Source organism: Pseudomonas sp. NFACC46-3, from assembly GCF_900114515.1.
GTDB lineage: Bacteria > Pseudomonadota > Gammaproteobacteria > Pseudomonadales > Pseudomonadaceae > Aquipseudomonas > Aquipseudomonas fluorescens_Q.
The window spans coordinates 57,290-113,337 of the sequence record NZ_FOTH01000001.1; the positions used below are offsets into that span (position 1 = coordinate 57,290).

At 61.3% G+C, this 56,048-nt stretch carries 55 protein-coding genes and 1 pseudogene (1 of these 56 cut by a window edge); 23 read left to right on the forward strand and 33 right to left on the reverse strand.

Features of this window, described 5'->3' with window-relative positions:
• Positions 1–153: 153 nt before the first annotated feature.
• The 3 genes from BM300_RS00275 to BM300_RS00285 all read right to left on the reverse strand — a co-directional run bounded on the left by BM300_RS00275 (position 154) and on the right by BM300_RS00285 (position 4,939).
• Positions 154–1,509: an MBL fold metallo-hydrolase RNA specificity domain-containing protein gene (locus BM300_RS00275; protein WP_092461575.1), complete on the reverse strand. Its 1,356-nt coding sequence runs from the start codon at positions 1,507–1,509 to the stop codon at positions 154–156.
• A 100-nt stretch (positions 1,510–1,609) separates the two neighbouring features.
• Positions 1,610–2,500, reverse strand: a complete 891-nt coding sequence (locus BM300_RS00280; RefSeq protein ID WP_092344859.1) for a universal stress protein — start codon at positions 2,498–2,500, stop codon at positions 1,610–1,612.
• Positions 2,501–2,566: 66 nt separating this feature from the next.
• Positions 2,567–4,939 (reverse strand): phosphoketolase family protein, encoded by a 2,373-nt coding sequence (locus BM300_RS00285; protein ID WP_092461577.1) that lies wholly within the window; start codon positions 4,937–4,939, stop codon positions 2,567–2,569.
• A gap of 170 nt (positions 4,940–5,109) precedes the next feature.
• On the opposite strand from BM300_RS00285, the gene BM300_RS00290 reads away from it, so the two are divergent.
• Complete coding sequence (locus tag BM300_RS00290; RefSeq protein ID WP_092461579.1) at positions 5,110–6,093, forward strand: zinc-dependent alcohol dehydrogenase family protein; 984 nt, start codon at positions 5,110–5,112, stop codon at positions 6,091–6,093.
• Here BM300_RS00290 and BM300_RS00295 read toward each other — a convergent pair.
• Positions 6,083–6,976: a universal stress protein gene (locus BM300_RS00295; RefSeq protein WP_092461581.1), complete on the reverse strand. Its 894-nt coding sequence runs from the start codon at positions 6,974–6,976 to the stop codon at positions 6,083–6,085. The genes BM300_RS00290 and BM300_RS00295 overlap by 11 nt on opposite strands.
• A 246-nt stretch (positions 6,977–7,222) precedes the next feature.
• Between BM300_RS00295 and BM300_RS00300 the strand changes: the two genes are divergently transcribed.
• A complete protein-coding gene (locus BM300_RS00300) occupies positions 7,223–7,786 on the forward strand; it encodes a GNAT family N-acetyltransferase (protein ID WP_072347403.1) in 564 nt (187 codons plus the stop codon).
• A 51-nt stretch (positions 7,787–7,837) separates the two neighbouring features.
• Here the strand turns inward: BM300_RS00300 and BM300_RS00305 are convergent, their stop codons facing one another.
• Together BM300_RS00305 and BM300_RS00310 are read right to left on the reverse strand one after the other, a co-directional pair.
• On the reverse strand, positions 7,838–8,749 hold the full coding sequence (locus BM300_RS00305) for a universal stress protein (RefSeq protein ID WP_092221945.1): 912 nt from the start codon (positions 8,747–8,749) through the stop codon (positions 7,838–7,840).
• Between the two features lie 100 nt (positions 8,750–8,849).
• On the reverse strand, positions 8,850–10,100 hold the full coding sequence (locus BM300_RS00310; protein ID WP_092461583.1) for an MgtC/SapB family protein: 1,251 nt from the start codon (positions 10,098–10,100) through the stop codon (positions 8,850–8,852).
• A 256-nt stretch (positions 10,101–10,356) separates the two neighbouring features.
• Between BM300_RS00310 and BM300_RS00315 the strand changes: the two genes are divergently transcribed.
• The 3 genes from BM300_RS00315 to BM300_RS00325 are packed head-to-tail and all read left to right on the forward strand — an operon-like array spanning position 10,357 to position 14,616.
• Positions 10,357–11,280 (forward strand): universal stress protein, encoded by a 924-nt coding sequence (locus BM300_RS00315; RefSeq protein ID WP_092141745.1) that lies wholly within the window; start codon positions 10,357–10,359, stop codon positions 11,278–11,280.
• Positions 11,281–11,340: 60 nt separating this feature from the next.
• Entirely contained in the window at positions 11,341–14,088 is a 2,748-nt protein-coding gene (locus BM300_RS00320) for a cation-transporting P-type ATPase (protein ID WP_092461585.1), read from the forward strand.
• Positions 14,089–14,130: 42 nt separating this feature from the next.
• A complete protein-coding gene (locus BM300_RS00325; protein WP_092141751.1) occupies positions 14,131–14,616 on the forward strand; it encodes a hypothetical protein in 486 nt (161 codons plus the stop codon).
• A gap of 92 nt (positions 14,617–14,708) precedes the next feature.
• Here the strand turns inward: BM300_RS00325 and BM300_RS00330 are convergent, their stop codons facing one another.
• From BM300_RS00330 to BM300_RS00350, 6 genes are all read right to left on the reverse strand, one after another.
• Positions 14,709–14,996 (reverse strand): cyd operon YbgE family protein, encoded by a 288-nt coding sequence (locus BM300_RS00330; RefSeq protein WP_092141754.1) that lies wholly within the window; start codon positions 14,994–14,996, stop codon positions 14,709–14,711.
• Complete coding sequence (cydX, locus tag BM300_RS00335) at positions 14,993–15,115, reverse strand: cytochrome bd-I oxidase subunit CydX (protein ID WP_092221934.1); 123 nt, start codon at positions 15,113–15,115, stop codon at positions 14,993–14,995. The genes BM300_RS00330 and cydX overlap by 4 nt, the downstream gene beginning before the upstream one ends.
• A 23-nt stretch (positions 15,116–15,138) precedes the next feature.
• On the reverse strand, positions 15,139–16,275 hold the full coding sequence (cydB, locus tag BM300_RS00340; RefSeq protein ID WP_092221932.1) for a cytochrome d ubiquinol oxidase subunit II: 1,137 nt from the start codon (positions 16,273–16,275) through the stop codon (positions 15,139–15,141).
• On the reverse strand, positions 16,268–17,839 hold the full coding sequence (locus tag BM300_RS00345; RefSeq protein ID WP_092141763.1) for a cytochrome ubiquinol oxidase subunit I: 1,572 nt from the start codon (positions 17,837–17,839) through the stop codon (positions 16,268–16,270). Before BM300_RS00345 ends, cydB begins: the two co-directional genes overlap by 8 nt.
• Positions 17,836–18,012 (reverse strand): cytochrome oxidase putative small subunit CydP, encoded by a 177-nt coding sequence (cydP, locus tag BM300_RS30930; protein WP_014338536.1) that lies wholly within the window; start codon positions 18,010–18,012, stop codon positions 17,836–17,838. Before cydP ends, BM300_RS00345 begins: the two co-directional genes overlap by 4 nt.
• Before the next feature lie 165 nt (positions 18,013–18,177).
• Positions 18,178–19,500 (reverse strand): sigma-54 interaction domain-containing protein, encoded by a 1,323-nt coding sequence (locus BM300_RS00350; RefSeq protein ID WP_092141766.1) that lies wholly within the window; start codon positions 19,498–19,500, stop codon positions 18,178–18,180.
• Positions 19,501–19,729: 229 nt separating this feature from the next.
• Here BM300_RS00350 and BM300_RS00355 point away from each other — a divergent pair, with 229 nt between their 5' ends.
• From BM300_RS00355 to BM300_RS00385, 7 genes are all read left to right on the forward strand, one after another.
• A complete protein-coding gene (locus BM300_RS00355) occupies positions 19,730–20,608 on the forward strand; it encodes an MBL fold metallo-hydrolase (protein WP_092221928.1) in 879 nt (292 codons plus the stop codon).
• Positions 20,609–20,654: 46 nt separating this feature from the next.
• On the forward strand, positions 20,655–22,325 hold the full coding sequence (locus BM300_RS00360; protein ID WP_092461587.1) for a bifunctional protein tyrosine phosphatase family protein/NAD(P)/FAD-dependent oxidoreductase: 1,671 nt from the start codon (positions 20,655–20,657) through the stop codon (positions 22,323–22,325).
• 28 nt (positions 22,326–22,353) lie between these two features.
• A complete protein-coding gene (locus BM300_RS00365; protein WP_092141775.1) occupies positions 22,354–23,157 on the forward strand; it encodes a sulfite exporter TauE/SafE family protein in 804 nt (267 codons plus the stop codon).
• Positions 23,158–23,200: 43 nt separating this feature from the next.
• A complete protein-coding gene (locus tag BM300_RS00370) occupies positions 23,201–23,635 on the forward strand; it encodes a YeeE/YedE family protein (RefSeq protein ID WP_092461589.1) in 435 nt (144 codons plus the stop codon).
• A gap of 2 nt (positions 23,636–23,637) precedes the next feature.
• Positions 23,638–24,075 (forward strand): DUF6691 family protein, encoded by a 438-nt coding sequence (locus BM300_RS00375; protein ID WP_092141781.1) that lies wholly within the window; start codon positions 23,638–23,640, stop codon positions 24,073–24,075.
• A complete protein-coding gene (locus BM300_RS00380) occupies positions 24,072–24,260 on the forward strand; it encodes a YgaP family membrane protein (protein WP_092141787.1) in 189 nt (62 codons plus the stop codon). The genes BM300_RS00375 and BM300_RS00380 overlap by 4 nt, the downstream gene beginning before the upstream one ends.
• A 95-nt stretch (positions 24,261–24,355) precedes the next feature.
• Positions 24,356–25,447: an ArsO family NAD(P)H-dependent flavin-containing monooxygenase gene (locus tag BM300_RS00385; protein WP_092461591.1), complete on the forward strand. Its 1,092-nt coding sequence runs from the start codon at positions 24,356–24,358 to the stop codon at positions 25,445–25,447.
• Between the two features lie 45 nt (positions 25,448–25,492).
• Here the strand turns inward: BM300_RS00385 and BM300_RS00390 are convergent, their stop codons facing one another.
• The 7 genes from BM300_RS00390 to BM300_RS00420 are packed head-to-tail and all read right to left on the reverse strand — an operon-like array spanning position 25,493 to position 31,786.
• On the reverse strand, positions 25,493–26,860 hold the full coding sequence (locus BM300_RS00390) for a sensor histidine kinase (RefSeq protein WP_092141793.1): 1,368 nt from the start codon (positions 26,858–26,860) through the stop codon (positions 25,493–25,495).
• Complete coding sequence (locus BM300_RS00395) at positions 26,857–27,519, reverse strand: response regulator (RefSeq protein ID WP_092141796.1); 663 nt, start codon at positions 27,517–27,519, stop codon at positions 26,857–26,859. Before BM300_RS00395 ends, BM300_RS00390 begins: the two co-directional genes overlap by 4 nt.
• 11 nt (positions 27,520–27,530) lie before the next feature.
• The gene (locus tag BM300_RS00400; protein WP_092141799.1) at positions 27,531–28,175 is read right to left on the reverse strand and encodes a tetratricopeptide repeat protein; all 645 of its coding nucleotides are present in this window, start codon (positions 28,173–28,175) and stop codon (positions 27,531–27,533) included.
• A complete protein-coding gene (locus BM300_RS00405; protein WP_092462021.1) occupies positions 28,172–28,981 on the reverse strand; it encodes an SDR family oxidoreductase in 810 nt (269 codons plus the stop codon). The genes BM300_RS00400 and BM300_RS00405 overlap by 4 nt, the downstream gene beginning before the upstream one ends.
• Positions 28,968–29,642 (reverse strand): iron-containing redox enzyme family protein, encoded by a 675-nt coding sequence (locus BM300_RS00410; RefSeq protein ID WP_092461593.1) that lies wholly within the window; start codon positions 29,640–29,642, stop codon positions 28,968–28,970. The genes BM300_RS00405 and BM300_RS00410 overlap by 14 nt, the downstream gene beginning before the upstream one ends.
• A complete protein-coding gene (locus BM300_RS00415; protein ID WP_092461594.1) occupies positions 29,629–31,119 on the reverse strand; it encodes an AMP-binding protein in 1,491 nt (496 codons plus the stop codon). Before BM300_RS00415 ends, BM300_RS00410 begins: the two co-directional genes overlap by 14 nt.
• Positions 31,109–31,786: a thermostable hemolysin gene (locus BM300_RS00420; protein WP_092461596.1), complete on the reverse strand. Its 678-nt coding sequence runs from the start codon at positions 31,784–31,786 to the stop codon at positions 31,109–31,111. Before BM300_RS00420 ends, BM300_RS00415 begins: the two co-directional genes overlap by 11 nt.
• 244 nt (positions 31,787–32,030) lie before the next feature.
• Here BM300_RS00420 and BM300_RS00425 point away from each other — a divergent pair, with 244 nt between their 5' ends.
• Complete coding sequence (locus BM300_RS00425; protein ID WP_092142709.1) at positions 32,031–33,737, forward strand: amidase; 1,707 nt, start codon at positions 32,031–32,033, stop codon at positions 33,735–33,737.
• A 55-nt stretch (positions 33,738–33,792) separates the two neighbouring features.
• Here the strand turns inward: BM300_RS00425 and BM300_RS00430 are convergent, their stop codons facing one another.
• Positions 33,793–34,647: a LysR family transcriptional regulator gene (locus tag BM300_RS00430; RefSeq protein WP_063321584.1), complete on the reverse strand. Its 855-nt coding sequence runs from the start codon at positions 34,645–34,647 to the stop codon at positions 33,793–33,795.
• A gap of 74 nt (positions 34,648–34,721) precedes the next feature.
• On the opposite strand from BM300_RS00430, the gene BM300_RS00435 reads away from it, so the two are divergent.
• Both BM300_RS00435 and BM300_RS00440 read left to right on the forward strand, forming a co-directional pair.
• Positions 34,722–35,678 carry a DMT family transporter gene (locus BM300_RS00435; RefSeq protein WP_092461598.1) on the forward strand — a complete coding sequence of 319 codons (957 nt, stop codon included), beginning with the start codon at positions 34,722–34,724 and terminating at the stop codon, positions 35,676–35,678.
• 91 nt (positions 35,679–35,769) lie between these two features.
• Positions 35,770–36,168: a VOC family protein gene (locus BM300_RS00440; RefSeq protein ID WP_092344835.1), complete on the forward strand. Its 399-nt coding sequence runs from the start codon at positions 35,770–35,772 to the stop codon at positions 36,166–36,168.
• Positions 36,169–36,191: 23 nt separating this feature from the next.
• On the opposite strand, the gene BM300_RS00445 is transcribed toward BM300_RS00440, so the two are convergent.
• On the reverse strand, positions 36,192–37,124 hold the full coding sequence (locus BM300_RS00445) for a LysR family transcriptional regulator (RefSeq protein ID WP_092462023.1): 933 nt from the start codon (positions 37,122–37,124) through the stop codon (positions 36,192–36,194).
• A 148-nt stretch (positions 37,125–37,272) separates the two neighbouring features.
• Here BM300_RS00445 and BM300_RS00450 point away from each other — a divergent pair, with 148 nt between their 5' ends.
• Positions 37,273–38,502 carry an MFS transporter gene (locus BM300_RS00450; RefSeq protein WP_092461600.1) on the forward strand — a complete coding sequence of 410 codons (1,230 nt, stop codon included), beginning with the start codon at positions 37,273–37,275 and terminating at the stop codon, positions 38,500–38,502.
• Positions 38,503–38,660: 158 nt separating this feature from the next.
• Here the strand turns inward: BM300_RS00450 and BM300_RS00455 are convergent, their stop codons facing one another.
• Positions 38,661–39,161, reverse strand: coding sequence for a GNAT family N-acetyltransferase (locus tag BM300_RS00455; protein WP_170861991.1), 501 nt, complete (start codon positions 39,159–39,161; stop codon positions 38,661–38,663).
• 227 nt (positions 39,162–39,388) lie between these two features.
• Between BM300_RS00455 and cynS the strand changes: the two genes are divergently transcribed.
• The 3 genes from cynS (at position 39,389) to BM300_RS00470 (ending at position 40,888) form a co-directional block, all read left to right on the forward strand.
• The gene (gene cynS / locus BM300_RS00460) at positions 39,389–39,856 is read left to right on the forward strand and encodes a cyanase (protein WP_092461602.1); all 468 of its coding nucleotides are present in this window, start codon (positions 39,389–39,391) and stop codon (positions 39,854–39,856) included.
• A gap of 94 nt (positions 39,857–39,950) precedes the next feature.
• Positions 39,951–40,199, forward strand: coding sequence for a DUF2790 domain-containing protein (locus tag BM300_RS00465; RefSeq protein WP_092461604.1), 249 nt, complete (start codon positions 39,951–39,953; stop codon positions 40,197–40,199).
• Between the two features lie 29 nt (positions 40,200–40,228).
• Positions 40,229–40,888: a carbonic anhydrase gene (locus BM300_RS00470; protein ID WP_092461606.1), complete on the forward strand. Its 660-nt coding sequence runs from the start codon at positions 40,229–40,231 to the stop codon at positions 40,886–40,888.
• Between the two features lie 14 nt (positions 40,889–40,902).
• On the opposite strand, the gene cynR is transcribed toward BM300_RS00470, so the two are convergent.
• From cynR to BM300_RS00485, 3 genes are all read right to left on the reverse strand, one after another.
• Entirely contained in the window at positions 40,903–41,853 is a 951-nt protein-coding gene (gene cynR, locus BM300_RS00475; protein WP_092461608.1) for a transcriptional regulator CynR, read from the reverse strand.
• A gap of 88 nt (positions 41,854–41,941) precedes the next feature.
• A complete protein-coding gene (locus BM300_RS00480; protein ID WP_092461611.1) occupies positions 41,942–42,166 on the reverse strand; it encodes a hypothetical protein in 225 nt (74 codons plus the stop codon).
• A gap of 409 nt (positions 42,167–42,575) precedes the next feature.
• Positions 42,576–42,923 carry a carboxymuconolactone decarboxylase family protein gene (locus tag BM300_RS00485; protein ID WP_092165140.1) on the reverse strand — a complete coding sequence of 116 codons (348 nt, stop codon included), beginning with the start codon at positions 42,921–42,923 and terminating at the stop codon, positions 42,576–42,578.
• A 110-nt stretch (positions 42,924–43,033) separates the two neighbouring features.
• On the opposite strand from BM300_RS00485, the gene BM300_RS00490 reads away from it, so the two are divergent.
• The gene (locus tag BM300_RS00490) at positions 43,034–43,957 is read left to right on the forward strand and encodes an AraC family transcriptional regulator (RefSeq protein WP_092461613.1); all 924 of its coding nucleotides are present in this window, start codon (positions 43,034–43,036) and stop codon (positions 43,955–43,957) included.
• Between the two features lie 3 nt (positions 43,958–43,960).
• Here BM300_RS00490 and BM300_RS00495 read toward each other — a convergent pair whose 3' ends face one another.
• The 5 genes from BM300_RS00495 to BM300_RS00515 form a co-directional block, all read right to left on the reverse strand.
• A complete protein-coding gene (locus BM300_RS00495; RefSeq protein ID WP_092344831.1) occupies positions 43,961–44,866 on the reverse strand; it encodes a LysR family transcriptional regulator in 906 nt (301 codons plus the stop codon).
• The gene (locus BM300_RS00500; protein WP_063321589.1) at positions 44,866–45,786 is read right to left on the reverse strand and encodes a LysR family transcriptional regulator; all 921 of its coding nucleotides are present in this window, start codon (positions 45,784–45,786) and stop codon (positions 44,866–44,868) included. The genes BM300_RS00495 and BM300_RS00500 overlap by 1 nt, the downstream gene beginning before the upstream one ends.
• A gap of 78 nt (positions 45,787–45,864) precedes the next feature.
• Complete coding sequence (locus BM300_RS00505; protein WP_063321590.1) at positions 45,865–46,494, reverse strand: glutathione S-transferase family protein; 630 nt, start codon at positions 46,492–46,494, stop codon at positions 45,865–45,867.
• A gap of 185 nt (positions 46,495–46,679) precedes the next feature.
• A complete protein-coding gene (locus BM300_RS00510; protein ID WP_092461615.1) occupies positions 46,680–48,734 on the reverse strand; it encodes a 2Fe-2S iron-sulfur cluster-binding protein in 2,055 nt (684 codons plus the stop codon).
• Positions 48,735–48,933: 199 nt separating this feature from the next.
• Positions 48,934–50,541: an ATP-binding response regulator gene (locus BM300_RS00515; protein WP_092142714.1), complete on the reverse strand. Its 1,608-nt coding sequence runs from the start codon at positions 50,539–50,541 to the stop codon at positions 48,934–48,936.
• Positions 50,542–50,644: 103 nt separating this feature from the next.
• Between BM300_RS00515 and BM300_RS00520 the strand changes: the two genes are divergently transcribed.
• The 3 genes from BM300_RS00520 (at position 50,645) to BM300_RS00530 (ending at position 53,986) form a co-directional block, all read left to right on the forward strand.
• Complete coding sequence (locus BM300_RS00520; protein ID WP_092461617.1) at positions 50,645–51,283, forward strand: response regulator; 639 nt, start codon at positions 50,645–50,647, stop codon at positions 51,281–51,283.
• 319 nt (positions 51,284–51,602) lie between these two features.
• Positions 51,603–52,100: a hypothetical protein gene (locus BM300_RS00525; protein ID WP_092141838.1), complete on the forward strand. Its 498-nt coding sequence runs from the start codon at positions 51,603–51,605 to the stop codon at positions 52,098–52,100.
• A gap of 191 nt (positions 52,101–52,291) precedes the next feature.
• Positions 52,292–53,986: an ATP-binding response regulator gene (locus tag BM300_RS00530; RefSeq protein ID WP_218190036.1), complete on the forward strand. Its 1,695-nt coding sequence runs from the start codon at positions 52,292–52,294 to the stop codon at positions 53,984–53,986.
• Here BM300_RS00530 and BM300_RS31550 read toward each other — a convergent pair.
• From BM300_RS31550 to BM300_RS00540, 3 genes and pseudogenes are all read right to left on the reverse strand, one after another.
• Positions 53,967–54,581: a methyl-accepting chemotaxis protein gene (locus BM300_RS31550; protein WP_371914646.1), complete on the reverse strand. Its 615-nt coding sequence runs from the start codon at positions 54,579–54,581 to the stop codon at positions 53,967–53,969. The two genes, BM300_RS00530 and BM300_RS31550, sit on opposite strands and share 20 nt — an antisense overlap.
• A pseudogene (locus BM300_RS31555) lies at positions 54,555–55,322 on the reverse strand (PAS domain-containing protein); the annotation flags it as partial. The gene BM300_RS31550 and the pseudogene BM300_RS31555, both read right to left, overlap by 27 nt.
• An 84-nt stretch (positions 55,323–55,406) precedes the next feature.
• A protein-coding gene (locus BM300_RS00540; RefSeq protein ID WP_092461619.1) for a transcriptional regulator GcvA crosses the window boundary here: on the reverse strand, positions 55,407–56,048 show its 3' portion. It continues 264 nt past the right edge of the window; the window shows 642 of its 906 coding nt (coding positions 265–906); its start codon lies off the right edge, out of view — the gene reads right to left on this strand; its stop codon occupies positions 55,407–55,409.

Here is a 56,048-nt window from a genome sequence, read left to right on the forward strand (position 1 = left end):
GACGAGGGGCTTTTTCATGCCTGAGCTTATTTCAAGCCGAATGCGTCGTTGAAGCGGCCGGCCCCTTCGCGAGCAGGCTCGCTCCCACTCTGGAGCGTGGCGCGCACAAATCCGGTGGGTAGAGAAAATCCCCTTGCTCGCCAAGGCGATCGTTCAGAGTTCGACGCTATCGCGGTACTCCGGCACAGACACCGACCACCCCAGTTCGTCGCCAATGCGGTGGCGCAAGACGTCGGACGCATTGGGTTCGCCATGCACGACATAGGTGTGCCGGGGGGGTGTCTTGAAGCCGCGCAACCATTGCATGATTTCGTCGGCATCGGCATGGGCCGAGAGCGTTTGCATGGGCACCACTTCGGCATTGATCGGCACGTCCTTGCCATGGATGCGCACCGCCGGCTCACCCGCCACAATCCTCGCACCTCGCGTACCGCCAGCCTGGAAACCGGGCATCAGCAAGGTGTTGATGGGGTTGGGCGCCAGGCTCTTGAGGTGGTGCAGCACGCGCCCGCCGGTGGCCATGCCACTGGCGGCGATGATCACCGCCGGAGTACGTTGCAGGTCCAGGGCCATGGAGTCCTTGACCGAGCGCACAGGATGGGCGATGTGGCACATGCCTTCGCACTCTTCCCTGGAGAGACGATGCTCGTCACCAAAGCGCTGGTACAACCGGGTGACGTCGATGGCCATGGGGCTGTTGAGGTAGATCGGGATATCGGGGATCGCCCGGCGTTGTTTCAGGCGATACAGGTGGTACATCAGCAACTGGGCACGGCCAACCGTGAACGAGGGCACCAACGTGATGCCACGGCGCAGCGCGGTGCGAGTGATCACCTCAGCCAATTGATCTTCCGGCGACTCGTGTGGGTGTCGACGGTCGCCGTAGGTCGACTCCACCAGCAGGACATCCGCCTGCTCGATGACTTTCGGCGCGAACATCACCGGATCCTCGGGTCGCCCCAAGTCCCCAGAACACACCAGCGTCACCCCACCAGCCTGGACCTGTACCGTCGCGGCACCGAGGATGTGCCCGGCGCGACGCAGCAAGATGGTGATCCCCCGGGCGATCTCCACCAGGTGTTCGAATGCAACCGGGCGCAGCAGTTTCAGCGCTCGTTCAGCGTGTTCACGGGTGTACAGCGGGAAGGCCGGCGCGTGTTTGGAAAACCCCTTGCGGTTAGCGTATTCGGCTTCTTCTTCCTGCAAGCGAGCGCTGTCGCGCAGCAGGATCTTCACCAGCTCGCAGGTCGCCGGCGTGGCGTAGATGGGGCCGCGATAGCCATTACGCACCAGCACCGGCAGGTAGCCGCTGTGGTCCAGGTGGGCGTGGGTCAGTACGATCGCATCCAGGTCACGCATCGGCAGCTCGAAGGGGTCCCAGTTGTGCAGGCGCAACTGCTTGTAGCCCTGGAACAGACCGCAATCGATCAGGATGCGCTGATCGTCGTGTTCCAGCAGGTACTTGCTGCCTGTAACCGTACCGGCGGCCCCGAGGAATGTCATGCGCATGGCGGTGCTCCTGGACAATCGATCGTAAGCCTATTGGTCACATTGTTTGACCTCGTTGCCGTTGATCTTTGTCAACAACCCAGCGGTCAAGTCCGATTCATTACACCGCCAGAACACTGCACGACACCTGGTACAGGATGTGCTCGGTCGTGCTGCCCAGTAGCCCATACAGATCGTCGTGCTGGAATCGCCCCATGACGATCACGTCCACTTCATGCTCCAGGGCAAATTCACTCAGGGCCGAGACCGGATGCCCCAGTAGAAAATGCCTGCGCTCGGCCGGCACACCAAACAGGTTCGCCAGTTCCAGGAAGGTTTTTTCCAGGCTCCTGCGCAGTTCCTTGCTGAGCTGCGACAGCGACAGGCCGCCACCGCCCGCATCCCCCAGATAGACTGACGACACCTCATAGGCGTGAACCAGATGCAGCTCGGCGTCGCACTGTAAGGCCAGCCCCATGGCCTGGCGGATGATCCGGTCATTCAGCCCGCTGTTCTGGGCAAACGCACTGGAAGGGTCCACCGCCGCGACCACTGTGCGCGGCAGCGCATGACCGGTGGCCCCCACCAGGTACATCGGAACAGGACAGTTGCGCAGCAGTTGCCAGTCCAGCGGGGTGAAAAATGCCCGCTTGAGCATGGGCTCGTGTTGTATTTGCTTGATCAGCAAGTCCGGCTGGATCTGCGTAACGTGTTGCAGGATCTGCTTGCCCATCTTCTGGGCCCATTCCACCTCAGTGGTGACCCGCAGGCCACGGCGGCGCAACTTGTCCGCCTCATCCTCCAACCAATGACGATGGTCCTGGAGATAGTTCTGCCGCGCTTCCTCACGAGGCCCCTCTTCAAGCAGCGAAAGAATGTCCAGCGAGGGAATCAAGGCGGTGACATGCAAGTGCGCGCCACTGGCCGCCGCCAGGGCCGCGGCGTGATGCAGGGCGGGTGAATGGCGTTGTGCCGGGTTGAGGATCAGCAACAGGCGTTGGTACTGGCTCATGATGGGTCTCCAAAGTCGGGCTCGAACGCCACGGCGCAGCGTCGATGCCATGAGGCATGTTGGCCGTCATTGCGGCGTCGGCGTCCAGCGCCAATTCAAGACTTCGGGCATGTCCTGCCCATGCTCGATGAGGTACAGCTGATGCTTTTCCATGGTTGCCCAGTAGCGATCCCGAGCGCTGTCCACCAGCGGCTGCAACCGTGGCACGCGCTGGATGACATCGAGCGCCAGTTGGTAGCGATCCAGGTGGTTGATGACCGCCATGTCGAACGGCGTAGTGGTGGCGCCCTCCTCCATGAAACCGCGGACATGGAAGTTATCGTGGTTGTGACGCTTGTAGATCAGTCGATGAATCAGCGACGGATAGCCGTGGAAGGCGAAAATCACTGGCTTGTCCACGGTAAACAACCCATCGAACTCGGCGTCCGGCAACCCGTGGGCATGCTGTTGCGGCGGTTGCAGGGCCAGCAGGTCGACGACATTCACCACCCGCACCCGCAGGTCTGGCACGTATTCACGCAGCAGCGTGACAGCGGCCAGGGTTTCCAACGTTGGCACGTCACCGGCACACGCCATCACCACGTCCGGGTCTTCGTCGTTGTTGCAGGCAAAGGCCCAGCGACCGATCCCGACCGAGCAGTGCCGAACGGCCGAATCGATGTCCAGCCACTGCCATTCCGGCTGTTTGCCGGCCACGATCACATTGATGTAATCGCGGCTCTTGAGGCAGTGATCGGCCACGGACAACAGGCAATTGGCGTCCGCTGGCAGGTAGATGCGCACCACGTCGGCGCTCTTGTTCGCCACCAGGTCGATGAAGCCCGGGTCCTGATGGGAAAAGCCATTGTGGTCCTGTCGCCAGACATGGGACGTGAGCAGGTAATTGAGCGAAGCAATCGAGGCGCGCCATGGGATCTGGGCAGCGGTCTTGAGCCATTTGGCGTGCTGATTGAACATCGAATCGACGATGTGGATGAACGCCTCATAGCAGGAAAACAGCCCATGCCGACCCGTCAGCAGATACCCCTCCAGCCAGCCTTCACACACTTGCTCGCTGAGGATTTCCATCACCCGGCCGTCGCACGCCAGGTTCGTATCGCCCGTCTCCAGGGCCGCCATCCAGGCTTTGCCACTGACCTCGTACACCGCATCAAGGCGATTGGAGGCGGTTTCGTCGGGGCCGAACAGGCGGAAATTGGCTGCCCCCAGGTTGTGCTTCATCACATCGCGCACAAAACCACCCAACACCCGGGTGGCCTCTGCCTGCACGCTGCCGGGCGCGCTGAAGTGCACGGCGTAATCGGTGAACCTGGGCAGTTCCAAGGGTTTGAGCAGCACGCCGCCATTGGCATGAGGATTGGCGCCCAGGCGCCGATGTCCCGTCGGCGCCAACGCGGCAATGTCCGGCAGCAACGCACCGTTGTCGTCGAACAACTCCTGCGGACGGTAGCTCTGGAGCCATTGTTCCAGTTGCGTCAAATGCACGGGCAGCTCGAAGTGGCTCAGCGGCACCTGATGGGCGCGCCAGGTGCCTTCGACCTGCTGGCCATCGACGAATTTCGGACCGGTCCAACCCTTGGGCGTGCGCAGCACCAGCATCGGCCAGAGCTGGCGTTCCAGGGTACGTCCCGACGAATCCGCGCGGGCCATGCGCTGGATTTCGCGAATCTTGAGCAACATGCCGTCCAGGGTCCTGGCCAGCTGTTGGTGCACCGCTTGCGGGTCGTCGCCTTCGACAAAATAAGGATCGTAGCCGTAGCCATACATCAGGGCCGACAGCTCGTCTTCACTGATGCGCGAAAGCAGCGTGGGGTTGGCGATCTTGAAACCGTTGAGATGAAGAATGGGCAGTACGGCGCCGTCACGCCTGGGGTTGAGGAATTTATTGGAATGCCAGCTCGCCGCCAACGTCCCGGTTTCCGCCTCACCGTCGCCGATGACGCAGGCCACGATCAGGTCAGGGTTGTCGAACGCCGCGCCATAGGCATGGGCCAGGGAATAACCCAACTCCCCACCTTCATGGATGGAGCCGGGAATCTGCGCCGAGACATGGCTGGATAAGCCATAAGGCCAGGAAAACTGCCGGAACAGGCGCAACATTCCGTTTTCGTTCTGCTCCACCGAGGGATAACACTGGGTGAAGCTACCCTCCAGGTAGCTCTGGGCGACGATGGCCGGGCCGCCATGACCGGGCCCGGTGATCAGGATCATGTTCAGGTCACGGGTCTTGATCAGGTGATTGAGGTGCACGTAAATCAGATTCAGCCCAGGCGTCGTGCCCCAGTGGCCCAGCAAGCGAGGTTTGACGTGCCCCTGTTGCAGTGGTTTGCGCAACAACGGGTTGTCCTTGAGGTAGATCTGTCCTACGGCCAGGTAATTGGACGCACGCCAGTAGGCGTCAATACCTTCCAGTTGGTCGGGGCTGAGAAAATCGCTCATCACGTCCTCCGCAAAAACACAGGGTTGCCATGCCTGATTCTGGAACGCGGGAATAAGGGTGACTTGATTTACATCAGAACCAGGGACGCTAAGGTCATACAAGGTGCTTGCTCGATGCCCTGGCGCCGCTCACTGGCATGGCGAGCGCCCGCTCACACAGGAGAATGCTCATGCGCGCCATGGTCCTGCACACGATTGGCCAGCCCTTGCAACTGGAAGAACGCCCTCAACCGACGCCGGCCGCCGGGCAACTGCTGATCAAGGTGCAAGCCTGCGGTGTGTGCCGCACCGACTTGCATCTGTTCGACGGTGAACTGCCCCAGGCTCGATTGCCTCGGGTGCCGGGCCACGAGATCGTCGGTGAGGTCACCGCCGTCGGCGCGCAGGTGGCCCCGGACTGGATCGGCCGACGGGTAGGCGTGCCCTGGCTGGGGTGGACGTGTGGGGTGTGTGAGTTCTGCCGCTCGGGCCGGGAGAACCTCTGCGACCAGGCACTGTTCACTGGCTGCCAGCTGGACGGCGGTTATGCCGACTACACCGTCGCCGATGCGCGATTCAGCTTCCCCCTCCCCGATACGCTTGAGGCCGCCGAAGCCGCGCCTCTGCTGTGTGCAGGGCTGATCGGTTTCCGGGCCTTGCAGATGGCGCAAAACGCCCCTCACTTGGGCCTTTATGGCTTCGGCGCCGCTGCGCACCTGGCGATCCAGGTCGCCGTGGGCCGGGGCCAGCAAGTCTATGCCTTCACTCGGCCCGGTGACGACCTCGGCCAGGCCTATGCCCGTTCGCTGGGCGCGACCTGGGCCGGGGCATCGGATCAGCTCCCGCCCCATCTGCTGGACGCCAGCCTGATCTTCGCCCCCGTCGGCGAACTGGTGCCACTGGCCTTGCAAGCCACCGCCAAAGGCGGTTGCGTGGTGTGCGCCGGCATTCACATGAGCGACATCCCTGCCTTCCCCTATCGCCTGTTGTGGCAGGAGCGCAGCGTGCGCTCAGTGGCCAATCTGACCCGCGCGGACGGCCTGGCGTTTTTCGAACAGATCCAGCGCACACCCGTGCATTGCAACGTGACCTGCTACCCATTGGTCCAAGCCAACCAAGCGCTGGAACACCTGAGGAGCGGACAGCTCAACGGGGCCATCGTACTCATCCCTTGACCGCCAGCACACTGCCCGGCACCGAGTACAAGGCCCGTTCTGTCGTGCTGCCAATCAAACGCTCAAGACCGGCGCGGTGCACAGTGCCCATCACCACCACGTCGGCCTCGAATTCGTCGACGAATTCCTGGATGACCGGCACTGGCAGGCCAACGACGAAGTGCCGACGCTCCGCCGGTACGCCACAGCGCCCGGCCAGGCTGATAAACGCCGCATGCAGCGATTCGCGCAGGGCGTCGGCAAAGTCGTCATCCCAAGCCCCGGCCAGCAACGAGGCTTCGCCGTTGAAGGCCGGCGACAGGTCGCAGGCGTACAACAGATGAAGCGAGGCATCGCATTGCCGGGCCATCGCGGCAGCAGTCTGGACGATGTGCTCGTTCAAGGCATAGGCCTCGGGGTCCGAAGGGTCCACCGCCGCCACGACCCGGCGCGGCAAGCCGTGCACCGCCTGGTTGACCAGATGCACCGGCACCGGACAGTCGCGCAACAGATGACAGTCCAGCGGTGTTGCGAACACGCGCTTGAGCAAAGGTTCGAGGGCAACGTCCTTGATCAGCAGGTCAGGCTGGAACTGCTCGACATAGCGCAGGATGTCCAGCAACGGATGGAGCGTCCATACCACGTGAGTCGTCACATCCAGGCCTTCCTCCTTGAGCAGCGCCGCCTCCTCCACCATCCAGCGACGGTAGCGGTGCAGATAGCGCTGCACACTCGCTTCATCGATTTTTTCACCCCATAAGTGGGTGCGCGCCGGCGGTTGGACGAACGCGCACAAGTGCAGTGCGGCGCCGCTGGCCCGGGCCAGGGCACAGGCCCTGCGCATCGCTGCAGAGGGGTGCAGATCAGGTTCGACGATCAATAGCAGACGCTGGTATTGCCCCATCGCACACCTCCATCGGATTGCCCACACGAAATCCAGAACCTTGCACCGGCCTTTTCCGGAGCGATCTTCAGCGTGCGCCCATCAAGGCCCCGGACGGTTTGATCTGAATCAAAGGCCGGGCAATCGACGGGCGGATACGCAGGCACTGATCCAGATCAGAATCGATCGCCGTGGCGGGCGTAGAACAGTACCGAATGCGTAGCTTTTTATCGCACCGCACGTGCACATCCGAGGGAGGATCGCACCATGCTCACTGTCAAAGACCACAACGAACGCGCCGCTGCCCTGTATGCCAGCATCAGTGGCAAACACTGGATCCAGGCACTCAAGGACGGCCGGCATGTCTTGATCCGCCCGCTCAGGGAGCAGGATCGCCAGCGCGAATACGACTTCATCATGCGCCTGTCACCGGAGTCCCGGCACATGCGTTTCCTGGCGCAGATCAATGAGCCGGGCGCGGCGCTGCTCGATAACTTGATGGACGTCGACTGCAAGACGCGCATGGCCTACATCGCCCTGGTCCATGACAACGGCGAGTTGATCGAGATCGGTGTCAGCCGCTATTGCGCGACCCAGGAACACGAATGCGAGTGTGCGGTGACGGTCGCCGACCCTTGGCAACACCTGGGACTGGGGACGTTGTTGATGGAGCACCTGATCGACACCGCGCGTAAAAACGGCTATCGCCAGATGTACTCCGTCGATGCGGCCAGCAATGCGCCGATGCGGGACTTGGCCCATAGCCTGGGTTTTGAAACCCACAGCGATCCCGACGACACCCGGCAGGTCATCCACCGGCTCTACCTTTGATCCCGGACGCTGCGCGAGGCCTTGGCATGGCCTCGCGCCGCGTTGCGCCAATCACGCTTGCGGCTTGATCGCCAATACGCTGCAGGGCGCCCGTTGCAGCAGCAGCTCAGCGGTGGTGCCCAGGCGCTTGTCCAGGCCACGATGCGCCGTGGTGCCCATGACGATGACATCGATCTGGTGATCGGTAGCGAACGTGCAAATGCTGTTCAGCGGCGCCCCTTCGATGAAGTGGCACTGCTGCGGTGCGACCCCGTGCCGCTCGGCCAGGGACTCGAACACCTCGTGCTGTGCCTGGCCCAACGCTTCATAGAGCCCAGTGGCCAGGGGCAGCGCACCAATGCCCATATCCGAGGCGTAGACAGCCGTCCAATCGAAGGCGTGCAGCAACTCGACCTGGGCGTTGCATTGTTCCGCCAGTTTGACCGCGGCGTCGACGATCCGGTCGTTGAACACCAGGTCCTGCTCCTCGCTGCGCAGCACATCGACAATCGCCAGGACCCGCCGAGGCCGCGGGTTACGAGCGTCCGTGACCAGATGCACTGGCACCGGACAGTCACGCAGCAAGCGCCAGTCCAGGGGCGTGAAAAACACCCGCTTCATTGCCGGTTCCGGCTGCGCGTCCTTGATGATCAACGCCATCGGCATCTCCTTGACGTATTGCTGCAAGGCTTGGAAGGCATCCTTGCTCCACACCACCTCGCAGGTCACCTCGACGCCGTGCCGACGTGCCAGTTCGGCCTGTTGCCACAGCCAATGCCGATGGGTTTCCAGATAACCCTCACGCGCTTGCTTGACCTGTTCCGGGGCGAACAGACCGGCCACCGAGAGCAACTCCAGGTAGTCGAACGCCACGATATGCAGGGGCAGGTCCAGCGCCAGGGCCAACTCGGTGGCGCGGTCGAACGCCGGCGTACGGATCATGGCGTCAGGCGCCACTAGCAATAAACGTTGAGTCTGGGACATGGAACACCTCGGCACGTGGCGACAGCCACTTAAAGGATTGAGGGTTCCAGAATGAACGCCTGCCCGAGACAGGACTTGATCTTCATCAAACAGCCATCATTCAGGCTGACAAACTCGGGAGCAACAGCCCTGCCCACATCGCCAGCGTGACCAGCACCTGGCCGGGAATCACATACCCGGCGAACCTTCGCCCGCCACTGAGCCAGGCGACGACGCATTTGCTCAGGGAGTTGCTGCTCAGCGCCATCAGCACCGGTACGGCGACGCCGTCGAAGGGCAACAACCCGCCCTTGGCCAGGGAAGCGATGGAGGCTGTCGAAGCATGGGCGTCGAGCAACCCGCTGAAAATCGCGGTGACGGTCACCCCGGCCTGGCCAAACACATCGAGCATCGCCGACGAGAGGACGGTGATAGCGGCCATCGCCAGGACCATCGTCATCGCCAGTTTGAGGCTGAAGGCGCCGCTGTGCTTGATGGTTTCATCGGCCCGCGCCCTTGGCCGGGGAAACATCAGCACGCCGGCATAGAGCAATACCATCAGCATCCCGCACACCAACGGCCCCCACATCCATCGCAACAGCGCGGGGTCCACCGCCGCGAGGATCAGGCCCATTTGAGTCACCGTCGCCAGATTGGATAACATCGCCGCAGCGCTCACCACCTTGAGATTGATCGGCTCTTTGGCCGCGATACCGCCCATGGTCGCGACAGTCGCCGTGGCAGAAGCAAACCCCGAGGCAATCGCACTGAGGGCGTAGCCATAGCGGGTCCCCAGGGTTCGAACCGCGACATGCCCCAGCGCACCCACCGCCATCAGCATGACGGTGAGGGTGCACAGGTTGCGCAGGTTGATGGCGTCATAAGGCCCGAGGAATCGATCCGGTGCCAGCGGGAGCACGACCAGCGCGGCGATCAACAGCACCAGGCCATCGCGCATCTCGGTGGCCGTCAATTGGTTGCGGGCAAAGTGGTGCAACGCCTGGCGGCTGGCGAGCAGCCCGGCCATCACCACCCCAATCGAGGTCGCCAGGCCTGGGGCGCTCGCACAGAGCGCGCCCAGTGCCAATACTGCGAACAAGGCCACCTCGCTGGTGATCCCCGGATCCTTGTCGAGGTTTCGCCAATAGGCCACGGTGACCAATGCGCCCAGGGCGAGCGTCATGCCCCCCAGCAACAAGGGACCGCCCGCCTGGACCGCCAGGTAGCCGAGCACGGACGTGATGGCGAAGGTACGCAGGCCGGCGAAGTCGCGCCGGTCGCCCTCGCCTTTGCGTCGTTCGCGCTCAAGCCCCACCAACAGGCCGATTCCCAGCGCGGCGGCGGCATTGGCGAAGGCCAGGCTTTCAGTCATGGTTCGGCTCTCTGGCACTGTCTGCGGTTGTCACTCAATCCAGAGGTCCGAGCCGGCTGCGCTCGTGCCCTGGGGCGACTGATCATGCTCAAACATAGCGCGATTGCCGCGCCGTTGCCGCCTTCGATGCAACGCTTTGAAGCGTGTTTGATGCAAATCAAGTTACCGGGCTCCATGACGCTCATGATCGATGACAGACACCACGCCGCGCGAAACGTCGCCCGGCGCCAACAGGTCCTTGCCCGGGAGGTTTGTCATGTCTACGCAATCACGATTGATGCTGGTCGTCTCGCCACTGATGGAACACAGCCCGGCGTTCGACCGGGCCGCCGCACTGGCCAGGGCCGAAGGCGCGGCGCTGCATATTGTCGCGTTTGACTACCTCGAAGGCCTGGCGACGGCGGGCCTGGTCAACGAGCAGGCGCTGGAGCAGATGCGCCTGGGCTACATCGAGCGCCATCGGCAGTGGCTGGAGGAACAGGCCAGGCCCCTGCGCAACCTCGGCATCGAGGTCACGACAGAAGTGACGTGGGTCGAGCGCCCCTTGCAGGAAATCCTGGTCCACCTCAAGGAAGCGCCGATGGCTGCGCTGATCAAGTCGGTGGACCCTGAGTCGTGGTTTTCCCGACTGATGTTCACGCCCCTGGACGTGCATCTGCTGCGCGAATGCGAGGTCCCGCTGCACTTCGTCAACAAGGTCGCCCACGCCCGCCCGCGCAAGATCCTGGCCGCCATCGACCCGTTCCATCAGGACGGACGCTACGAAGGCCTCAATGATCGGATCCTGAGCGAAGCCAACAAGCTGGCCACCCGCTGCGACGCGACGCTGGAAGTCATTTACGCCTATGACCTTTCGTCCATTACCGCCGCTGAATACGGTTTCGGCAACGGTTCGATGTTCTTCTCCTCGACCCTGGCCCGCCAGCTCTACGAGTCCCAGGGCGCCGCCTTCGATGCACTGGCCGAACGCAATGGCATCGCCGCGGACCAGCGACGCATGATCATGGGTGACCCGGCCAAGGTGCTGGCGAGCTACGCCGCGTCCCATGACATTGACGTCATCGTCATGGGGCGCGTGCGCTACGGCAGCCTGGACAAGCTGATCGGCAGCACCGTCGAAGGCCTGCTGTACAAGATGCCCTGCAGCTTGTGGGTGATTGCGCCGCAGCAGATGGGCTGAAGGCAGTCCTGTGCCGATGGCCTGTAGAACAACCGCTCCGTATCCACAGGAACGCGGCTGATGAACCGACCGAGCAATATACCAGCGGCGCACCCGACAACGCCCTCGCAGGGCCTGGCCTGGTACACGTTGCCCGCCGAACAGGCGCTCAAACACCTTGATGTCGATGAGCAAGCCGGGCTGGACATCGCCGAAGTCCAGGCCCGGCTTGAGCGTACGGGTTTCAACCGGTTGTCGGCGTCAGCCCGACGGCCAGCGTGGCGGCGATTTCTGCTGCAATTTCATAACATCCTGATTTATGTGCTGCTGGGTTGCGCTGCAATCACCGCTGCGCTGCAACACCTGTGGGACACGGTGGTCATTCTCGCTGTCGTGGTGGCCAATGCGATCATTGGCTATGTCCAGGAAGGCAAGGCCGAACAGGCCATGGACGCCATCCGCAACATGCTCGCGCCCCGGGCAACGGTGATACGTGCCGGCGAACGCCTGGGCATCGCAGGCGAGGAACTGGTGCCCGGCGATATCGTCTTGCTGGAGGCCGGCGACAAGGTCCCGGCGGATCTGCGCCTGCTGCATGCCAACCGGCTCCAGGTCCAGGAAGCCATCCTGACCGGAGAATCCGCACCGGCCGAAAAAAATACCGAACCGGTGCGCATCGAAGCGGCCCTGGGTGATCGTGCCTGCATGGCCTTCAGTGGCACCCTGGTGACCTGCGGACAAGCGACAGGGGTCGTTGTCGCCACCGCGACATCGACTGAAATCGGGCGCATCAGCAACCTGCTGTCAGCAGTGGAGCCGCTGACGACGCCCCTGATAAAGCAAATGGATGCCTTCGCCCGCTGGCTGACGCTATTGATTTTGCTGATCGCCGGTCTGCTACTCGCTTATGGCCACTTTGTCGGGCATTACGTCTTCACCGAGATATTCATGGTCGTGGTGGGCATGTCGGTCGCAGCCATACCCGAGGGATTGCCCGCCGTACTCACCATCACCCTGGCGGTGGGCGTGCGGGCGATGGCCCAGCGCAACGCCATCGTTCGGCGCCTGCCGGCCATCGAAACCCTGGGCTCGGTATCGGTCATCTGCACGGACAAGACCGGCACCCTCACCCGTAACGAGATGATGGTGGCATCCGTCGTCACCCGTGACCTGACCTTCACCGTCGACGGTGTCGGCTACCAGCCTTCGGGCAACATGAACCTTGCCGATCAATTGATCGACACCTCCCACCACCCGGTGCTGGCCGAACTGGGGCGCGCGACGAGCCTTTGCAATGACGCACGCTTGAGGCAGCACGAAGACACCTGGAAAGTCGAAGGGGACCCCATGGAGGGTGCATTGCTGGTGTTCTGCGCCAAGGCCGGCATCAACGGCGAAGAGGAACGCGGCACTTGGGCCCGCACCGATGCCATTCCGTTCGACGCCAAACACCGTTTCATGGCAACGCTGCATCACAACCATGACCGGCAAGCCGCCATTTATGTCAAAGGTGCGCCGGAGCAGATTCTGACCATGTGCACGCACCAGCGCAGCAACACGGGGGCAACGGCCCCGCTCGATGCCGACTATTGGCACGCGCAGGCCAATGCCATCGCCCGCAAGGGCCAACGCGTGTTGGCGCTCGCCGTCAGGTCCGTCCCGCCCGAACACGCCATCCTGGAGTTTGCCGATGTGCAAGGGACACTGACCTTGCTTGGCCTGGTCGGGATGATCGACCCGCCCCGCCCGGAAACGATCCAGGCGATCAAGCAATGCCAGGCGGCCGGCATTGTCGTGAAGATGATCACAGGGGATCACGCCGGCACCGCCTGCGCCATCGGTGATCAGATCGGCCTGGACAACCCCGACAAGGTACTGACCGGCAGCGACCTGGACGCCATGAACGATGCCACCCTCAGGGAATCACTCAAGCAAGTGAACATCTTCGCGCGTACCAGCCCCGAACATAAGCTGCGGCTGGTGACGTTGCTGCAACTCAACGGCATGACCGTAGCCATGACCGGCGACGGCGTCAACGACGCGCCAGCGCTCAAACGCGCAGATGCCGGCATCGCCATGGGTTGCAAAGGCAGTGAAGCAGCCAAGGAAGCCGCGGACCTGGTACTGGCGGACGATAACTTCGCCTCCATCGTGGCCGCTGTGCGTGAAGGCCGGACGGTCTACGACAACATCAAGAAAGTGCTGAGCTGGACGTTACCCACCAACGCGGGCGAGACAATGACCCTGATTGTCGCGCTGCTGTTTGGCCTTACATTGCCAGTCACGGCGATACAGATCCTGTGGATCAACCTGATTACCGCCATCACGCTGGGTATCGCGCTGGCGTTCGAACCAACCGAAGACAACACCATGCGCAGGCCACCGCGCTCACGACAGGAGCCGTTGATCAGCGGCGCATTGGTCTGGCATATGGTGCTCGTTTCCATTCTGTTCCTGTGCGGTGTCTACGGCATCTTTACCTATGCCCTGGACCGAGGCTACTCCGTCGAACTGGCCCGCACCCTGGCAGTGAACACCTTGGTCGTGATGGAAATTTTCCACCTGTTCTTTATCCGCAATCTCTACGGCACGTCACTGACCTGGAAGGGCCTTCGGGGTACGAAGGTTGTGTGGGCGACCGTCGCGGTAGTGACCGTCGCTCAATTCGCCATCACCTACGCGCCGCCGCTGCAAACCGTGTTCGCGACCCAAGCGGTGCCCTTCATGGATGGACTGCTGATCATCGCGGTGGGCATTGCGCTGTTCGCCATCATCGAAATTGAAAAACAGCTTCGACTGCGTTTAACCGAGTCCGATCGTCAACCGTGACGATCCCACTCCCCGCGCCACCAGCCTGCAAGGAACTGAATCATGAACGCATCCAGACTCGCCGCCCTCGCCCTGACCGCGGTGCTTTTCCCCACGCTGAGCTTTGCCCAGCAAGCCACCGACGCCGCCAAGGCGCCCCCGCCGTCAATGAGCGTTGAGCAATTCGACCAGCAGATGGCGACGGCCCAGGAAAACCTAAAAAAAATGCAGGAACAGATGACCCAGATCCAGAACACCAGCGATCCGGCGCAACGCCAGAAGCTCATGCAGGATCACCAGGCCACGATGCGGCAAAGCATGCAGACGATGAATGGGATGATGGGGTGTTGCGGGGCAGGCATGATGGGCGGCCACATGAAGGGGAACGGCCCGATGATGGGCTGGAAACAAATGGGCAGCCACTATTCCCGGATGACGCCTGAGCAGATGAAGCAGCACCAGTACATGATGGACAGGTACATGGGCATGCAACAGATGATGATGGAGCAGATGATGCAACAACAGCAAATGAGCCCGCCAGCTCGCTAGGCCGGCCCCCAGGACTGCCCTACTCACCTGCCGCGTCGGCAGGTGAGTTTTCTTGATCACCGTCCAGCCATCGCCGGGCTTCTCATCAGGCTTCAGTGCAACAACTTCAACCCACCGGCAAGCGCAAGAGCCACCAGGCAGGTCCAACCTGAAAACATCCTTCGCCAGACAGGCCTGCGGGGAATGAACCCCACGCCCCTGACAAACGCCACGCTCATGGCGATAAACAAGGCCGTTGCCAAGACATGGTCGGCTTTCCCGTCCGGCGCCGTCATCAGTGGCGGGTAGAGCGAGCAGGCCAACATGATCGTCACCGCAACGACGAGGCTCAGCCGATGCAGCCGTGACGTGGGCTGGACACCCGCGACATTCAGCGTCATGGCTGCGCCTCGTCACGGTCGCTCATGGCTCGACCGGTCTCGTTCTCGCCCCACATCGCATTGAGTATCGCCAGCAGCAGTGCGAAACCGACTCCCAGCATCCAGGCGAAATACCACATATTGCTTCACTCCTCTGTCGATACTAGTACGCCGAGTGTTCGTTGGCGTTGATCTGGGTGGCCGTAACCTTGCCGCGCATGACGCGATACGCCCAACCGGTATAGATCACGATCAACGGCATGAAGAACAACGTGGCCCAGAACATGATGGCCAGGCTCAGGTGACTGGAAACACTGTCCCACACGGTCAGACTGGCCGCTGGCATCGATGACGACGGCATGACAAAGGGGAACATCGATACCCCTGCCGTACCGATGACACCGACCACCGCAAGCGATGACGCAACGAACGCGCAAAGGGTACGGCGCCTCATCAGCAACAGCGCCGCACCGGCTGCGCCGGCCAGTCCAAGCGCGGGCAGCAGCCACAGCCAAGGATAGCGACCATAGTTGGCCATCCAGGCCCCCGCCTCCCTCACGACCGACTTGCCGAGAATGTCAGGCAACCCGGCGGTATCGACGAGCGACGTGATGCGATAGCCCTCGATCCATTGCAACCAGATACCCGCTGCGATGAACGAACACACCAGTACGATCGCAGCGCCTACCGCGCCTTTTATCGCCCGGGACTGGATGCTGCCCTCCGTACGATGGGCCAGGTAGGTGCCCCCCTGCAGCGTAATCATGGCGCTGCTGACCAGGCCGGTCAGCAGCGCGAAAGGGTTGAGCAATTGCCAGAAGCTGCCGGTATAGGTTGACACCAGGTATTGATTGAAGTGAAACGGTACGCCCTGCAACAAGTTGCCAAACGCGATGCCGAACACCAGCGGCGGCACGGCCCCACCCACGAAAAGCCCCCAATCCCAGGTACTGCGCCACACCGGGTTATGGATCTTGCTGCGGTAGTCGAAACCCACCGGGCGGAAGAACAACGCCCAGAGCACCAGGATCATCGCCCAATAGAACCCGCTGAACGCCGTGGCATAGACCACCGGCCATGCGGCGAACAAAGCGCCGCCGGCTGTAATGAACCAGACCTGATTGCCATCCCAGTGCGGGCCCACGGTGTTGATCACGATGCGACGTTCCATGTCATTGCGACCGACAAACGGCAGCAGTGAGCCGACGCCCATGTCGTGGCCGTCCATGATGGCGAAACCTATGAGCAGGACGCCGACCAGCGCCCACCAGATGATCTTGAGCGTGAAGTAATCAAGCATGGTGAAGCTCCTTCAACTTGGCGTCGTGGACATAACGACCTGTACCGAGGCTGCCGGGGCCCTGGCGGGCGAACTTGACCATCAGGAACATTTCCACCGCCAGCAGCACCGTGTAGAAAACGACGAACCCAGCCAAAGAGCCATACAGGTTATCGACGCTGAGGGTGGAAACGCTCATGTGGGTCGGCAACACACCGTAGATGGTCCAGGGTTGGCGGCCGTACTCGGCGACGAACCAGCCCAATTCGCAGGCAAGCCATGGCGCAGGCAGCATCCAGAGCGCCCAGCGCAGCAGCCCGCGATGATGTGCGCCGCTGGATTTCAAGGTGCTCCAGAATGCCAGCCCGAAAAGCACGAGCATGGCAAAGCCCAGGCCGACCATGATCCGGAACCCCCAGAACATCGGGGTCACTCGCGGTACGGTATCGTTCACAGCCTTGTCGATGATGGCCGGCGTGGCCTGGTTGACATCCTCGACGTACTTTTTAAGCAGCAGGCCAAAGCCCAGATCGGCCTTGTACGCTTCGAAGGTATCGAACGCGGCCTTATCGGTGCGATCGGCGCGCAGCGCTTCAAGCGCATTGACGGCGGTAATGCCCCGCAGAATGCGCGCGCGGTTTTTCGCTTTGATGTCATGAATCCCTGGGATCTGCTTGCTGACCGAGCGCGTGCCGATCAAGCCCATCACCCACGGCACATCGAACTCCCAGTTATTCCTGGACTCGGCTTCATTAATGCTGGCCACCAGCGTCAGGCCCGCCGGTGCGGGTTTGGTTTCCCACATGGCCTCCATGGCCGCCAGCTTGGTTTGCTGCGCCTCGCCCACCGTATAACCCGACTCATCCCCCAGTACGATGACGCTCAGCACAGAGGCCAGGCCGAAGGCGGCCGCCACCCGGAAGCTGCGCTTGGCGAACTCGACATCACGCCCCTTGAGCAAGTACCAACTGGAAATCGACAACACAAACATCGAGCCGGTGACATAACCGGCAGACACCGTGTGGACAAACTTGGCCTGCGCCACCGGGTTGAAGACCACGGCCCAGAAATCCACCATCTCCATGCGCATGGTGATGTAACTGAATTGCGAGCCCACCGGGTTCTGCATCCAACCATTGGCGATCAGAATCCATAGCGCCGACAGGTTGGTACCGATGGCCATCAACAACGTGACCAGCAAATGATGTTCTTTCTTCAGGCGATCCCAACCGAAGAAGAATAAGCCGATCATGGTCGACTCAAGGAAGAACGCCATCAGACCCTCGATGGCCAGCGGGGCCCCGAAGATGTCCCCGACGTAGTGCGAGTAGTAGGCCCAGTTAGTGCCGAACTGAAACTCCAAGGTGATGCCGGTGGTCACGCCCAAGGCGAAGTTGATGCCGAACAATTTGCCCCAGAAGCGAGTCATGTCTTTCCAGATGACATTGCCTGTCATCACGTAGACGCTTTCCATGATGACCAGCAGCCACACCATCCCCACGGTGAGCGGTACAAATAGAAAGTGGTACAGCGCTGTGGCTGCGAATTGCAGCCGTGACAGATCCACCAGTTGTTCTGAGATCACTTGCTTGCCCCTTGAGCCGAGGTGGGTACGCCGAACCTGTCACTGATGGTGTTCGAGTCGACGCTGACGCGCGAATCCTTGATGAACAGCCACCACAGCACCGTCAGCACGACCAGTTTGATCAGCACGGCTGTGAGCAGATGGCGACGCAATCGTTTATCGGAAATAGTCATGGGACATGCTTTAGCACGGCGCATGCCAACGCCTGGATATATTTTTTATCTTTATAAAACAATTAGTTATTGATAGAGCCGAAGCTCACTGCCTGGTTTGGCGAGAATAAAACCTGCCAAACTGCCAGGGGCTGGCAGTCATTGGCAGTCCAGGCTCGATGACGTTCAGGCCAGGCCTTGTTCTTTCAACCGCCTGTATAACGTGCGCTCACTCACGCCCAGGTGCCTGGCCAGTTCGCTGCGGGTGCCTTTGAAAGTGGCCACCAACTGTTCCAGGTCCCTGCTATTGCGGGCAGGCGTCAAGGCTGGGGCGGACAACGCCAAGGGGGGCGCGGGCAGATGCAAGGCGTGAATGACGCCGTCGTCGGCAAACAGTGCGGCTCTTTCCAGGACATTGCGTAGCTCGCGGATATTGCCCGGCCAGGCAAACCGCTGCAATTGCATCAGCGCCTCGGGATCGATGGTCAGCCGACGCTTACCGATCCCGGAACGTTGCAGGAATGAATCCACCAGCAAGCCGATGTCTTCAAGGCGATGCCGCAAGGGCGGTAAATGGATAGGGAAAACGCTGATGCGGTAGTACAAGTCCTGCCTGAACTCGCCCCTCTCCACCATCTTTTCCAAGGGCTTATGGGTCGCGGCCACCAGCCTGAAATCGGCGTGCTGGGTTTCTACACTGCCAACACGGCGATAGGTTCCAGACTCGATCAGTCGCAACAATTTCACCTGCATGGCCAGGGGAACGTCGCCTATCTCATCGAGAAACAGCGTACCGCCCTGGGCCGTCTCCACCAGGCCCACCTTGCGCGTGGTCGCTCCGGTAAATGCCCCCTTTTCGTGGCCGAACAGCTCGCTCTCGAACAACGTTTCGGTCAAGCCGGAGCAATCCACCACGACAAAAGGCCCCGCGGCCCGCTCACTGGTTTCATGGACGGCGCGGGCAAACAGCTCCTTGCCTGTGCCGGACTCTCCCAGCAACAGCACCGGTAACATCGAGGGCGCTACCCGCTGCAGTTCCAACAGCGCCTGATTAAAGGCCGGTGAACTGCCCACCAGCCCCTCATTACTGGGCCGTGCCGAGGCGCTCCGCACCTGGGTAAGGCGCTCCACATAAGCAGTGATGACGCCGTGCTCATTGAGGATCGGGCGCAGTTCCACATCGACGTGTTCCGGCCCGCGCGGTGTGTGATGAATGTGCAAGACCCGATCCGGACTGCGCATCTCCCTGGCCTTTTTCATCGGGCAGTTCTCGCCGGCCTGGTCACAAGGCACATCGTAGTGGTGGGAAACCCGATAACACTTATGGCCAATGAACGGCTTGTCGGCGCTGCCGAACTGACGCAGGTAAGCCGTGTTCGCCGCCAGGATGTTGTAATCAGGATCGAGGACGATCATCGGCTGGGGCTCATGCTCCAGAAACGAGACCAGGGACTGCACCTGGTCTGCACGTGGAAGCGGGTCTTGGGTGGGCGGCAGGCGGTGTGTCATCGCGGCTCCAGTGAATTCATCCAGCACAGGTGGCACTGCCACTATGCCAACAAACACTGCCAATGGCAGTTAATTTGTCTGGGCATCGGCCCGCACCCTCGCGGACTCATGAAGTTAAATCAATAAAATCATTAGGTTAGCCTTTTAAAACGACCCAGCATCCACCTGGCAGCATTATTGCTCTGTCTGTTCTTCAAGCGGTTCGATGAGAGCCCAAAGGAGACCGTTCATGACCGTAAAACCGTACGTCGAAGGATTTTTCGATCCGGAGACCCACACTGTCAGCTATCTGGTGCTGGACAAAACGACGCGCCAGTGCGCCTTGATCGACAGCGTCCTGGATTTCGATCCCAAATCCGGCCGTACCACAACCACTTCGGCCGACAAGCTGATGGCCAGGGTGATCGAGCTGGAGGCGAAGGTCCAATGGATTCTTGAAACCCACGTCCATGCCGACCACCTCACCGCCGCCCCGTACCTGAAGGAAAAGCTCGGCGGCACGATAGGGATCGGCAGCCAGATTGCGACTGTACAAGAAGTCTTTGGCACGCTGTTCAACACCGGTGGGGAGATGCCCCGCGATGGCAGCCAGTTCGACCACCTGTTCGTCAATGACGAGTCGTTCACTATTGGAACGCTGCAATGCCATGCGCTTCACACGCCGGGCCACACCCCCGCCTGCATGACGTATGTCATCAGCGACGGCCAGGAAACGGCTGCATTCGTTGGCGACACCTTGTTCATGCCCGACTACGGCACCGCACGGTGTGACTTCCCCGGTGGCAACGCGCATACGTTGTTCCGGTCCATCAACAAGGTCTTGAGCCTGCCGGCCAACACCCTGCTCTACACCTGTCACGATTACCAACCCGGTGGCCGCGAGGTGCAGTTTTCCAGTACCGTCGCCGAGCAACGCGCCGACAATGTCCATGTCCGAAACGGCGTCAGCGAAGAAGCATTCGTGGCAATGCGCACCCAGCGCGATGCCTCGCTGGACATGCCGACGCTCATCCTGCCATCGGTCCAGGTCAACATGCGGGCCGGGCATTTCCCGGAGCCGGAATCGAACGGCACGTGCTACCTGAAAATCCCACTCAATCGGCTCTGAAGACCGGCCCCCTCTCATAAGAAAAACCGTCATCACGGAGACAGTCATGGACATCCGCCACCTTGCGTCCGGCCTCTCGATCTCGGGGCAGATTCAACCCGACCAAATGAGTGAGATCAAAACCAGCGGCTTTCGCGCCATCATCTGCAACCGCCCTGATGGTGAAGGCAGCGATCAACCTTTGTTTGCCGACATCCAGCGCGCGGCACAAGCGATGGGCATCGAGGCGCACTACCTTGCCGCAGAGTCCGGCAAGGTGACCGATGAGCAAGGCGTTGCCTTCGGCAAATTGCTCGAGTCCTTGCCCAAGCCAGTGTTGGCGTACTGCCGCTCCGGCATGCGTTCGACGACGATGTGGGCACTGTCCCAGGCCGGCCAGCAGCCCTTGCCACAGATTGTCGAAGCCGCCAGGAAAGCCGGTTTCGACATGAAAGGCGTCATTCGCAGAATTGCCAACGAGGGACGCACGCCTGTTGGCGTGGCCGAGGCCAGACATGCCGTGGTGATTGTCGGCGGCGGCGCGGCGGGCATCGCCACAGCCTCGAGCCTGTTGGCCCGCGAGCCAGGCCTGGACATTGCCATCATCGATCCTGCGGATGTGCATTATTACCAGCCCGGCTGGACCCTCGTCGGCGGTGGCGTGTTCGAGGCACAACAAACCGCCCATACGATGGGTGCGACCATTCCCCGGGGCGTGCATTGGATCAAAGCGGCTGTCGCGGCTTTCGAACCTGAGAACGACGCCATTATTCTCGATGGGTGCCGCGTGGTCCGCTACGAGCAGTTGATCGTATGCCCGGGCCTGAAACTGGACTGGCATGCCATTGAAGGCTTACCGCAGACACTGGGGCGCAACGGCGTCACCTCGAACTATCTGTACCACCTGGCCCCCTACACCTGGGAACAGGTGCAGCAACTGCGCAGCGGCCGGGCCATTTTCACGCAGCCCCCCATGCCGATCAAATGCGCCGGGGCCCCTCAAAAAGCGATGTACCTGTGCGCCGACCACTGGAAACGCCAAGGCGTACTGGGCGATATCGAGATCGACTTCTGCAGCGCCGGGGCTGTCCTGTTCGGTGTTCCCGACTACGTGCCGGCCTTGATGGAGTACGTCCGCGCCTATGAGATCGACCTGAATTTCGGCAGTACGCTGACCTCTGTCGATGGACCGGCACAAACGGCGACCTTCAGCTGCGTCAAGGCCGATGGCAGTACTCACCGGGTGACGCACGACTTCGATCTGCTGCATGTGGTTCCCCCTCAGGTCGCGCCGGATTTTATCCGCGTAAGCCCTCTGGCTGATGGGGCGGGCTGGATCGATGTCGATCCCGACAGCTTGCGGCATAAAACCTGGGCGAATATTCACGCACTGGGCGATGCCACCAATACCAGCAACGCAAAAACCGCAGCGGCGGCGCGCAAGCAGGCGCCCGTGGTCGCCCATAATGTGCTGGCGGCCATGGGCAAGGCCAAGGGCAGCGCCCATTACAACGGCTACGGTTCTTGCCCGCTGACCGTGGAACGAGGCAAGGTCGTGCTCGCTGAATTCACCTACGGCGGCAAGCTTGCCCCCAGCTTCCCGTCCTGGCTGATCGACGGCACTCGGCCTTCGAGACTCGCCTGGCTACTTAAAGAGCGAATTCTTCCGCCGCTGTATTGGAAAGCCATGCTCAAGGGCCGTGAGTGGCTGGCGAAACCTGAACTGGCGGACCTATGAAATCGAACCTCTGCTCCAGGAGACCGAGATGATTGCAGTCCTGGTACTGGGCTTTGCGGTGGGCGTGATCCTGGCGCTGACCGGAGCCGGTGGCGGCATACTCGCCGTCCCGTTCCTGGTTTTTGGCGTGGGCTTGAGCATGGCCGAAGCCGGGCCCATTGGTTTGCTGGCGGTGGGCCTGGCTGCCACCCTGGGCGCCGTGATGGGCCTGCGCAATGGCATCGTACGCTACAAGGCGGCGCTGTTGACGGCCAGTGCGGGGGTCATCTGCTCGCCGCTGGGCCTTTGGCTGGCGCAGCGCACGCCCAACCGTCCGTTGACGATCCTGTTTGCCTTGTTGCTGATGTACGTGGCGTTTCGGGCCTTGCAAAAATCACTGCCCGCTCGTGCCGGGGCAAAGGCATCCGCCGCGCGTAAACCGCCACCCTGTGTCCTGGACGAAAACCGCGGCAAGCTGAACTGGACCGGCCCTTGCGCATGGGCGCTCACAGCGTCGGGCATGGTCGCCGGGGTGCTTTCCGGACTGCTCGGCGTGGGCGGTGGTTTCGTCATGGTTCCGGCGCTCCAGCGGTACACCAATTTGACCACGCAGTCGGTGCTCGCCACATCGCTGACCGTCATCGCTTTGGTCTCCATGTCGGGGGTGCTGGCGAGTTCGGCGATGGGGCACCTGCAATGGCCAATAGCGCTACCCTTTTCCATGGGGGCCATCGTCGGCATGCTCGGCGGGCGCCTGGTCGCCGCGAGGTTGCCGGAACCCCATCTGCAAAGAGGCTTCGCCCTGGTGTCCACGCTGGTAGCGGTCGCGCTGCTGGTAAAAGCCCTGGGTTGAATCGCCTAGTGGAATATCAACGATTGTGCATCGGAGAACGCTGATGAATCTCGACTGGCTCAACTTCACGCCGTGGTCATCCCTGGCCGGCGGCATGCTGATTGGCCTGGCGGCCGGCCTGTTCGTGGTCGCCAACGGCCGGATCGCCGGCATCAGCGGGCTGATCGGCAGCCTGCTGCAGCGACGCAGCGAAGGGGTGGGCGAAAAGGCCCTGTTTCTCCTGGGCCTGCTCGTCGCGCCGCTGGTATGGGGCGTGTTTGCCACCTTGCCGCCGATCGAGTTCCAGAACGGCTGGTTCGGCCTCACTGTCGCGGGCCTGTTGGTGGGTGTCGGCACTCGTTACGGTTCGGGCTGCACCAGTGGCCATGGCGTGTGCGGCCTATCGCGCCTGTCACCGCGCTCGATAGTCGCCACCGCGTGTTTCATGCTCAGCGGTTTCGCCACGGTATTTGTCCTGCGTCACGTGATGGGGGTTTGAACATGCGCAAACTGACGGCATTCATCGCCGGCCTGCTCTTTGGTTTCGGGCTGCTCCTGGCGGGCATGGCCAACCCGAAAAAGGTGTTGGGTTTCCTGGACCTGGCCGGCACCTGGGATCCGTCCCTGGCGCTGGTGATGATCGGAGCGATTGGCACCGCCATCGTCCCCCTGGCTTGGGCACGCCAACAGACTCATTCGCTGCTGGGCAGCCCCATGCAGTTGCCGGTCAAGCGAGAACTGGACCCACGCCTGATCGGTGGCAGCCTGGTGTTCGGCATCGGCTGGGGCATTGCCGGCATCTGTCCTGGCCCCGCCGTGGCCATCCTGCTGACCGGACACTGGCAGGCCATTGTGTTCATGCTGGCCATGTTGGCGGGCATGTTGCTGTTCACCGTGCTGGAAACCCGGCGCGATCAATTGATCGGGAGATTGTCATGAAAGCCAACATTGGAACCATTGACCGGGGCGCACGTATTGCCGTGGGGCTTGTCCTTATAATTCTGGCCCTGACGGGCTCGATCGGCGCCTGGGGCTGGATTGGCCTGGTGCCACTGGCCACGGGTATCTTTCGCTTCTGTCCGCTCTATTCGTTATTGGGCATCAAGACCTGCAAACGTTGCTGAAGCGTACAACGGCCTTTCTCCTGGAGTGGCCATTGACGTTGCAAGCCCCTCTTGGAGCCTTGCAACGGGCTCCCTCAACCAAAGGATTCGCCGCCATGCCCTGCTCACAGCCCGAGACATTTGACGTAGTCATCATCGGCGGGGGCCAAGCAGCCTTGGCGGTGGCCTATTTCCTGCGGCGCACGCCTCTGTCGTTCGTCATCCTCGATGCCCAGGAGGGACCCGGTGGTGCCTGGCGGCATGGCTGGAACTCGCTGCGACTCTTTTCCCCGGCGACCTGGAGTTCGATCCCCGGCTGGATGATGCCCCCCTCACAGGATGGCTATCCGTCGCGAGACCATGTGGTCGACTACCTCACGCAGTATGAACAGCGCTATGGATTCCCCGTGGTGCGACCGGTACAGGTCACCCGTGTGGAACCCACCGAAACGGGCTTGCGCGTATATGCCACGGACAAGCACTGGGATGCCCGGGTCGTGGTCAGCGCAACGGGCACCTGGAGCAACCCCTACATCCCTCGCTATCTTGATGCGGCCTTGTTCGCCGGCCAGCAACTGCATTCGGCGGACTATGTCGAGGCGGCCCCGTTCGCCGGCAAGAAAGTCCTGGTGGTGGGCGGCGGCAATTCAGGGGCACAGATTCTGGCCGAGGTATCGAAAATCGCCGAGACCACTTGGGTCACCCCCATCGAACCACTGTTCCTTCCTGACAAGGTCGATGGGCGCGTGTTGTTCGAGCGCGCCACCGAGCGCTGGAAGGCCCAGCAGGAAGGTCGCGTCATCGACCAACCCGTGGGAGGGTTGGGTGACATCGTCATGGTGCCGCCGGTGGTCGAGGCCCGTGAACGCAACGTCCTTCAGGCCGTCAGGCCTTTCGAGCGCTTTACCCGCAACGGCGTGATCTGGGCCGACGGCCGCGAATCAGCCGTGGACGTGGTGATCTGGTGCACCGGATTCAGGCCCGCCCTACAGCATCTGGATGCGCTGGGGGTGCTCAACAACGACGGCCGTGTGGAGGTCGAGGGCACCCGCTCGATACGAGAGCCCAGGCTGTGGCTGGTCGGCTACGGCGAGTGGACGGGGTCGGCTTCCGCCACCCTGATCGGCGTTACACGCACGGCACGCAGCACGGTTGGCGAGATAGTCGACTTTCTCGCCCGGCAATCCATGGCCGATGCGCCTGCTTGAAGCAACGCACGGGACCGGCCACCTGTCATGGCAGCGGAAAATCGCTTAGAAGCGCCCTATTTCCAAGGTCGCGCACAGCCCACCCTCGGTGCGATTCTCCAGGCGTATGTGCCCTCCCAGACGATCCGCGATGGTGCGTACGATCGTCAGCCCCAACCCCGCCCCTTGGTCATTGCCGCGGCTGTAGAACCGCTCGAAGAGCCGCTCACGCTCGGCCTCGTCGATACCCGGCCCCTGGTCTTCGACTGACAGCTCGTAGTGATCGCCCTTCCTGGCCAGGCGTACGGTGATCGTGCCGTTGGCCGGCGAAAAATTGGCCGCATTGGTCACAAGGTTGTTCAAGGCGATGTCGATGGCCACCGGGTCGATTCGAACCGGGCCGATGTCATCGCTGACATCCAGCACCGGCTCGAGCCCCTTGCTCAACAACCAGGGCGTCAGCTGAACCAGGCTCGCACGAACCGTGGCGGCCAGGTCGATGACCGCAGGCGTCGGCACACCTGCCTGCGGTTCGAGTCGCGCCATGGTGAGCAGCTGATTGACCAAACGCGTGGTGCGATCGACGCCAGCGATCAGGTGTTCCAGGGACTCGCGACGGCTTTGCTCGCTCCCCGCCTCCATCAGGTTCTGTGCATGCACCCGCAGCACGGCCAACGGCGTACGCATTTCATGGGCGGCGTCGGCAATGAAACGCCGCTCACGGCCCATCACCTCCTGGATCTGCGCCAAGACGCGGTTGAGGGCCGCCTGCATGGGCTCAAGCTCCGTAGGGAGCGGCATCATTTGCAGGGGTTCCAGTGAGCCGGGATGCCTGGCCCGCAACTTCGCCGCCATATCGACCAGGGGTTTGAGCCCCCAGCCGATGGCCAGCCAGATCACGGCCGCAAGCACCACACTGCCGATCAAGTTGGGTACGACGGTGTGACGAACAATGCGGTCGACCAGGTCGGCACGCACGTCGTCGCGCTCGCCCACCCAGATCTTCAAGCCGTATTGCGCGTCGTCGAGGACGAACGCCCGCCACTTACGGTTTTTCTGGTCCACGACCTCACTGAAGCCTGGCGCGCTCGGCGGTGAGGTGAACGACGGTGCGCTGGACGTATGCACCAACACCGAACCTTGTGAGTTCCAGACCTGGAAAGCGATCTTGCTTTCATAGGGATGACCGTCGACTTTGGGCGCTGCCTGCCCCAATGCCGAATTGAACGCCTGATACAGTTCGGCGTGCTCCTTGCTCGCCATCGGCATGCGCATCACGCCCTGCAATAGCCGGGCATTCTGCGCCAACTGGGCATCGTAGACCTCGGCGATTTCGTGGTTGCTGTCATGCAGGTTGAATACGGTGATGATCAACAAACCAAGGAACAGCAGGCCAAGAATCAACGTGAGGGTGCGACGCCGGATCGAACTCATCGACGCTCCTCCACCAGGTATCCGACCCCGCGAATGGTGCGGATCAGGTCGGTGGAGAATTTCTTGCGCAGGTGATGGATGTGCACTTCCAGCGTGTTGCTCTCGGCCTCCTCGCTCCAGCCGTAGAGCAGTTGCATCAGATGATCGCGAGTCATGACGCGACCCGGCGGCGAGAGCAGCTCATGGAGCAACTGATACTCCTTGGGCGTCAGGGCCACCGGCTTGCCTTGGTAACTGACTTGCTGGGTACCTGGGTTCAGGCTGATGCCGGCATGTTCGATCAACGCTTGGGCGCGACCGGCGCTGCGGCGCAACAAGGCCCGTAGCCGGGCCTTGAGTTCCGCCAGATCGAAGGGCTTGACCAGATAATCGTCGGCCCCGGCGTCCAACCCGGCGATACGATCCTCGGTGGCATCGCGGGCAGTGAGGATCAGCACCGGCAGGTTGGAGCCACTGTCACGCAAGCGCCGCAACACTTGCAGGCCGTCCATGCGTGGCAGGCCCAGGTCGAGCACCGCCAGGTCGAACGCTTCACTGAGCAACGAATGCAAGGCGCTGCTGCCGTCCTGCACCCAGTCGACGGTATAACCTTCGCGACTCAGGGCCTGATGGATGCCCTCGCCCAGGGCCACGTCATCCTCGATCAGTAATAAACGCACATCCGCTCCTGTCAGTTCAGTTGCTTGTTCACATCCACCAGTAAAGCGTCGATCTCCTTGCGACGCCCGGCATCAGCCGTTTCCCGACCCGGCCGCGGTGCTGCCTGCAAGGCTTTTTGCAACGCTGCCTTGGCTTCGCTATAGCGCTTCTGACGGTAGAGGTGATCGCCCCAAAAGTACAGGCTGTCGATGCCGTTCGGGTTGAGTTGCAACGCCTGCTGGAGCAATTGCCCGGCCTTGTCCGAGTCGCCGAAACCCAGGGGCCAGCCCGGCACCCGGTCGTAGAGTGCGCCGAGGCTGGTATAGGCCGAGCCTTGCAGGGCCTTGGGGTCCAGGGTCAGGGCTTTTTCCAGGTCGCCCTTGGCATCCTTGACCTTGCCCAGTGCACCGATCCCACCCTTGGCGCCGGCCCAACTGCTGTTGACGATGCCAGACCAGATCCACGCTTCGGCCACCGATTGGCGCTCCTGCTTGAACGCCGAGGCCTGGACGGCGAGTTTTTCGAACGCATCGGCACGTTGGCCTTCGGGCACTTCATATTGAATATGGGCCCAACTCTGCTGGATGTCGCTGAGACGTTGCTGGTCGGCCGCCTCCAACGCCCAGACGCTTTGGCTCAGGGTGCCGATCAACAGGCAAGCGAGGATTTTTTTCATGGCTTGAGATGCTCGTTTTCGGGTTTGTGACTGAGACGGCGCACCAATGGCAATTGCTTGCGCAGGCCACGGTCCACCAGGTTGGGCAGCAGGCTGTTGAGGCCGACAAAAAAGCGTTCGGGCCAGCCCAGATACAACTCGCGTCGGTCGCCGATAATCGCGTGGATCACCGCCGCAGCCACGGTTTTCGGGTCGTCGACGTTGGCCTTGAGGGCTTGGTTGAGCGCATCGGCCGCCGGGCTGTTCATCGAGGTACGGGTGGCCCGGGGCGCTACGTAGAGCACCCCGACACGGGTATCGGCCAACTCCCGGCGCAAGGCTTCGGAAAAACCGCGCAAGGCAAACTTGCTGGCGCAGTAGCTGGCATAGCCCGGGTAGCCGATTGATCCATAGGTCGAGCCAACGTTGACCACCATCGCACTGTCAGCCTGCTTGAGCAGTGGCAAGAGCAGTTTGGTCAGGCAAATCGGCGCGCTGATGTTCAGCGCCAGCATGGCGTTGATCTCGCTGTCGTCGAGTTGTTCGAGCATGGCGAAGTGGTTCACGCCGGCGGCATTGATCAGCAGGTTGATACCGCCCAGAGCCTCGGCGGCGACCAGTACTTTGCGCCGGTCGACGAGGAAGGTCAGGTCGGCTTCGACCCAGCTCAAGTGCTGCGGATAACGCTCCAGCAACGGCTGCAAGGCTTCGTGATGCCTGGCCACGGCCAGCACCCGCGCACCACTGGCGCACAAGGCGGCGGCGATGGCCTGGCCGATTCCGCCGCTGGCGCCGGTGAGCACGACACGCGCATCACACAAGCGCAAGTTCATGCTCCCCGTCACGCGGCAGGCCGCGGAACATGTCGGTGTACAACCGGTACACCACCTTGGAAGCACGGATTACCGCAGCCTGGTCCGCCGGATCCTCCAGTCGGTTCATCAAGCCGCGATAGGTCTGCATATGCTCGATGTCGAGCGAACCATGGGAGCTGAGGTAGCTGAACGCCGTGGGTGGCAACTCCAGGCGCTGCCGGATGCTGTCGGCGGCGTGGGTCGCCAGAGCGATACTGGTGCCTTCCAGCACATTGACCATGCCGAACAGGCCCACCGGGTTGCCTCGGGCGATCAAGTCGTAGAGGTAACTGACCATCAGCTCAATGGGCAACGACGGCTGACCGTTGCGCACCGCTTCCTTATCGCCACCGCACACAGCAATGTCATCCAGCACCCATTGCTCGTGGCCGTACTCTTCGTCGATGTATTCACACACGGCCTTGCGCAGCCATTCCAAATGCGCTGGCAGGCGCGCCCCGCAAGCCATCATCAGCGGTACGGTGTGGCGCACGTGGTAATACGCCTGGATCAGGAAACCCCGGTAACTGGCGAGGCTGACCTGGCCGTCGAGGGCGTCGCGGATGATCGGCAGATTGAACAGCGCCTGGCGCTCTTGCTGGGTGGCTTCTTGCAACGTGTCAAAAAAACTCATGTGGGGATTCCTCGGACAAGACAGATGAAGTGAGCTGCGCGCGGTAATGCTCGACGATGGCCTCCCGGCGTGGCCGGCCATTGGCGGTGAGCATGCCGTTGGCAGCGCTGAAGGGTTGGTCCAGGCGCGTCCAGCGATGGACCCGCGCGTAGTCGGGCAGCGTGTCGTTGGCCTTGGCCACGGCCAGCTCCAGCGTTTGATCCGTGCAGTCGGCCCGGGCGGGCCAGAGCAGTGCATGGTTGTGCGGCATGGCTTCGCCATAGACAAAGGCCTGGGCAATGTCACCGCCCTGGGTGAGTTCGGCTTCAACCCATTCGGGGTTCACGTTGCGACCGAAACTGGTGACGAATTGGTGCTTCTTGCGACCGCGCAGGTAAAGGAAACCGTCTTCGTCGAACTCACCCAGGTCGCCGCTGGGCCACCACTCGCTGGCATGCGGTGGCTCACCCAGGTAACCGAGCAGCATCGAACCCTTGATCAGGACTTCGCCATCATCGGCCAAGCGGATCTCCACATGGGGCAGCGGCTGGCCGACACTGCCGGCGCGATGAGCCTGTGGCCGATTGAGGCAGACCACCGAGGCGCATTCCGACAGCCCGTAGCCTTCAAACACCGGCAGGCCAACACGCTGGGCCCGCTGCAACAAATCGTGGGACACCCGTGCCCCGCCAACGGCGGCGAATCGCACGATGTGCGGGTTGAACATCTTTTGTTCGGCAGCCATGACCAACATCAGCAGCAGCTGCGGAACCAGGATCAGGCTCTGCGCCCGACGCTCGGCCAGGCATCCCAGCAGCCGGGTCGGGTCGACCCCACTGGCGCCCTGGATGCCGAGGGTTTTCTGGCTGGGCAGGCTCAGCATGGCGCCGGCATACAACGCCGCGTAGCAGCCAAGGTTTTCCAGCAAAATCGCCAGGGGCAGTAACGCCAGGTGATGCCTGGCCTCGACCGGTTGGCTGGCCTGCTCCAGTTCGCGGGCCACCCGCAACAGGCTGTCGGCGCTCAGGCAGACGCCCTTCGGCGTGCCGGTGGTGCCAGAGGTGAACGTCAGCTTGGCGGTGCCTGCCGGCAGACGGCTCGGTCCGTCGAAGTGCCGTCGCCAGAACTCGCCACGGTGCTGGTATCCGGCAGCTTGCAGTTGCGCTTCGAATGCGGGCTCGGCAATCACTCGCTCGGCCTGGCTCTGCTCCAGGCAGTGCCGACGTTGAGCCTGGCTGAAAAACCCGGGCAGGATGACGCAGGTCAGCCCTTCGAACAGGGCGGCAAGGTCCCAGAGCATCGCTTCGATGCCGTTATCCAGAGCCAGGGCGACAACACTGATGTGTTCATCGCGCAAGCGTTGCTGGCGGTACACCACTTCGGAATAAAGTGTCGCGTAGTCGAGCTGCGAGCCGTCGCCCCACAGTGCCACGGCATGGCCCCTGCGCTCGGCATGACCACGCAGAGTGCGCTTGAAGCGTTCCATTTCAGGCGACATGGCTGGTTTCTCCGAGGTCCGTCGGCAGTCCCAGGCGATTGAACACGCCGGTATTGCGCAGATGAATGAAACCGGCGCGGATGTTTCCAACGTGAACCCACGGCTGGCTCTCGTAGTAGCGGCCCCAGAGATGACGGTCTTCGCCGAGGCGCTGCGGGTCTGCCGGGCACAGCGTCACAGGCTTGAGGCCCAGGCGATGGAAGCTGTTGACCAGGCCGATGTTGCCAGTGAACGCAACCCACTCCAGGCCGCCCATGGCCAACAGATAAGTGATCGCTATGATGCTCAGCCGGGCGCTGCCCGTGTCGCTGGCGGCCAGGTTGCCAACCTCGACGATGCCAGCGCGGTCCACCATTCGATCGGCGGCGGCACTGATCAAAGGCTCGATGGGACTGTCCAGATAATGTTCGAGGAACAGCGGCCCCTGGGCGGCCCGGCGCACGCCAGCGGCTGCGCAGAGCGTGCCATGGACATCGTCGAGCCCGAACAGCTCCGGCATGAAGTGACGAATATCGGCACCGTGGACCTGGCGAAAACGCTGCTGGATGAACGCCTCGAACTCAGCTCGCCGGGCTTGTCCCGGCAAGGCCCGGTGCAAGTGCCGAACCGGCGGGCCGGCATCACCGAAGGCCAGCGGCAGGTGGATGTTCCAGTCGAAATCGGGCATGGGTCAACGTTCTCCCTCGGGCTATTGGGAGAAAGTATCGAGGCCGTTTCTTAACGAAGTCTGAAGGTGGCAAATTTTCGCTCGTTCGAGAGACAGTGCGGTCAAAACCCGACTGCCCCTGATCGCTATTCCGTAGTACAGTGCGCAAGTCCGATAAATATCCACTTTGAGATGACCTGAAGTCTCAGGAGCAGCTTCAATGGAACCGAACACCCCGCAATCCCTCTGCCGCGGCGCTAACAGCATGATCGAAATCACCGAAGCCTCCATTGGCCAATTGCGCGCTGCGCTGGAGTCGGGCCAGACGACCGCGGTGGCGCTTGTCCAGGCCTACCTCGCCAGGATTGATGCCTACGACGGCCCCGACACGCCCACAGCCCTCAACGCGGTGGTGGTGCGCAACCCCGATGCATTGAAAGAGGCCCAGGCCTGCGATGCCCGTCGGGCCAGCGGCCAGACCCTGGGGCCGCTTGACGGCATTCCCTATACGGCCAAGGACAGTTACCTGGTCAAGGGGCTCACTGCCGCTTCCGGCAGCCCGGCGTTCAAGGACCTGGTTGCTTATCGCGATGCGTTCACCATCGAACGGCTTCGCGCCGCCGGGGCGATCTGCCTGGGCAAGACCAACATGCCGCCCATGGCCAACGGCGGCATGCAGCGCGGGGTGTATGGCCGTGCCGAGAGCCCGTACAACGGCGACTACCTCACCGCGCCGTTTGCCTCCGGCTCCTCGAACGGTGCGGGCACGGCAACCGCCGCCAGTTTCGCGGCGTTCGGCCTTGCCGAAGAAACCTGGTCGAGCGGGCGCGGTCCAGCGTCGAACAATGGCTTGTGCGCGTATACGCCGTCGCGCGGGGTGATCTCGGTGCGTGGCAACTGGCCGTTGACGCCGACGATGGACGTCGTCGTGCCCTTTGCCAGGACTATGGCCGACCTGCTCGAAGTGCTGGACGTGGTGGTCGCCGAGGACCCGGACACCCGTGGCGACCTGTGGCGCCTGCAACCCTGGGTGCCGATTCCGAGCGTTGATTCAGTTCGTCCGGCCTCGTATCCGAGCCTTGCCAGCAACCCAAGTGCGCTGGCAGGCGTTCGGTTCGGCGTTCCTCGGATGTACATCAACGCCGACCCTGAGGCGGGCACGGCCCAAGCCCCCGGCATCGGCGGCCCGACGGGGCAGCGAATCATCACCCGCGCCTCGGTGATCGAGCTCTGGGAGCAAGCGCGCAAGGCGCTTGAGGCCTGTGGCGCCGAAGTGGTCGAGGTGGATTTCCCCCTGGTGTCCAACTGCGAGGGCGATCGTCCTGGCGCACCTACGGTATTCACCCGCGGCCTGGTTTCCAAAGAGTTCCTGCACCATGAATTGTGGGACCTGTCGGCCTGGGCATTCGATGACTTCCTGCGGGCCAACGGCGATCCGAAGTTGAATCGCCTGGCCGACGTCGACGGACCGAAGATCTTCCCCCACGACCCGGGCACCCTGCCCAACCGGGAGGATGATCTGGCGGCCGGCATGGATGAGTACGTGAAGATGGCCCAGCGGGGCATCACGCCGTGGGACCAGATCCCGACCCTGCCCGACGGCCTGCGTGGGCTTGAACAGACACGTCGAATCGATCTGGAGGACTGGATGGAGCGGCTGGGCCTGGACGCGGTGATCTTCCCGACCGTCGCCGACGTCGGGCCGGCGGATGCGGACGTCAACCCGGCATCTGCCGATATCGCCTGGAGCAATGGGGTCTGGGTCGCCAACGGCAACCTTGCCATCCGCCATCTGGGCGTGCCTACGGTCACCGTGCCGATGGGTATCATGGCGGATATCGGCATGCCCGTCGGGCTGACATTCGCTGGCCGCGCCTATGACGATTCGACGTTATTGCGACTGGCTTCGGCGTTCGAATCGATCGGTTCAAAACGCCTGATCCCGCCGCGGACGCCGCCGCTGTCGGCTTGATCGTTTAGTAGGCTCGGTCTTGTCTTGGGGCTGCGCAGCAGTCCCTAGACCGCTTCTACAGCCGGAAATACTGTTGCATCGCACGGGAAAGCAGGTTCACCGCCTCATCGCCGTGTGACGCCTGGGCTCGCATGAACACCACCTCGTGCTCCTTGATGACCGGAAGGCCTTCGAGGATCTGCATGGCATCTGTCACGCGCGCACGGTCTATCAGGCTGACCGCCAACCCCGCTTCCACACACGCCTTGACGGCCTGGTTGGAGGGGCTTTCCAGAACGACTCGGGTCCTGCGGCCGCTTTGCCTGAGGGCCTCCATCATCGCTTGCCGATAAGGGCATTGCGCCGCATGCACCGCCAACGGCAGTGGCGCCATCGGGGCCATCGTCGTGTGGACCGGGCCAACCCAGACCGGCGTGGTGGAAACCAGCACTTGCCCTCCAGCACTGGCCTGCCCCTTCGGCTGCACAACAACCGCTGCCTGGAGCTGGCCGCGCTGCACCAGGTCACGTAACGCGTAGCTTGGCGCGGTCTTGAGTTCCAGCACCACGTTGGGCCATGCGGCGGCGAAGGCCGGGAGGATGTCGCGGATGACATGCTCGGCGTATTCATCCGGCACCCCCAACGTAATGCGTCCCGCCAGCCGGGCTCCGTGCAGATCGGCCAGCACCCGGTCATGGGTGCTCAGCAGTTCCGTCGTCGCCACGAGCAGACGCTTGCCCAACGCGGTGAGGGATACCGATTGATTGTCCCGGTTGAGCAAACGCCCGCCAGCGACCGCCTCCAGGCGCTGAATATGCACGCTGACCGCCGCCGGGCTTTTGTGCAGTTGTTCTGCCGCCGCACTGAATTTGCCGATTCGCGCCACCGCATGAAAGGTACGGATCAAGTCGATATCGAGTATGGCCGTCATGATTCAATCTTCGTGAAGTACTGATGCATTACATTTTGATTTATTAGATTACGTCGGTTTCGTAGCCTGTGGTCATGAACCCGACTAAATCGATGAGCTGCCCTTCACTGCCCAAGCCCGACTGGCACTGGCTGATTCCATTGCCACTGCTCGAAGCCGCGTTGCTGCTGACGTGGAGCTCCGGCTTCGTTGGCGCGCGTTTTTCCATTGATTATGCGCCAGCATTGCTGGTGGTGTTCTGGCGTTGCGTCGTGGTCACACTCGTCCTGTTGCCCTTCGTCGCCAGAGCGCTGCGCCGAACCTCGCCCGTCGTGCTGTTGAAAAATGCCGGCATCGGCCTGCTGGCGATGGCGGGCTACCTGGCCGGTATCACCCAAGGCATTGCGCTGGGTGTGCCGGCGGGCCTGGCCGCGCTAGTCGCTGATCTGCTGCCGATGGGCCTGGCGCTGTTGGCTGCGAGCGTACTCAAGCAACGACTGGCCTGGCAGGTCTGGGCCGGCCTACTTATCGGCCTGCTCGGCGTCATGCTGGTGACCCAAGGCGCGCTGGCGTGGGGCAACGCGCCCTGGTGGGCCTATGGCCTGCCGCTGCTTGGCATGCTCTCGCTCGCCGTCGCGACTCTGTGGCAGAAATACCTACCCTGCGCGCAATCACTGGGCCTGTTGCCTAACCTGTGGCTGCAATGCTGCGTTTCGGGCCTGGCCTTCGCCCTGGTCGAAGCCGCCCATGGCAGCCTCGCCCCGATACCCAGCACCGGCTTTGCACTGAGCGTCTTGTGGACTGCGGGCCTGTCGACGATGGGCGGCTATGGGCTCTACTGGCTGTGTCTGCGCCGCGCGACCGCCACCCGGGTCGCCAGCGTCCTGTACCTCAGCCCGCCCTTTACGATGCTCTGGGCCTGGGTCATGTTCGACGAACCGCTTTCATGGCAGATGGTGGCGGGGATGGCGGTGTCCGGGATTGGCATCTGGCTGGTCGTCGGCACCGAAGCCCGGCAGGCCAGGCGTCCGGCGTCTGAGCCGAAGCGCTAACCGCCCGGACTTGGCAGCGGGATGATGCCTGTGGCAGCGTAGGCTGGAATTTCAAACAACCCTCACGCCCACAGGCAAAACGGTAGCCATTATGATCTCGCACGTGTTTCTAGGTATCGGCGATTTTGATCGCGCCTTCGTGTTCTATTCAAAAATCATGACCGGGCTGGGCCTGACATTGAAATTTAGCGACGCCCACAAAGGCTGGGCGGGCTGGATTGCCGAGCATTCACCTCGTCCCATTTTCGTGATTGGAAAACCCTTTGACGACAAGATGCACGAACCCGGCAACGGACAAATGGTGGCTCTGCTTGCGCCCAACCGGGAAGCCGTGAGGAACAGCTACGCGACAGCGCTGGCACTGGGCGGGACGTGTGAGGGAGAACCTGGCTTGAGACCCCACTACCACCCCGACTATTACGGCGCCTACTTTCGAGATCTCGATGGCAACAAGCTTTGTGTCTGTTGCCATGATTCGGTGTCGACTTAGTCGTGGCACCACAGGCAGAACTTCTAGAGTCGTTGCGCCCGCCCTGCTGCCGTCTGAGCCAAACTGGCCGTCAGCACGTCCAATAAAGCCGCGACCTTGGGAAGCGTCCCACGGTTTTTCTGCCAGGCAAGATTGATCGCCATTCCATCGGTTGCCCACTGCGGCAGCACTTCAACCAACGTCCCCTCATCCAGTTGCCGCTGGACCAACCAGGACGGTAATTGGGCAATACCGTAACCCGCCAATACCGCAATCACCAGGCCCTCGCCATCGCCCACCACCAGCGTTGGCGAGACCTGTTTCGTGAGCGTTTCGCCCCGATGCCCGGCAAAATTCCAGGGGCTGACGTTTCCATCCGGCCAACCGTAGGCGATGCACTGGTGATGTTCCAGATCGAGGTCGATCAGGGGCGTGCCATGCCTGGCCAGATACGCAGGGGACGCACAGAAAATATGCCATTCGCTGCCAAGGTGGCGATGCCCCCACGTGGCCGGCCAAATGTCCGCGCCTCCCAAACGGATCACGATGTCCACGCCTTCCTGCACAGGATCGATAAAACCGTCGGAGAAGGAAAGGTGTGGCACCAGTTGCGGGAAGTCCTGCAGGCATCGCAAGACGATAGGCAGCACCTGGGATCGGCCGAAGGCGCCCGGAAGGTCGATCCGAACCCTGCCACGTGGCTCGGTGTTTTCAGCGTGCAGCGACCACTCAGCCTCTTCCAGGTCGGCGAGCACGCCTGTGCAGGTACGAAGAAAGGCGCGTCCTGCATCCGTCAGCGAAACACGTCGAGTCGTACGTTCGAACAGTCGAACCCCAAGTCGGCTCTCCAGGCGAGCAACGCTTTTGCTGATCGCAGAACTGGTCAGGCTCATCCGCTCAGCGGCAGCCTTGAAGCTGCCGGACTCGGCGACACAGACAAATACATCGATCCCCTTCAATCGCTCCGAGGAAAACATGGACATCCTTATTCATGAACTGAATTCAATTAACTGGAGAAAAAGCATCATAAATCAGAACTGGCTTCCTCAGTAAGCTTGGCTGCCGTGTGTCCGTCCGCGCGACGACGCTGCTCCCTATAAACATCTCCGGTCGTATGAGGCAAGGATGCTCGCCACCCTTAAAAACTACCCCGCGTCAGTCAATCTGCTGCTCTCGGCGTCACTCATCCTGACGCTGTCCCGGGCAATCACACTGCCCTACCTGGTCATCTACCTGTCGGGCAACTTTGGATTGAACGTTGCCGACATCGGCCTGGTGATCGGCAGCACATTGATCATCGGTTCCCTGTTGAGCCTCTACGGTGGATTCCTGGTGGACAACGTGTCCGGCTACCGACTCATTCTGGTGTTCAGCGGATTATTCACGGCGGGGTTTCTCGGAACGTTTCTGGCTCGCGATCTCTGGCTGTTCTACAGCTGCCTGGTGCTGATCAACCTGGCCTATGCCGTCATCGATATCGCGGTCAAGGCGGGATTCGGCAGCTTGCTCGCGGTGGCCGAGCGCAGCGAAGCGTTCTCGATCAAATACACCCTGACCAACATCGGCTATGCCGTTGGGCCATTTCTCGGGGCGGGAATAGCCGATCTGGACATCAGCTTGCCATTTCTATTGTCCTGCATGCTGGGTGCCGGGTTCTGCCTGGTTTATTTTGTCTGGGGCGACAGGGACCTGGCGGTCGTCGATGCGAGCCACTGTAGGAGCGAGCTGGCTCGCGAAAGCGCTAAACCCGTTCCCTTCCTGGCCGTGGGCAAGCTTCTGCTGCGCGATTACCGCTTAGTGTGCTTCACCCTCGGCGGCCTGCTCAGCGCGGTGGTCTTCGGCCAGTTCACGGCCTATCTCTCCCAGTACCTGGTGGTCACTACAACAGCGCAGTCCACCTACCGCATCATCAGCGCCCTTGTGACGACCAACGCGCTGATGGTGATCAGCCTGCAATACGTCATTGGCCGAAAGATTTCCCACCGGCATCTGAACCTGTGGCTGGCAGCGGGGCTGAGTCTGTTCATCCTCGGCTTGGCCGGCTTCGCCGTGGCCGATACCCTCCTGCTCTGGGTGATCGCCATGGCGGTGTTCACGGTCGGAGAGATCATCGTCTTCCCCACTGAATACATGTTCATCGACAACATCGCGCCCGACCACCTGCGCGGCATGTACTACGCTGCGCAGAATCTCGGCAACCTCGGCGCCGCCTCCGGGCCGGTGCTGTGTGGCGTCGTATTGGCAACGCAGCCACCTCACTACATCTTCTACATGCTCGCCCTGTTCATTGTTGCCGGTGGTGTGTTTTATTTCCTGGGAACTGGCCGGCTGATCAAGTCGCCGGCCAAGATGTGATACAAGTCTTTCACGCCGACCCGCGCACCACGCCATCGGAACACTATCGCCTGGATTTATGTGCGGGGACCAACCCATCGTGCCTAACGGCGAAGCGATCAAGGCATTACCGCGCTCTTTCTGCCGCTCAGGTGATCGACTATCGGTGCTTTCCGTGTCTAACCGATGTACGAGTAAACGGCAAAATCGAACCCATTGAATGGAAAGGAAGCAACTTCTTTCATACCCATTTTCAAATGCGCACGGAGCGAGGGTTCATTGTCCTTGCGTATGAAAAGAATACCTTCACGCCCCCGCTCGAGTCGCCGGAGCTCCGCGAACATTCGCTGGGCCAAACCCTTGCCACGCTCCGCCTCGCCCACGCAAATCGGGCCATAGACATAGGCATCCGGCGCTCCATGATAAGCGGCGAACATCGCTTGTACGATCGGCAGGTCGGCATTCATCGCCCGCGTAGTAGTCATCAGGAAGCCGGTGATACGATCCTCTCGACGCGCAACAATCAGAGGCATTTCCTGCATCATCGCTGCCACACGGGCCCTTGGCAGGCTCGCAGAAAGCGAGCCGCCGCGGGCCATCTGATTCGCGGCCTGAAGCTCCAGGATCCCGTCCAGGTCGGCCTCATTGGCTCTGCCTACATCGGTTTCATGATTCGTCATTCGTGATATCTCTGCTGGCTAGTTAAATGACTACTTCTACCGTGCCTGCCAACAGATTAGTACAGGTCAACAATTACAGGATTTATCCCTCGACAACATGGGCCCCAACCCATAGGAAACACCAATACATTGCATTGCATATCGGTCTTGGACGCTATAGCTAAAGCGGCAGATGATGGCTTCAACCAAGCGACATCAACCCGATCCAAACCGATAGGAGCTACGCCATGCAACAGTCCCACGCCTACAACGACATCAGCCGGGCCCTGACCACCGAAGTGCTGGATGCCAAGGCACGCCAGCACCTGTCCTGGCAGGACTTGGCCGATGGCACCGGCCTGAGCCTTGCCTACGTCACCGCCGCCCTGCTCGGCCAGCATCCATTGCCGGAACACGCGGCCAAGGTGATTGGCGAGAAGCTCGACCTGACCGCTGACTCGGTCGCCCGTCTGCAGATCATTCCCCTGCGCGGCAGCCTCGCTGGCGTGCCGACCGATCCGACGATCTATCGCTTCTACGAAATGATCCAGATCTACGGCACCACCCTCAAGGCCCTGGTTCATGAGCAGTTCGGCGACGGCATCATCAGCGCGATCAACTTCAAGCTCGACATCAAGAAAGTCGAAGACCCTGAAGGCGGCTCGCGTGCGGTGATCACGCTGGACGGCAAGTTCCTGCCCCTGCGTCCGTTCTGATCGTCCCGCTGGCCCCAGGCGAACCTGGGGCTTCGCTGCAAACAACTTATTGCTGATTTGAACTCACTACTCATTCTTGCGTGGAGCATGACTCATGAAAAAATTCCTGTTTCTGACCCTGTCGCTGACCGCCTCGCTGTCGGCCCATGCCCAACCATCCACCGCACCTGCGGAGGTCGTTTCCTATGCCTACGGCATGCATCTGGACATCGCCCAGGTGTTGAATATCACCACCCCCGCCGATGTCTGCGGTCCGACGCCAGTGCAAATGACCTATCGCGATTCCCAAGGTGAAACCAACGTTCTTGAATACAGCCTGATCGGCAACGGCTGCACAAACTGATAACACCCTATTCATTGGAGGCAAGCAGCATGAAAGCGCTGATCGAAGGTTTCCTGAAGTTCCAGCAAGAGGTCTTTCCACAACGCACGGACCTGTTCAAACACCTGGCCACCACGCAACACCCGGGCACGTTGTTCATCACCTGTTCCGACAGCCGCGTTGTGCCGGAGCTGCTGACCCAGCAGGAACCCGGCGAACTGTTCGTGATCCGTAATGCCGGCAACATCGTGCCGTCCTATAGCCCGCACCCAGGCGGCGTTTCAGCGACGGTGGAATATGCCGTCGCGGTGCTGGGCGTGAGGGATATCGTGATCTGTGGTCATTCCGATTGCGGCGCCATGACCGCCGTCGCCAAATGCGCCTGCATGAATCACTTGCCGGCGGTCAGCGGTTGGCTGCAACACGCCGAGTCGGCACGGGTCATCAATGAATCACGGTCTCACGTCGATGACGCGGCGAAAGCCAGTTCGATGGTGCGTGAAAACGTCATCGCCCAATTGGCGAACATCCAGACGCACCCGAGCGTGCGGCTGGCCCAGGAGAAAGGCTTGCTCAACCTGCACGGCTGGGTCTATGACATCGAGACCGGCTCCATCGACGCCCTGGACACCGACAATCGCAGCTTCAGGTCCTTGGCGGACAACCCCCAGGCGTGTGCCGTACCGGCCCGGACGGCGACTGCCGCTTGAGGGTGCTGCCTGGTCTAGGGCCGTTGCCCACCTCGATCACGGTGGCGAGGGAGCTTGCTCCCGCTGGGCTGCGCAGCGGCCCCAAAGCCATCCACCCCGTGCAACAGTGTCTCCAAGAAAGCCACAGACGCCGCGCTGTGATAGTTGTTCTTGCGCCGCAACAACGAAGCTCCACGCCGGGGCGCCGCGTCCTGCAGCGCCAGCTTGCGCAGCGCGCGCTCCTGGGTGGCGATGGGTTCCGGAAGAATGGTGGCGACGGCCGAATGCCCGATCACTTCCAGCAACGTGCTGACCGAATTGACCTCAATGCTCACCTTGGGCGTGATCCGAGCCTGGACGAAGTAGTCGTCGATGCACGTACGGGTGGCAAAGTCCGGGCTCAACAAGGCGAACTCCAGTTGCCCGACCTGCTCAGCCGTCAGCGCGGCCTGGCAGTCATACAACGGGTGATTGCGCCCCACCATCAGCCCCAGGGTTTCGGTGAACGCCGGGATCGATTCGATATCGGCGCTCCTGACCTGATCGAATGCGATGGCGATGTCTAACGTGTCATTCGCCAAGCCCTCCTCGATATCAACCATCGACAATTCGAAGATTTGCAGATGGATATTCGGGTATCGCGCGCGGTAGTCACGCACCAGCGGCCCGACCAGGTAAGCCATGAACGTCGGGGTCATGGCCAGCCTCAAGCTACCGCGGGACAGGTCCTTGACGTCGTGCAGCGCGCGCTTGCCGGCGGCCAGCTCCACCAGCACCCGCCGGGCGCATTCGATATAGGCCGCCCCGGCATCCGTGGGCCTGACCGTGCGAGACGTGCGGTCGAACAGACTCACCCCGAGGGTGTCTTCCAACTGCCGGATCTGTTGTGACAGGGTCGGCTGCGACACGTGCAGCACCTCGGCGGCACGCGTGAAACCACCATGGTCAGCGACCGCCAACAGATAGCGCAAGTGACGTAGCAACATCGGAACCACCACCTGGAGCTTGGGTAATTGCGATGCATTGTATAGGGGACATGTCGCGTCCACATCCGCCACGGGCTCAGCGTTGCGTTTAGCGGGTCGACGTCAGCCTCAGCACCCGCATCACAAAAGCGCTCGCCTTCACCAGCATGGCGCCGTTCGTACGCGGCTGGCACAGGACGTTAGAAACCGGTGCTGAGGACTCGCTGGCCAGGGCGCCCATCAACTGGGGCAACAGGAATCCGCCTTCGTATTCTTGATGAATCGCGACAGAGGTGTCCGACCAAGGGTTGCCGGTGCAGGTGACGTCGATCATGGGAAATCTCCTGGAGAAGGGAGAACGCTGCGACGACCCGAAACGGTCGTTCGCTTCTGGGATCAGTTTCACTGGCGAACAGTTTTTAGAGAATGCCCAGGAGTCGGATGACTTGATTGCGCCATCTGAAACAATCGCCTCGGGCAGCCAAAAAAAGCCCCGGTGCCGTTGCAATGCTGTTCACTTAAGGCAGTCGACAAAGCCGTGGCGAGGGAGCTTGCTCCCGCTGGGCCGCGAAGCGGCCCCAAAACCTGCCAAATGCGGAGCATCAGACACACCGCACCCGCCGGTTTACGACTGCTTCGCAGCCGAGCGGGAGCAAGCTCCCTCGCCACAGGTCCATCATTTTTCTTCAATGAACAGCATTGCGGTGTCGTTGAGGCAACCGGGGCTTGGGATCGGCTATGAATCACGCCGGCTTTTGCAGCGTGTCATACGCTTCAAGCGACCGCAGCGAGTAGATGTAGGCCGCGCCCGCATTCAACGAAATCGCAGTTGCCAGGGCCGCTGCGACCTCCTCGCGACTCGCGCCGGCCTTGATCGCCGCGTCCGTGTGGGCGGCGATGCAGCCGTCGCAGCGAGTGGTGACGGCGATGGCGATCGAGATCAGTTCGCGAGTCTTGGCATCGAGTACATTGTTTTCGCTGGCGGCTTCCCCTAGCGCCATATAGGCCTTGACCATTTTCGGGTTGCTGCGGCCCAGCGCGCCAAAGGCTTTCTGAATGGTGGGCAACAATTCGGACCAGTTATTGAACATGGCATTAACTCCTGAGTGGGTTGGGTGTACTGTTTTGACGCCCTCAGTTTTTCACCCTGGCGCCACTCGGGTTTGCTCAATGCGCTCAGGTTTTTTGGCGAAACGCTCAAATGAATGCGATCGATAAACTCATCAGCCTGGCCAACGTGCGCGGCAGCCTGGACCTGCGCTGTCAGTTCCAGGGCGACTGGGCCCTGGATCACGGGCAGCAAGCCCTGGGCACAGCCCCCTATCACATCGTGCTGGCCGGTGAATGCCGCGTCGAGTTTGCCGATGGGCAGCGCTTGCCCATGCGCGCCGGCGACATCCTGCTGTTGCCGCGCGGTGCCCCTCACGTCATGCACAGCCCTGGCAAAACGGTAACGCCGACCTCACCCCGGGTCATGACCGGGGGCACCTTGCCGATTCATCGCATTGGCGGCGCCAGCGCGGAGCTGGACATGCTTTGTGGGGGCTTTCACTTCAACCGGGCTTCGTTGCTGTTCGGTGTCTTGCCCGAATACCTGGTGATTCCCAGCGGCGCATTACCAGCCAATGGGCCGTTGCCGGCGCTGGTGGAGGTCATGCGCGCAGAAGCGGATGGGGATAAGGTCGGCGCGCGCTTCTTGCTCGATGCCCTGTCACAGGCACTGTTCACCCTGATTCTGCGTGCGCATCTGGCCAGCCAGGGACAGGACAGCGGCTCGCTGGCCCTGCTCGGCGATAAACGTCTGGGCCGGTCCTGGCAGGCCATGTTGGCAGACCCTGCGCACGCATGGACCATCCAAGGCCTGGCGGACATCGCGAGCATGTCCCGGGCCAATTTCATGCGCGCATTCGTCAAGGTGGCCGGCGTCTCGCCGTGGGTGCTGTTGACGCAAGTACGCATGGAGTTGGCCTTCAGCCTGCTCAGCCATTCACACTTGGGACTAAGCGATATCGCCGTACAGGTCGGCTACCAATCCCAGGCCGCGTTCAGCAAGAAATTCAAGGAAGTCTTCGGCGAGGCGCCAGGACGCGTGCGCCGCGGGATCCTGAGCCCAAGCGCGAGCTGATACTCAAGAAACATCCGCTCGCAGGGCCGGGTGCTCGCGCAGGCGCTCGACGATGTAGTCCACGAAGCTGCGCACGCGCATCGGCGCCTTGCTTCTTTCGCGGTAGACCACATGAACCGGTATCGATGGCGGCTCATAAGGTTGCAAGACCCGGCGCAAGCGTCCGCTGTTCAGATAGTCGTGCAGTGGATAGTTCAAGCAGCGCATCAACCCAGCCCCATGAGCCGCCGCATCGATGGCCGTCTGTAGCGTGGCGCAGCTGAGCCGCGTGCGTGCCTTGAGGCCGCTGGCCGGCTGATGAAAAGGCCACTGGACCCAATCCTGGTTGGCCTGCGTGGCGATCAGTCGATGATTGTGCAGATCCTGCGGCACAACCGGTTCACCATGAAGCGCCAGGTAGCCAGGACTGGCGCAGACGAGTGAACGAACGCTGCCGACCGGTCGTGCGATCAATGAGCAGTTGGGCAAATGCCCCACCAGCACCGCCACATCCAGCCCTTCCTCATGCATGTTCGGAAAACGATCGTGGTAGTGGGCGAATATCCTGATCTCGGGGTACTGATCCATGTAGCCGGCCAGCACCGGGGCCATGACATAGCGGCTGAACAGCAAGGGCAACAGGATCGTCAGGTTGCCTTGGGCCTGGACATGCCAGCCCTTGGCCGATGCCTCGGCCTCGTCAATCGCCCTGAGGATCCGTGAACAGTCGGCCATGAAGCCGATCCCGGCCTCAGTCAGCACGACCCCGCGCGTGCTGCGCAACAGTAACTGCACACCCAGTCGCGCCTCCAACCGAGCGATGGCACGCATCACGGTCGGTCCGGAAACGTTGAGGCGCTGGGCTGCCGAAGCGAGACTGGGGCACTGCGACAGTGCATGGAACATCAGCATTTCATGGTGGCGAGCCATCAGGCGAGGCCTTTTACGACAGGCTTGAGCGTGACGTCGTCCCCCAACCGATCAGCGAGAAAGTCGACGAACGTGCGCACCTTGGCCGGCACTCGATTGCTCTTCTGATACACCACGTGAATCGGCAACGCTGGCGGCTCGAACGCCTTGAGCACCACCTCAAGTTCCCCATCGGCGACCTGCCGGGCTACTTGATAGGACAAGACCCGGGTGACGCCCCAACCCTGGCAGGCAATATTGATCGCCGCCTGATTCGCGGTCACCACCAGGCGTGGATCAAAGCGCAAGCTCAGTGAACTGGCCTCGTCCATGAACTGCCAGTGGCTCAGCAAATGACTGGCCGAAGACATCACGATGTTGGCCTTGCTCAACTCACCAGGATGCGTTGGCCGTCCGTGTCGCTGGAAATAGGCCGGGGCGCCACAAATCACCTGGCGCACTTCACCAACCTTGATGGCGTGCTGATTGTTTTCCTGCAAATGACCGATGCGGATCGCCACGTCGATGCCTTCGTCGGCGATGTTCACCACGCGGTCGACCAACAAGGCGTTGAGGTGTACCGAGGGAAATTGATCCAGGTAATCCGTCAGCAAAGGCGCGATGTACAGCTCGCCAAACAGCACCGGAGCGGTGACCGTCAGATACCCGCAGGGGATCGAATAACTGCCGGCAGCAGCCTCCTCGGCTTCATCGAGCTCACTCAGGATCCGTCGGCAATCTTCCAGGTAGCGTTGCCCCGCTTCGGTCAAGTACACCTTGCGGGTGGTGCGCGACAACAGCTGGGTGCCGATCCGCTCCTCCATCGCCGCAATGGCGCGCGTCACGCTTGGCGGGGAGATACGCAGTCGGCGGGCAGCAGCGGCGAACCCTTCCTCCTCGGCCACCGCCATGAAAACCTGCATTTCCTGAAAGCGATCCATGGGTGGTCCAGTCTTGAGGGCACGTGGCTTGAATGGACTTGCCGGAAGATGCCCCCCGACAAGCACCCGCGGTTTGAATCAGGCTTGCTGCAAGCCCTTGGCGGTACGTTGCATGCCGACGAAATTCGGCAAGGCTTCGATGCTGCCCAGCCAGGCCCGGACATTCGGGTAGTCGGTCAGCGCGACGTTGCCTTCCGGCGCATGGGACACGTAAGTGTACGCGGCCACATCAGCGATGGTTGGTTGCTCACCGGCCAGGAACCGGCTTTGGCCCAACTCCGTCTCCATCACCTTCAACAGGGCATGGGAGCGCTTGATGGCGTCTTCGGCGTCATAGCCGGCGCCGAACACGGTGATCAACCGGGCGTTGGCCGGCCCCTGGTTGATCTGGCCCGCCGCCACCGACAGCCAGCGCTGCACCCGCGCCTGGGCAAGCGAATCACTGGGCAGCCATTGCCCCTTGCCATACTTGGTCGCAAGGTAGACCAGGATCGCGTTCGAGTCGGCCAGGACGGTGCCGTTATCGTCAATCACCGGCACCTGGCCAAAGCTGTTGATGGCGAGAAACTCCGGAGTCTTGTGCTCACCTTTCATCAAGTCCACGAATATCAACTCGGTTGGCAAGCCAAGCAGCGAGAGCATCAGCTCGACACGATGGGCGTGCCCCGACAGCGGGTGGCGATAAAGTTTGATCGCTTTCTCAGACATGACGTACTCCATGTTGTTTTGGGCTCGAAGCGGTGATCGCGTCGATGGCGCTATCCTCTGCTCCTGTCCCGGACAGCGGAATAACCAGCTTCTACAATCCAGCATTTCATCCAGTGAAACAGTCGGGCGGTCAGCCTAGTGGCCTGTACGGTTAATTCGCGTACACGAATCAGCCACACAGGCCACTAGACCTCCAGCACCAACGGCTCGCTCCCCTGGGCCGGTACGGCGCAACAGATCAGCACTTCACCTTCGCCGACCGGTTCGGCCGGCTGGCTCAGGTAATGCACCTGGCCGCGGCTCAAGCGGGTTTTGCAGGTGCCGCAGGAACCGCCGCGGCAACTGAATTCCGGGTTAAGGCCGCGCGCTTCGGCCAGCTCCAGCAGCGTCCCACTGCCCGGCTCCCAACGTGCCTCCTTGCCGGAACTGGCGAACAAGACCTTCACCGCTTCATTGGCGGCCGGCACTTGCTCTGGCGCCGGCATGCTCACTTCGAGATCTCGCACGAGCGTCGAGGGCCCGAAGGTTTCCGCGTGGATGCGATCGTCAGGGATGCGCAGTTTGCGCAGCCCGTCGTACAACGCCTGGGTAAAGCTGCCCGGCCCGCACAAATAGAAGTCGTAGTCGTTGAGCGGCAGTAGCTTCTTGAGCAGTTCCACATCGATCCTGCCGGCCAGGTCATAGCCCTCAGCGCTCCCTCCATCAGTGGGTGGCTGGCTGACCAGGCGCAGAACCTGTAGCTTGTCGCCGGCACGGGCGGCCAGTTCGTCGATCTCGTCACGGAAAGCCAGATCGGCCACCGAACGAGCGCTTTGCACCAGCCAGACCGGGCGCATGCGGCTGATGCGTAGGCCCTGGTACACCACCTCGCGCAACATCGACAACAGCGGCGTGATGCCTACCCCCGCTGCCAGCAAGACCAACGGACGCCGCTCGGTGGCCTGGACGGTGAAATGGCCCTGAGGCGCCCGCGCCTCAATCTCGTGCAGCGCCTGCACCTGATCATGCAGGTGGGACGACACCGAGCCATCGCGCTTGACGCTGATACGCAGGAAATCATCCGACGGCGCACTGGATACGCTGTAGGTCCGGATCGATGGAGCGCTCTGTCCCTCCAACAAGATCCTCACCGGCAAATGTTGCCCGGCTTCAAACCGGGGCAAACCCAAGCCATCGCTCGCCTGCAAGTAGAACGAGCGAATGTTGTGGCTTTCATCCACCACCCGCGCAACACGCAACGCCCGCCAGCGGCTACGCAGCGCCTCGGCCTGCAAGCGCTCGGCGGCCTGCTCCCAACTGCCTGTCATCATTGAATTGGGCGAGTCGCCTTCGTCCTGGTCCTTCCAGCGCAGCGCAATGGCTGCTGGGCGATACACGATGCGTTGCGGGATAAAGCGCAGCAGCCGCTCGGCGCCCTGGAACGCGCTGGTCTCGGGGTCGTCCAGCAGGACTTGCGCCGAGCCGCTCATTTGCAGCAGATCGCCCGTCCGAAAATCGACGAACACCAGCCCTGCCCGTGGATTGAGCAGGATGTTGCCCAGCGTGTTGAAAAACAGGTTGCCGGAAAAGTCCGGGATGGTCAGCGATCCATCTTCATCCATGCGCACAAACCCTGGCTTGCCACCACGGTGGGAAGCATCGACCTGCCGCTCGCCATCGCGTACCACGTAGGTGGCGATATAGAACGAATCGGCCGCCGTCACCAGGCGCCGCACCAGCGGGTCGGACACGGTCAGTTGACGCGGCGCAACGGCCTGCGCATCGACGAAGTGGTACTGGCGCAAGTTGATGTAGCGAGGGCAGTTGCCATACGCCTGGCTCACTGAAATCTCGAGCCCCGGGTCGAGCTGGCGACGTACGACACCGTTCATGCGGTTGCGTCTGCGGGTGTGCAACTCGATCCCCAGCATCCCGATGGCATCGCCCTCGCCCAAGCCCTCCTGGGCCGGGTCGTTCGGCTCAGGTTCGAGTTGGATGTGCAGGGTCTGCGGATCGGGTGAGCTCATGAAGCCCGGTTGTCCCGAGCGCAGGGTCGCCCAGACGTCGCCTTGCCGATCCACCGCCCCCAGCACCACGAAAGGCAGTTGGGCGTAGAACTCCCGATGCTGGTCCGGCATCCAGGTACGCGCCAGTTGCCGTTGACCGACACTGGCCATCATGTCGACTGCCCCGACGGAGCGCTGCAAGGCCAGCTCTCCTTCGTGCCAGGGCGAGGTTTTTGCTTGCAAGGCTACGTCCATCAGCTACTCCTCGCGCTCGCAGCATGAACGCCTGCGCCAGTGCGCTACGGTTGGGGATTCTCCGCCTTCGTTTGCACGGCTGTGCAAGTGGCTGGAGTCATCTTCTGCCCAAAGCGACGGCGCAGGAATACGCACAAACTGCAATCCACCGTTTCATAAAATGGAATGGTGGAAGAACGAGCAATGGCCCGGACGGCGATCACGTCCTGATGCTGGAAAAGTTCTTGGTCAGCTCGAGCAAGGTCGCCCGCAACTCTGGCGGTCGCACGGGCTTGGCCAGGATCGAAATGTTCATGTGGTGCAGCGCATGGCGGATTCTCTCGATTTCATGGCCGGTCATGATCATGGCGGGGACTTCCCAGCCCCGTTGTTCGCGAATCGCGGCGATGCATTCGGAACCAGAGACCTTCGTGCCCAGGTCGAAGTCGGCAATGATGATGTCGCAGTCACTGGTCACGCCCACTCCGTCGCTGTGGGTTTCCACTTCGCACCCCCACCTCTCCAATAGCGCGGATGTCGCCATCAGCACGTTGGCGTCATCCTCTACCAGGCACACCCGCAAGCCTTGCAAACGGCTGTGCGTGGACACCGGCCTGTCCACCATCGCCCTTGGCGCGACCGTTTCCAGCCCCTGGATCATGGCGCGAGTGCCCCTGCCGAGCCGGGAGTCCAGTTGAATGTCCAGATTGATCAGGTGGCTGATTCGCTTGACGATGGACAACCCCAGGCCCAGCCCCTCGACGTCCTTGTCACGAACGTGACGCACCCGATAGAACTCCTTGAACACCTCGGGCAGGTGTTCGGCGGCAATGCCCCGGCCCTTGTCATAGATGACGATGGCCAGGCCACTGCCTTTCGGACGCACGCCGATCAACACCGGTTGGCCGGAGGCATATTTGAGTGTGTTGGAGACCAGGTTCTGCACCATGGTCGCCAACAGGCCGGCGTTGACATTGACCCAATGCCGGCAAGGCCGCAGGCGCAACTCGACGCCGGCCCAGCGGGCCGCTTCGGTGTTCTGCTTGACCACATCTTGAAGCAGTGTGCCCAGGTGTACGGGTTCGGCCTGCGGTTCAAGCTGCCCGTTATCGAGGGTGTAGATATCGAGGATCGAGCGAAACAGTTGCGAGACGATGTGCAACGAACGGTCGATGTTGTCCACCAGTCGCAACTCTTCCTGGCCCAACCGGGCATCGCGCAGGCAGGCGGTGAACAAGCCGATCGAGTGAATCGGTTGGCGCAAGTCATGGCTGGCCTGGGCCAGGAAGCGGGACTTCTCCTGGTTCGCGGCAATCGCCTCTTCCGAAGCGATGCGGGTTCGGGTCAGCAGGATATGCGCGTAGGCGGGCACCACGATGGTGGTGACGATCAGCGTCAGGAACAGATAGGGTTGACCACGCCAGAACGGCGTGAGCAGGAAAATCACCACCAGGGTCGACAACGCGATAACGGTTGCCAGCGCCAGGTAGCGCGAGCCGAAGCGCATGCCATTGCCCAACGTGACCCAGAGCAATGCAGCGTACACCGGTAGCGTACCCTCCCCACCCACGATCAAGGCAAAGGCAAGACTGGCATAATCCAGTGTCATGGCAAAAAGACGACGCAGGAAGAAGTGCCCGGGCCAGCGCTTGACCGCCATGCGCAGAGGGATAGCGGTGCCGAAGAAAAAGGTCATGTACCACAGGATCGGTACATAGGTTTCGAAGTCGCTGGCCAGAAAGGCCACCACAATGATGTAGAGCGCTGCACAGGCCCCGACCGTCAATCTCAAGGTAGCCTGATCAAGCTCGCTATTCTTTTCCGTCATGGTCACTGGATTATTCCAACATGAAAGGTTGTTTCAAACTTGAAACCCAAGGGGGCAGTTTAGGTTACGATTCGTGAACTGGAAGATCAGAAGGATCTGAAGCATGACGTGCAGAGTAATTGTGGCAGATGACCACCCTTTGTTTCGCGAGGGTATGCTGAGAACCATTGAACGACTCATACCGACAGCATCCATAGAACAGGCTGGAAATCTGGACGAAGTATTGGCGCTGGCACGCTCCGGAGCGGAAGTGGACTCCCTGATACTCGACTTGCGCTTTCCCGGGATCAAATCGTTGCAAGTCATCGGCCAGTTGCGCGGTGAGTTCAAACGCACCTCGATCATTGTGGTTTCAATGGTGGATGATGTCGATGTTATTTCCCAGGTGATAGCGCTGGGTGCCGACGGATTCATCGGCAAGAATATCGACCCCGCCGCAATTGCCGACGCCATCATGGCAATACGCGAAGGCGAAGTGGTGGTGAAGTATCAAGCCGAAAACGCGATCCTGGACGATGCACTTTCCCAACTGACCGCGCGCCAACGGCAAGTGCTTGGCTTGATCGCCGCCGGCAAGACCAACAAGGAGATAGCCCGGGACCTGGGTATCTCCCCGTTCACGGTGCGCATCCATGTCTCAAGCCTGCTCAAATCCCTGGGTGTGCCTACGCGCGCGGCGGCTGCGGCGCAGTTTTCCAACTTCCCAAGCAATGGTGGATGGCCGGGAAAACAAGACAATTGAATGTATAACGGCGGCGAATATTAATTGAGCATCACCCTCCGTGCCGGCCCATCTCCGGGGCCATAGCACACTTGTACTATAGCTTCGCCCAGTACGCTCCCCCTAAGCTGTGGACGCTCCATAAAAAGGCTGTTCGAACAGCCAAATATAAAGAAAGCCAACATGCCATGCGCCGTGCAGTATCACTGTACCTATTGAAACGTCATGACATGCGAAGCCTATGGATTTAATAAATCGATAGGCGGCGCAATGCTGGGTCAACTTCACCGTTGCACGGTTGAAATGGAATGGTCCTGACATCAACTCAAGGTAAGTCATCATGTCCTTCAAATATGGAAAAACACTTAGAAATGGAATGACGCTGTGCATGCTGGCGGGCGTATTGAACGGTTGTGCAAACACCGGCGACTTGGGTAACTTGATGGGCGCCTTGAATCAGGGTGCCCAAAAATACGACGTCTCTTACCTCAAGCAAACGATCATTCCGGGCAAGACGACAAAAGGACAGATCACTCAAATGTTCGGCGCGCCGACGAATGAAGAGCTCAATTCGACCAGTACCAGCAACGAGTCGAACTGGACCTATGAAAAGAGTGATGAGGGCCTGGATAAGTACATGAAGCTGGCCCACAAGTACGTGTCGCCCGAGACGCGCCTGAAGATGTACGACACCTCGGCACAACTGTCCAAGGCACAAACCGTGGCCAACGACCTCAGCAGCGTGACCGGCACGAAAGCGGGCCAAAGCCAGACCCAGGGTTCGGTATTGACCATCTATTTCGTCGATGACGTCGTGAAGTACTACAGGGTCTACTGACGCAATGGCATTGCCTTTGGGGACAGCATCAAGCCTGTCCCCAACCCTCACCTCATTTCTTCCAAGTACCTGCGCTCAAGACGCAAGCCTTGCAGATAACGAACGACTTCGTTCACGTGCTCTCCCGACGCCCTGCGTGGTAGTCCCCTCCTGAAGTATCCCGGCCCGGGCAACTATTCTGAGTCGCATTGATGGGCCAGCCGCTACGCTATCTCAAGGCACCAGAAGCCCATGAGGTTCGAAAACCGGTGGAAAAGAACAGTGAACTCGACCAGGCCACATTACGCCTGACCGTCAGCGCCTGCGCGCTGCTGTATATCGTCATCCTGGCCGGCCTCTATCCAGAAGACGCCGCGAGCTACGTACCCATCATTATCTACATCTGTACCTTCATCGTCGTCTCGGTGTTCCTGCGCATGATCATCAAGCGCTGGCCCGGACACTTCTTCTGGCGGCGCCTTTTCACAATGCTGCATGACTATGCCGGCATCGCATTTGCCATGATCGTCGGTGGAGAGGGCACGCTCCCGGTGTACGCTGCATTACTCTGGGTCACGCTGGGCAATGGCATGCGCTTCGGCTCGCGCTACCTGGCGTTGGCGACCGTTATCGCATTGTCGAGCCTGGTATTGGTTTTCTGGCTGACCCCGTTCTGGCATACGCAGCCCTACATGTTCCTGATGCTGATCGTCACCACCATTGTGGTGCCCGCCTACGCGCACATTTTGCTCAAGCGCACACGCATTGCCTCCGAAGAAGCCATTTTGGCCAATCAGGAGAAATCGCGATTCCTGGCCCAGGCCAGTCATGACCTGCGCCAGCCAATCCACTCCATCGGCCTGTTCACGGCCTGCCTGCGCGATGCCCGGTTGGGCCAGGAAGAGTTGCGACTGGTGGACAACATCGACCGTTCACTGCACACCGTGTCGCAGCTATTCCGCTCGATCCTCGATATCTACACCCTCGATCACGGCCAACTGATGCCGAAAGCCGACACCGTACACCTGGGCCAATTGCTGCAGGACGTCGTCAAGCAGAACACCGAAGCGGCCCGCTGGGCCGGCGTCGAGCTGCGTCTGCGCGATTGTCCTTACTGGGTCAGCGTCAATCCCGGCTTGCTGACTACGATGGTCCAGAACCTGCTGTCCAACGCGCTCAAATATGCACCCGGCCAACCCGTGCTGATCGGCGTGCGGCGCCAGGGCAAGCGCCTGGCCGTGGTGATCTACGACAAGGGGCGCGGCATCGCCGCCGAACATTTGCCCGAAGTGTTCAAGGAGTTCTACCGCGTGCGCCATATGCGCGACAAGGATGTCGAGGGCCTTGGCCTCGGCCTGTCCATCGTCAAGCGCATCAGCCAGATGCTCGACGTCGATATACACATCCGCTCCAAGGTCGGACAAGGCACCCGGGTGGCGATCAGCGGCCTGGAGCCGGCAGCACCACGTGTCATGGCGCCCAAGGTAGTGCCCGTCCAGAATCGCCTGGACGGGTTACGGGTGTGCTTGGTTGAAGACGACGCCAACGTACTGATGGCGACCTCTGCGCTGCTGGAAAAATGGGGCTGCGAGGTCGAGGCCCACAGCGACGGCGAAGGGTTGACCAGCGATTGCGACATCGTCATCGCCGACTTCGACCTGGGCACAAAAGTCTCGGGCGCCGAATGCATTGCCGCGCTACGCGAGCAGCGCGGCTGGCAAATTCCGGCGCTGGTCATCACCGGGCATGAGATCGAGCGGATACGCCAATCGCTGCAAAGCCTGAGTATCTCGGTGCTGGCCAAGCCCGTGCGACCGCCGGAACTGCGAGCGGTATTGCTTGAATTGGTCAAGCGCATGAATCGCAAGGGCGAGGCCTCAGCTCACCTCAACCCACCCAGCCGATAGCCGTCTTGGGTATCACCTCGGACTCGTCGAGCTTGGACGCAAACATGCTCACGGCCTCAAGTGCGTCCGTGGTCCCGTTCCTGATTTGCACGATGACCGAACCGGCCTGATCTGCCAGGGTTACGCCGCGCAATGCGCCTTCATGGGTCACGTTCATGCTGGCGACGGCATCGCGGGTTTCGGAGAGGATCATGCCGATCATTTCGGCAATTTCAGAGGTGGAGCGACTGGTGCGCCCGGCCAGTTGCCGGACCTCGTCGGCCACGACCGCGAACCCCCTCCCCTGGTCCCCGGCCCGTGCCGCCTCGATGGCCGCGTTGAGGGCCAGCAGGTTGGTCTGGTCGGCAATGCCGCGAATGGTGTTGACGATGGCAGTGATCTCTTCCGAACGCGCGCCCAACTGCCCAACCAGACGCGCGGAAGAGCCAATGTTATCGGCAATCTCGCGCATCTCCTTGGCAGTCTGGTGGATCACCTGGGCACCCTGTTCGGCCACTCGCTCGGTCTCGGCGGAGATATGGTACGCACGGGAAGCGCCACGCGAATCCTCTTCGAATTTCTCCACCCGCTCGCTGATGTCACTGGCGAACTTCACGATCTTGCACAACTTGCCTTCGGCGTCATAGACCGGGTTGTAGCTGGCTTCCAGCCAGACGACTTTGCCGTTTTTGCCGAGGCGCTTGAATTGGCCGCTGAAAAACTCGCCGGCGTTGAGACGGCGCCAGAAATCACTGTACTCCGAACTGCCAACCAGGCTCGGTTCGCAGAACATCCGGTGATGCTTGCCCTTGAGCTCTGCCAACGTGTAATTCATGACATTCATGAAGTTGTCGTTGGCGGTCAGGATGTGGCCGCCCAGGTCGAACTCGATCACGGCCATGGCCCGGTCGAGTGCCGCCAGCCGGCCACGTGTTTCTGCCTCGCTGGCAACCTTGGCGGTGACATCGAGTGCGTACTTGACCACCTTCACGACGCGGCCCTGCTCGTCCACTATCGGGTTATAGCTGGCTTCCAGCCACACGTTCTGCCCTTGCGCACTACGGCGCTGAAACGTGCCGGAAACAAACTGACCGGCGCGCAACTGGTTCCAGAATTCACGGTACTCGGCGCTGCCCACCAGCGCCGGGGTGCAAAAATCCCGATGGGACAGGCCGGCCAATTGATCAGCACGGTAGCCCATCGTGCCAAGAAAATTTTCGTTCGCCCGAAGGACCTTGCCGTCGGGGCTGAACTCGATAACAGCCATCGACCGCTCCAGGGAGCCTACCAATCCTTTGTATGTTGCCAATTCGGCCGTCCTAGCCGTCAGTTCGTTTTTTAGTGTTGTATTAAACATGACGTACCCTCGGTGAACCCTGAAAGTAACCGGACCTTCTATTCATATCGGCTCGCTGACTGAAGGCTGAACGGTACGCGGTAATCATGTTTCGGCGCCAAAACCCAACGAATCCATCAGCCAGGTTCTAAAGGCCTGCACTTTGGGGGTTTCGGCTGTTTCATGCGGGCTCACGAAATAAAAGCCAAGGTCAGATTTCAATCGCAGATCAAAGGGTGCAACCAATCGCCCGGCCTTCAGGTCATCCTCGACATAGGTCGAACGCCCAATGCAGACCCCCAGACCGTCAACCGCAGCCTGAACGGCCATCATGGCAAGGTCGAATGTCAGCCGGCTGCCTTCGGCCAGTTTTTTCGGCTGGCCAGCGGCGCTCAACCAGGCACTCCAGTCGTCGCGGGTCACCCCACTGACCTGCAACAAGGTGTGCCGGGCCAGATCGCGTGGATTCTCCAGGACTTTCGGACCTTGCAGCAGCCTGGGGCTGCACACCGGAAAGATCTCATCGGCCATCAGCCAGTCCGCCCGCAACCCCTTCCAGTCCCCGGAACCGTAACGAATGGCCGCATCGACGCCGCCCTCACGGAAATTCACTCGTTCGGTAGATGCCGTAACGCGCACGTCAATGTTGGGAAACGCCTGCTGGAATGACGCCAGTCGCGGCAACAACCATTTGGAAGCAAATGAAACCAGGGTACTGATCGTCAAGACGCTGTTGCTGCGGCTCTG

Excerpts from the sequence above, each read along its gene's own strand:
- BM300_RS00275 (WP_092461575.1), bottom strand. The coding sequence starts at position 1,509 with ATGCGCATGACATTCCTCGGGGCCGCCGGTACGGTTACAGGCAGCAAG.
- BM300_RS00280 (WP_092344859.1), bottom strand. The coding sequence starts at position 2,500 with ATGAGCCAGTACCAACGCCTGTTGCTGATCCTCAACCCGGCACAACGC.
- BM300_RS00285 (WP_092461577.1), bottom strand. The coding sequence starts at position 4,939 with ATGAGCGATTTTCTCAGCCCCGACCAACTGGAAGGTATTGACGCCTAC.
- BM300_RS00290 (WP_092461579.1), top strand. The coding sequence starts at position 5,110 with ATGCGCGCCATGGTCCTGCACACGATTGGCCAGCCCTTGCAACTGGAA.
- BM300_RS00295 (WP_092461581.1), bottom strand. The coding sequence starts at position 6,976 with ATGGGGCAATACCAGCGTCTGCTATTGATCGTCGAACCTGATCTGCAC.
- BM300_RS00300 (WP_072347403.1), top strand. The coding sequence starts at position 7,223 with ATGCTCACTGTCAAAGACCACAACGAACGCGCCGCTGCCCTGTATGCC.
- BM300_RS00305 (WP_092221945.1), bottom strand. The coding sequence starts at position 8,749 with ATGTCCCAGACTCAACGTTTATTGCTAGTGGCGCCTGACGCCATGATC.
- BM300_RS00310 (WP_092461583.1), bottom strand. The coding sequence starts at position 10,100 with ATGACTGAAAGCCTGGCCTTCGCCAATGCCGCCGCCGCGCTGGGAATC.
- BM300_RS00315 (WP_092141745.1), top strand. The coding sequence starts at position 10,357 with ATGTCTACGCAATCACGATTGATGCTGGTCGTCTCGCCACTGATGGAA.
- BM300_RS00320 (WP_092461585.1), top strand. The coding sequence starts at position 11,341 with ATGAACCGACCGAGCAATATACCAGCGGCGCACCCGACAACGCCCTCG.
- BM300_RS00325 (WP_092141751.1), top strand. The coding sequence starts at position 14,131 with ATGAACGCATCCAGACTCGCCGCCCTCGCCCTGACCGCGGTGCTTTTC.
- BM300_RS00330 (WP_092141754.1), bottom strand. The coding sequence starts at position 14,996 with ATGACGCTGAATGTCGCGGGTGTCCAGCCCACGTCACGGCTGCATCGG.
- cydX (WP_092221934.1), bottom strand. The coding sequence starts at position 15,115 with ATGTGGTATTTCGCCTGGATGCTGGGAGTCGGTTTCGCACTGCTGCTG.
- cydB (WP_092221932.1), bottom strand. The coding sequence starts at position 16,275 with ATGCTTGATTACTTCACGCTCAAGATCATCTGGTGGGCGCTGGTCGGC.
- cydP (WP_014338536.1), bottom strand. The coding sequence starts at position 18,012 with ATGACTATTTCCGATAAACGATTGCGTCGCCATCTGCTCACAGCCGTG.
- BM300_RS00350 (WP_092141766.1), bottom strand. The coding sequence starts at position 19,500 with ATGACACACCGCCTGCCGCCCACCCAAGACCCGCTTCCACGTGCAGAC.
- BM300_RS00355 (WP_092221928.1), top strand. The coding sequence starts at position 19,730 with ATGACCGTAAAACCGTACGTCGAAGGATTTTTCGATCCGGAGACCCAC.
- BM300_RS00360 (WP_092461587.1), top strand. The coding sequence starts at position 20,655 with ATGGACATCCGCCACCTTGCGTCCGGCCTCTCGATCTCGGGGCAGATT.
- BM300_RS00365 (WP_092141775.1), top strand. The coding sequence starts at position 22,354 with ATGATTGCAGTCCTGGTACTGGGCTTTGCGGTGGGCGTGATCCTGGCG.
- BM300_RS00370 (WP_092461589.1), top strand. The coding sequence starts at position 23,201 with ATGAATCTCGACTGGCTCAACTTCACGCCGTGGTCATCCCTGGCCGGC.
- BM300_RS00375 (WP_092141781.1), top strand. The coding sequence starts at position 23,638 with ATGCGCAAACTGACGGCATTCATCGCCGGCCTGCTCTTTGGTTTCGGG.
- BM300_RS00380 (WP_092141787.1), top strand. The coding sequence starts at position 24,072 with ATGAAAGCCAACATTGGAACCATTGACCGGGGCGCACGTATTGCCGTG.
- BM300_RS00385 (WP_092461591.1), top strand. The coding sequence starts at position 24,356 with ATGCCCTGCTCACAGCCCGAGACATTTGACGTAGTCATCATCGGCGGG.
- BM300_RS00390 (WP_092141793.1), bottom strand. The coding sequence starts at position 26,860 with ATGAGTTCGATCCGGCGTCGCACCCTCACGTTGATTCTTGGCCTGCTG.
- BM300_RS00400 (WP_092141799.1), bottom strand. The coding sequence starts at position 28,175 with ATGAAAAAAATCCTCGCTTGCCTGTTGATCGGCACCCTGAGCCAAAGC.
- BM300_RS00410 (WP_092461593.1), bottom strand. The coding sequence starts at position 29,642 with ATGAGTTTTTTTGACACGTTGCAAGAAGCCACCCAGCAAGAGCGCCAG.
- BM300_RS00415 (WP_092461594.1), bottom strand. The coding sequence starts at position 31,119 with ATGTCGCCTGAAATGGAACGCTTCAAGCGCACTCTGCGTGGTCATGCC.
- BM300_RS00420 (WP_092461596.1), bottom strand. The coding sequence starts at position 31,786 with ATGCCCGATTTCGACTGGAACATCCACCTGCCGCTGGCCTTCGGTGAT.
- BM300_RS00425 (WP_092142709.1), top strand. The coding sequence starts at position 32,031 with ATGATCGAAATCACCGAAGCCTCCATTGGCCAATTGCGCGCTGCGCTG.
- BM300_RS00430 (WP_063321584.1), bottom strand. The coding sequence starts at position 34,647 with ATGACGGCCATACTCGATATCGACTTGATCCGTACCTTTCATGCGGTG.
- BM300_RS00435 (WP_092461598.1), top strand. The coding sequence starts at position 34,722 with ATGAACCCGACTAAATCGATGAGCTGCCCTTCACTGCCCAAGCCCGAC.
- BM300_RS00440 (WP_092344835.1), top strand. The coding sequence starts at position 35,770 with ATGATCTCGCACGTGTTTCTAGGTATCGGCGATTTTGATCGCGCCTTC.
- BM300_RS00445 (WP_092462023.1), bottom strand. The coding sequence starts at position 37,124 with ATGTTTTCCTCGGAGCGATTGAAGGGGATCGATGTATTTGTCTGTGTC.
- BM300_RS00450 (WP_092461600.1), top strand. The coding sequence starts at position 37,273 with ATGCTCGCCACCCTTAAAAACTACCCCGCGTCAGTCAATCTGCTGCTC.
- BM300_RS00455 (WP_170861991.1), bottom strand. The coding sequence starts at position 39,161 with ATGACGAATCATGAAACCGATGTAGGCAGAGCCAATGAGGCCGACCTG.
- cynS (WP_092461602.1), top strand. The coding sequence starts at position 39,389 with ATGCAACAGTCCCACGCCTACAACGACATCAGCCGGGCCCTGACCACC.
- BM300_RS00465 (WP_092461604.1), top strand. The coding sequence starts at position 39,951 with ATGAAAAAATTCCTGTTTCTGACCCTGTCGCTGACCGCCTCGCTGTCG.
- BM300_RS00470 (WP_092461606.1), top strand. The coding sequence starts at position 40,229 with ATGAAAGCGCTGATCGAAGGTTTCCTGAAGTTCCAGCAAGAGGTCTTT.
- cynR (WP_092461608.1), bottom strand. The coding sequence starts at position 41,853 with ATGTTGCTACGTCACTTGCGCTATCTGTTGGCGGTCGCTGACCATGGT.
- BM300_RS00480 (WP_092461611.1), bottom strand. The coding sequence starts at position 42,166 with ATGATCGACGTCACCTGCACCGGCAACCCTTGGTCGGACACCTCTGTC.
- BM300_RS00485 (WP_092165140.1), bottom strand. The coding sequence starts at position 42,923 with ATGTTCAATAACTGGTCCGAATTGTTGCCCACCATTCAGAAAGCCTTT.
- BM300_RS00490 (WP_092461613.1), top strand. The coding sequence starts at position 43,034 with ATGAATGCGATCGATAAACTCATCAGCCTGGCCAACGTGCGCGGCAGC.
- BM300_RS00495 (WP_092344831.1), bottom strand. The coding sequence starts at position 44,866 with ATGGCTCGCCACCATGAAATGCTGATGTTCCATGCACTGTCGCAGTGC.
- BM300_RS00500 (WP_063321589.1), bottom strand. The coding sequence starts at position 45,786 with ATGGATCGCTTTCAGGAAATGCAGGTTTTCATGGCGGTGGCCGAGGAG.
- BM300_RS00505 (WP_063321590.1), bottom strand. The coding sequence starts at position 46,494 with ATGTCTGAGAAAGCGATCAAACTTTATCGCCACCCGCTGTCGGGGCAC.
- BM300_RS00510 (WP_092461615.1), bottom strand. The coding sequence starts at position 48,734 with ATGGACGTAGCCTTGCAAGCAAAAACCTCGCCCTGGCACGAAGGAGAG.
- BM300_RS00515 (WP_092142714.1), bottom strand. The coding sequence starts at position 50,541 with ATGACGGAAAAGAATAGCGAGCTTGATCAGGCTACCTTGAGATTGACG.
- BM300_RS00520 (WP_092461617.1), top strand. The coding sequence starts at position 50,645 with ATGACGTGCAGAGTAATTGTGGCAGATGACCACCCTTTGTTTCGCGAG.
- BM300_RS00525 (WP_092141838.1), top strand. The coding sequence starts at position 51,603 with ATGTCCTTCAAATATGGAAAAACACTTAGAAATGGAATGACGCTGTGC.
- BM300_RS00530 (WP_218190036.1), top strand. The coding sequence starts at position 52,292 with ATGGGCCAGCCGCTACGCTATCTCAAGGCACCAGAAGCCCATGAGGTT.